Source organism: Variovorax sp. P2_H12, assembly GCF_056403395.1.
The window spans coordinates 1-57,172 of record NZ_JBFUFO010000019.1; the positions used below are offsets into that span (position 1 = coordinate 1).

51 protein-coding genes and 2 pseudogenes (1 of these 53 cut by a window edge) are annotated in these 57,172 nt (G+C 64.7%); 33 read left to right on the forward strand and 20 right to left on the reverse strand.

Annotated features, from left to right (window positions below; genetic code table 11):
- Positions 1–412 precede the first annotated feature (412 nt).
- Positions 413–763, forward strand: a complete 351-nt coding sequence (locus AC1DYK_RS15175; RefSeq protein ID WP_478167088.1) for a hypothetical protein — start codon at positions 413–415, stop codon at positions 761–763.
- Positions 764–1,035: 272 nt separating this feature from the next.
- On the opposite strand, the gene AC1DYK_RS15180 is transcribed toward AC1DYK_RS15175, so the two are convergent.
- The 3 genes from AC1DYK_RS15180 to AC1DYK_RS15190 form a co-directional block, all read right to left on the reverse strand.
- Positions 1,036–2,784, reverse strand: a complete 1,749-nt coding sequence (locus AC1DYK_RS15180; protein WP_478167089.1) for a DUF262 domain-containing protein — start codon at positions 2,782–2,784, stop codon at positions 1,036–1,038.
- A 273-nt stretch (positions 2,785–3,057) separates the two neighbouring features.
- Positions 3,058–9,690 carry a DUF3320 domain-containing protein gene (locus AC1DYK_RS15185; RefSeq protein WP_478167090.1) on the reverse strand — a complete coding sequence of 2,211 codons (6,633 nt, stop codon included), beginning with the start codon at positions 9,688–9,690 and terminating at the stop codon, positions 3,058–3,060.
- Between the two features lie 174 nt (positions 9,691–9,864).
- On the reverse strand, positions 9,865–10,062 hold the full coding sequence (locus AC1DYK_RS15190) for a hypothetical protein (RefSeq protein WP_478167091.1): 198 nt from the start codon (positions 10,060–10,062) through the stop codon (positions 9,865–9,867).
- A 314-nt stretch (positions 10,063–10,376) separates the two neighbouring features.
- Here AC1DYK_RS15190 and AC1DYK_RS15195 point away from each other — a divergent pair, with 314 nt between their 5' ends.
- The 5 genes from AC1DYK_RS15195 (at position 10,377) to AC1DYK_RS15215 (ending at position 14,444) form a co-directional block, all read left to right on the forward strand.
- Positions 10,377–10,661 (forward strand): ubiquitination-like system serine protease family protein, encoded by a 285-nt coding sequence (locus AC1DYK_RS15195; protein ID WP_478167158.1) that lies wholly within the window; start codon positions 10,377–10,379, stop codon positions 10,659–10,661.
- Positions 10,662–10,687: 26 nt separating this feature from the next.
- Positions 10,688–11,416, forward strand: a complete 729-nt coding sequence (locus tag AC1DYK_RS15200; RefSeq protein ID WP_478167092.1) for a hypothetical protein — start codon at positions 10,688–10,690, stop codon at positions 11,414–11,416.
- A 463-nt stretch (positions 11,417–11,879) separates the two neighbouring features.
- Positions 11,880–12,539, forward strand: a complete 660-nt coding sequence (locus AC1DYK_RS15205; RefSeq protein ID WP_478167093.1) for a GNAT family N-acetyltransferase — start codon at positions 11,880–11,882, stop codon at positions 12,537–12,539.
- The gene (locus tag AC1DYK_RS15210) at positions 12,536–13,381 is read left to right on the forward strand and encodes an ImmA/IrrE family metallo-endopeptidase (RefSeq protein ID WP_478167094.1); all 846 of its coding nucleotides are present in this window, start codon (positions 12,536–12,538) and stop codon (positions 13,379–13,381) included. Before AC1DYK_RS15205 ends, AC1DYK_RS15210 begins: the two co-directional genes overlap by 4 nt.
- Complete coding sequence (locus AC1DYK_RS15215) at positions 13,368–14,444, forward strand: beta family protein (RefSeq protein ID WP_478167095.1); 1,077 nt, start codon at positions 13,368–13,370, stop codon at positions 14,442–14,444. Before AC1DYK_RS15210 ends, AC1DYK_RS15215 begins: the two co-directional genes overlap by 14 nt.
- Here AC1DYK_RS15215 and AC1DYK_RS15220 read toward each other — a convergent pair.
- A complete protein-coding gene (locus AC1DYK_RS15220) occupies positions 14,411–15,010 on the reverse strand; it encodes a sce7726 family protein (RefSeq protein WP_478167096.1) in 600 nt (199 codons plus the stop codon). The genes AC1DYK_RS15215 and AC1DYK_RS15220 overlap by 34 nt on opposite strands.
- 657 nt (positions 15,011–15,667) lie before the next feature.
- Here AC1DYK_RS15220 and AC1DYK_RS15225 point away from each other — a divergent pair.
- Entirely contained in the window at positions 15,668–17,833 is a 2,166-nt protein-coding gene (locus tag AC1DYK_RS15225) for a hypothetical protein (RefSeq protein ID WP_478167097.1), read from the forward strand.
- 127 nt (positions 17,834–17,960) lie between these two features.
- Here AC1DYK_RS15225 and AC1DYK_RS15230 read toward each other — a convergent pair whose 3' ends face one another.
- From AC1DYK_RS15230 to AC1DYK_RS15240, 3 genes are all read right to left on the reverse strand, one after another.
- Positions 17,961–18,320: an IS1096 element passenger TnpR family protein gene (locus tag AC1DYK_RS15230; RefSeq protein ID WP_478167098.1), complete on the reverse strand. Its 360-nt coding sequence runs from the start codon at positions 18,318–18,320 to the stop codon at positions 17,961–17,963.
- A 253-nt stretch (positions 18,321–18,573) separates the two neighbouring features.
- Positions 18,574–18,900 (reverse strand): hypothetical protein, encoded by a 327-nt coding sequence (locus tag AC1DYK_RS15235; protein WP_478167099.1) that lies wholly within the window; start codon positions 18,898–18,900, stop codon positions 18,574–18,576.
- 76 nt (positions 18,901–18,976) lie between these two features.
- The gene (locus AC1DYK_RS15240; protein WP_478167159.1) at positions 18,977–20,074 is read right to left on the reverse strand and encodes a site-specific integrase; all 1,098 of its coding nucleotides are present in this window, start codon (positions 20,072–20,074) and stop codon (positions 18,977–18,979) included.
- A gap of 157 nt (positions 20,075–20,231) precedes the next feature.
- On the opposite strand from AC1DYK_RS15240, the gene AC1DYK_RS15245 reads away from it, so the two are divergent.
- From AC1DYK_RS15245 to AC1DYK_RS15255, 3 genes and pseudogenes are all read left to right on the forward strand, one after another.
- Complete coding sequence (locus AC1DYK_RS15245) at positions 20,232–21,404, forward strand: DNA-binding protein (protein ID WP_478167100.1); 1,173 nt, start codon at positions 20,232–20,234, stop codon at positions 21,402–21,404.
- A gap of 183 nt (positions 21,405–21,587) precedes the next feature.
- Positions 21,588–21,932 (forward strand): annotated as a pseudogene (locus AC1DYK_RS15250) (type II toxin-antitoxin system RelE/ParE family toxin); the annotation flags it as partial.
- Complete coding sequence (locus AC1DYK_RS15255; RefSeq protein ID WP_478167101.1) at positions 21,916–22,239, forward strand: helix-turn-helix domain-containing protein; 324 nt, start codon at positions 21,916–21,918, stop codon at positions 22,237–22,239. The pseudogene AC1DYK_RS15250 and the gene AC1DYK_RS15255, both read left to right, overlap by 17 nt.
- A gap of 215 nt (positions 22,240–22,454) precedes the next feature.
- On the opposite strand, the pseudogene AC1DYK_RS15260 reads toward AC1DYK_RS15255, so the two are convergent.
- The 13 genes and pseudogenes from AC1DYK_RS15260 to AC1DYK_RS15320 form a co-directional block, all read right to left on the reverse strand.
- Positions 22,455–23,147 (reverse strand): annotated as a pseudogene (locus tag AC1DYK_RS15260) (IS6 family transposase).
- Positions 23,148–23,239: 92 nt separating this feature from the next.
- On the reverse strand, positions 23,240–24,280 hold the full coding sequence (gene fba, locus AC1DYK_RS15265; RefSeq protein WP_478167102.1) for a class II fructose-bisphosphate aldolase: 1,041 nt from the start codon (positions 24,278–24,280) through the stop codon (positions 23,240–23,242).
- A gap of 34 nt (positions 24,281–24,314) precedes the next feature.
- A complete protein-coding gene (locus AC1DYK_RS15270) occupies positions 24,315–25,496 on the reverse strand; it encodes a phosphoglycerate kinase (protein WP_478167160.1) in 1,182 nt (393 codons plus the stop codon).
- 8 nt (positions 25,497–25,504) lie between these two features.
- A complete protein-coding gene (gene gap / locus AC1DYK_RS15275) occupies positions 25,505–26,515 on the reverse strand; it encodes a type I glyceraldehyde-3-phosphate dehydrogenase (RefSeq protein WP_478167103.1) in 1,011 nt (336 codons plus the stop codon).
- A 40-nt stretch (positions 26,516–26,555) separates the two neighbouring features.
- A complete protein-coding gene (tkt, locus tag AC1DYK_RS15280) occupies positions 26,556–28,652 on the reverse strand; it encodes a transketolase (RefSeq protein WP_478167104.1) in 2,097 nt (698 codons plus the stop codon).
- Between the two features lie 18 nt (positions 28,653–28,670).
- Positions 28,671–29,549 (reverse strand): phosphoribulokinase, encoded by an 879-nt coding sequence (locus tag AC1DYK_RS15285; protein ID WP_478167105.1) that lies wholly within the window; start codon positions 29,547–29,549, stop codon positions 28,671–28,673.
- Between the two features lie 29 nt (positions 29,550–29,578).
- On the reverse strand, positions 29,579–30,649 hold the full coding sequence (locus AC1DYK_RS15290; protein ID WP_478167106.1) for a class 1 fructose-bisphosphatase: 1,071 nt from the start codon (positions 30,647–30,649) through the stop codon (positions 29,579–29,581).
- Positions 30,650–30,691: 42 nt separating this feature from the next.
- Positions 30,692–31,378 (reverse strand): HAD family hydrolase, encoded by a 687-nt coding sequence (locus AC1DYK_RS15295; protein WP_478167107.1) that lies wholly within the window; start codon positions 31,376–31,378, stop codon positions 30,692–30,694.
- On the reverse strand, positions 31,375–32,082 hold the full coding sequence (rpe, locus tag AC1DYK_RS15300; protein WP_478167108.1) for a ribulose-phosphate 3-epimerase: 708 nt from the start codon (positions 32,080–32,082) through the stop codon (positions 31,375–31,377). Before rpe ends, AC1DYK_RS15295 begins: the two co-directional genes overlap by 4 nt.
- Positions 32,079–32,882, reverse strand: a complete 804-nt coding sequence (locus AC1DYK_RS15305; RefSeq protein ID WP_478167109.1) for an HAD-IA family hydrolase — start codon at positions 32,880–32,882, stop codon at positions 32,079–32,081. The genes rpe and AC1DYK_RS15305 overlap by 4 nt, the downstream gene beginning before the upstream one ends.
- Positions 32,872–33,774, reverse strand: a complete 903-nt coding sequence (gene cbbX, locus AC1DYK_RS15310; protein WP_478167110.1) for a CbbX protein — start codon at positions 33,772–33,774, stop codon at positions 32,872–32,874. Before cbbX ends, AC1DYK_RS15305 begins: the two co-directional genes overlap by 11 nt.
- A 23-nt stretch (positions 33,775–33,797) precedes the next feature.
- Entirely contained in the window at positions 33,798–34,217 is a 420-nt protein-coding gene (locus tag AC1DYK_RS15315; protein ID WP_478167111.1) for a ribulose bisphosphate carboxylase small subunit, read from the reverse strand.
- Positions 34,218–34,262: 45 nt separating this feature from the next.
- On the reverse strand, positions 34,263–35,729 hold the full coding sequence (locus tag AC1DYK_RS15320; protein ID WP_478167112.1) for a form I ribulose bisphosphate carboxylase large subunit: 1,467 nt from the start codon (positions 35,727–35,729) through the stop codon (positions 34,263–34,265).
- A 107-nt stretch (positions 35,730–35,836) separates the two neighbouring features.
- On the opposite strand from AC1DYK_RS15320, the gene AC1DYK_RS15325 reads away from it, so the two are divergent.
- The 23 genes from AC1DYK_RS15325 to AC1DYK_RS15435 form a co-directional block, all read left to right on the forward strand.
- Positions 35,837–36,805, forward strand: coding sequence for a LysR family transcriptional regulator (locus AC1DYK_RS15325; protein WP_478167113.1), 969 nt, complete (start codon positions 35,837–35,839; stop codon positions 36,803–36,805).
- A gap of 264 nt (positions 36,806–37,069) precedes the next feature.
- Entirely contained in the window at positions 37,070–38,161 is a 1,092-nt protein-coding gene (locus tag AC1DYK_RS15330; RefSeq protein WP_478167114.1) for a hydrogenase small subunit, read from the forward strand.
- A gap of 34 nt (positions 38,162–38,195) precedes the next feature.
- Positions 38,196–40,052: a nickel-dependent hydrogenase large subunit gene (locus AC1DYK_RS15335; protein ID WP_478167115.1), complete on the forward strand. Its 1,857-nt coding sequence runs from the start codon at positions 38,196–38,198 to the stop codon at positions 40,050–40,052.
- Between the two features lie 28 nt (positions 40,053–40,080).
- Positions 40,081–40,698, forward strand: a complete 618-nt coding sequence (locus tag AC1DYK_RS15340) for a HupE/UreJ family protein (protein WP_478167116.1) — start codon at positions 40,081–40,083, stop codon at positions 40,696–40,698.
- Between the two features lie 32 nt (positions 40,699–40,730).
- Positions 40,731–41,459 carry a Ni/Fe-hydrogenase, b-type cytochrome subunit gene (gene cybH, locus AC1DYK_RS15345; RefSeq protein ID WP_478167117.1) on the forward strand — a complete coding sequence of 243 codons (729 nt, stop codon included), beginning with the start codon at positions 40,731–40,733 and terminating at the stop codon, positions 41,457–41,459.
- A 4-nt stretch (positions 41,460–41,463) separates the two neighbouring features.
- Complete coding sequence (locus AC1DYK_RS15350; protein ID WP_478167118.1) at positions 41,464–42,099, forward strand: HyaD/HybD family hydrogenase maturation endopeptidase; 636 nt, start codon at positions 41,464–41,466, stop codon at positions 42,097–42,099.
- Positions 42,100–42,106: 7 nt separating this feature from the next.
- Positions 42,107–42,451, forward strand: coding sequence for a HypC/HybG/HupF family hydrogenase formation chaperone (locus AC1DYK_RS15355; RefSeq protein WP_478167119.1), 345 nt, complete (start codon positions 42,107–42,109; stop codon positions 42,449–42,451).
- Positions 42,448–42,951 carry a hydrogenase gene (locus AC1DYK_RS15360; protein ID WP_478167120.1) on the forward strand — a complete coding sequence of 168 codons (504 nt, stop codon included), beginning with the start codon at positions 42,448–42,450 and terminating at the stop codon, positions 42,949–42,951. Before AC1DYK_RS15355 ends, AC1DYK_RS15360 begins: the two co-directional genes overlap by 4 nt.
- Positions 42,952–42,961: 10 nt before the next feature.
- Positions 42,962–43,828, forward strand: a complete 867-nt coding sequence (locus tag AC1DYK_RS15365) for a hydrogenase expression/formation protein (RefSeq protein ID WP_478167121.1) — start codon at positions 42,962–42,964, stop codon at positions 43,826–43,828.
- Positions 43,825–44,067: a rubredoxin gene (locus AC1DYK_RS15370; protein WP_478167122.1), complete on the forward strand. Its 243-nt coding sequence runs from the start codon at positions 43,825–43,827 to the stop codon at positions 44,065–44,067. The genes AC1DYK_RS15365 and AC1DYK_RS15370 overlap by 4 nt, the downstream gene beginning before the upstream one ends.
- Positions 44,064–44,621: a [NiFe]-hydrogenase assembly chaperone HybE gene (gene hybE, locus AC1DYK_RS15375; RefSeq protein WP_478167123.1), complete on the forward strand. Its 558-nt coding sequence runs from the start codon at positions 44,064–44,066 to the stop codon at positions 44,619–44,621. The genes AC1DYK_RS15370 and hybE overlap by 4 nt, the downstream gene beginning before the upstream one ends.
- The gene (locus tag AC1DYK_RS15380) at positions 44,618–45,721 is read left to right on the forward strand and encodes a hypothetical protein (protein WP_478167124.1); all 1,104 of its coding nucleotides are present in this window, start codon (positions 44,618–44,620) and stop codon (positions 45,719–45,721) included. Before hybE ends, AC1DYK_RS15380 begins: the two co-directional genes overlap by 4 nt.
- A gap of 28 nt (positions 45,722–45,749) precedes the next feature.
- The gene (gene hypA / locus AC1DYK_RS15385) at positions 45,750–46,097 is read left to right on the forward strand and encodes a hydrogenase maturation nickel metallochaperone HypA (RefSeq protein ID WP_478167125.1); all 348 of its coding nucleotides are present in this window, start codon (positions 45,750–45,752) and stop codon (positions 46,095–46,097) included.
- Between the two features lie 11 nt (positions 46,098–46,108).
- Complete coding sequence (gene hypB, locus AC1DYK_RS15390) at positions 46,109–46,978, forward strand: hydrogenase nickel incorporation protein HypB (protein ID WP_478167126.1); 870 nt, start codon at positions 46,109–46,111, stop codon at positions 46,976–46,978.
- Between the two features lie 5 nt (positions 46,979–46,983).
- Complete coding sequence (locus AC1DYK_RS15395) at positions 46,984–48,141, forward strand: Kae1-like domain-containing protein (RefSeq protein WP_478167127.1); 1,158 nt, start codon at positions 46,984–46,986, stop codon at positions 48,139–48,141.
- Complete coding sequence (locus AC1DYK_RS15400) at positions 48,132–48,377, forward strand: HypC/HybG/HupF family hydrogenase formation chaperone (protein ID WP_478167128.1); 246 nt, start codon at positions 48,132–48,134, stop codon at positions 48,375–48,377. The genes AC1DYK_RS15395 and AC1DYK_RS15400 overlap by 10 nt, the downstream gene beginning before the upstream one ends.
- Positions 48,374–49,528 (forward strand): hydrogenase formation protein HypD, encoded by a 1,155-nt coding sequence (gene hypD, locus AC1DYK_RS15405; RefSeq protein ID WP_478167129.1) that lies wholly within the window; start codon positions 48,374–48,376, stop codon positions 49,526–49,528. The genes AC1DYK_RS15400 and hypD overlap by 4 nt, the downstream gene beginning before the upstream one ends.
- Before the next feature lie 53 nt (positions 49,529–49,581).
- A complete protein-coding gene (hypE, locus tag AC1DYK_RS15410; RefSeq protein WP_478167161.1) occupies positions 49,582–50,574 on the forward strand; it encodes a hydrogenase expression/formation protein HypE in 993 nt (330 codons plus the stop codon).
- Between the two features lie 13 nt (positions 50,575–50,587).
- A complete protein-coding gene (locus AC1DYK_RS15415; protein ID WP_478167130.1) occupies positions 50,588–52,357 on the forward strand; it encodes an enoyl-CoA hydratase-related protein in 1,770 nt (589 codons plus the stop codon).
- Positions 52,354–53,802, forward strand: a complete 1,449-nt coding sequence (locus tag AC1DYK_RS15420) for a sigma-54-dependent transcriptional regulator (protein ID WP_478090871.1) — start codon at positions 52,354–52,356, stop codon at positions 53,800–53,802. Before AC1DYK_RS15415 ends, AC1DYK_RS15420 begins: the two co-directional genes overlap by 4 nt.
- Before the next feature lie 4 nt (positions 53,803–53,806).
- Positions 53,807–54,820: an NADH-quinone oxidoreductase subunit B family protein gene (locus AC1DYK_RS15425; RefSeq protein ID WP_478167131.1), complete on the forward strand. Its 1,014-nt coding sequence runs from the start codon at positions 53,807–53,809 to the stop codon at positions 54,818–54,820.
- A gap of 9 nt (positions 54,821–54,829) precedes the next feature.
- Positions 54,830–56,287: a nickel-dependent hydrogenase large subunit gene (locus tag AC1DYK_RS15430; protein WP_478157719.1), complete on the forward strand. Its 1,458-nt coding sequence runs from the start codon at positions 54,830–54,832 to the stop codon at positions 56,285–56,287.
- Positions 56,287–57,172, forward strand: partial view of a sensor histidine kinase gene (locus AC1DYK_RS15435; protein WP_478157781.1) — the 5' portion only. The gene runs 455 nt beyond the window's last position; only the first 886 of its 1,341 coding nucleotides appear in the window; the start codon lies at positions 56,287–56,289; the stop codon falls past the right edge of the window. Before AC1DYK_RS15430 ends, AC1DYK_RS15435 begins: the two co-directional genes overlap by 1 nt.

Sequence of the window (57,172 nt, forward strand, 5' to 3'; positions counted from 1 at the left end):
CGTCTTGAGCCGATCTGCTTCGCGCATCGTCATCGTGATCGTCGCCGTTGATGTCGCCATGGCCGGACCCCAAGCCCAGAACCTGGGTTGGGCGACTTTGCGACATCTGAAATCGGCCAGAACGCGACATTACTAAATCGCTCCTACAGAAAAACCACCGAAAAGGACAATTATGTTTACTAAGCTGCGGAGTCTATTTAAGGGCCGCGGGGAAGAGCGGGGAGGGTGGGGGGCTTTGATGCAGCCGGAGAGGATTTGACTTTTCTCACTCGCTCTCCGGCCCGGAAAAGCCCGCATGGCATAGGGGAAGAGGGCGCTGATGTCTGGCGCGGGCCTGCGACAAACTGTCATGGTCTTGCAGGGGCGGCATGGCCGGCTCTCGCACATTTGGCATCCTCGCAGGAGCCCTCTCATGCCCTTCCTCGCGCCTTCGTTCGCCCGCTTGCCACCCCTGGCTTACCTGCTGGACGACCAGGTTGAATCACGAAGAAAAGTTGCCAAACACCTCGGGGTGAGCTTTCGTACGCTGCAGCGCTATCAGGCCAGCGGCAACGCACCCCGCGCGGTGTACCTGGCCCTCTGGTTCGAGAGCCGCTGGGGCATGGCCGCCCTGCACACGCAGGCCTACAACGAAGCGCAGCACGCCCGCGCCTGGGTTGCGTCCCTCGAGCGCGAGTGCGAGCGGCTGCGCGGCGTCATCCGTGTGTACGAGGACGCGCAGGCCCAACCCGCGGCCAACGCGCCGACTTTTCACCTGGTTTGAAGCACATAGATAAAAGGACGTCAGAACGGGAGGATGGGACTTGGGGCCCTGGGTGCGTAGCATCCTCTGCGGCCGCTGGGCTCGGAAAGACGTCGAGATCCGAATTCGCTGCCGTACGGCGGAGGCTCCCATTGGGCGCGGCCGCGATCACATCTGAGTCCGGGATCTGAGGAAAATCTGAATCGAGACCACGCGTTGCTTCGGAGACCGAGGTGCTCAAAACGATAGCCGCATAGGCCCTGCGACGGGCCTACGAGCCGAACCGAAAATTCCTAACTGACGCGGGCCAAGATGGGCTCGAAGCGCTTGCGAAGCCTCTCCCGCCGTGCGGTGTAGAAAGCAAGAAATTCTTCATGTGTCGCGGGCGCCACCACAAGATCGTGCCGGTCCAGGACTGCTTGGCGAGATGCGGCATCTGGATAAGTGGCTTCCATCCAAGGCCCGGGCAGGCTGTCATTCTTCGATACGTTGAGCAATCCCTCAAGCAGCTGGAGGTTGGCCAATCGATCACGGACGGCGAGACATTCCTCCACATACGCAGCGTCGCAATCCGCCCGTTCCAGCTTTCTCTTCTGAAGCTGGCTTTTCGGGAAGAAATGGTCGATATGGTGCAACTGCCGCACATCAATGAACGGGAAAAGCATCGAGAGTGCTGGAAACAATCGGCGATCACCGTATTCCATGTCAAGCAGGTCCTCGATTTCCTCTGGGCCGAATGACAGCGACTTGCCGCGGCCCGCCATCACCTTCTCGAGTGCCTCACAGGGGAAGACTTGATGCTCTCCACGTATGACATCGCGAAGCGCTGTGAGTAACGTGTCTAGGCCGCTGCCCCAGATTCCAGAGGTCTTCAGCAAGGATCTAATCAGCCAACTCCGAATGCTTTCGCGCTCGGCCGCGTGGGACGGATGTCCGATCCAGTTCTCTGGCGGCTTGCGCTTGAAAATGTAGTAGGCGATTGGCAGTAGCGAACTGTCCGCACGCAAGGTCTGCTCTGCTAATCCAAACGAAGCTGCCAACTCAACGGTCAGGATGGTGGCACGGCGAACCTCCGACCAAACCTTTTCGAGCGTATTCATGTTTGCTCGGTTGAAGTTCTCGACTTTGAAGCCCACGCTTGCGATGTCAGCGAGCATCAATCCAGCCTTGAGCACGAAGTCCTTCGACAGATTGAATCCGGCGCCAATGTTGTTAAGTTCGTCCACCAAGCCATGGATCTCTTGTCGCGCATCGAGCTTCGACCACTGTGCGATGGCGATACTGAGCAGAAGGTCGGAATAGGACAATACCGTCCCACCTGAATTCATGCGGATGAAGATTCGCAGTACGCGATCCAGCTCTTGGCTTCGCTCGGTGTAATAAGTCAATGTCGGTGTAACCTGCACCACCTGAAAGAGCTGATGAAGCGTATCACTTGCTCGATTGAACACCTCACTATCGGCGGTGATGTTGCGCGTGGTCATCTTCGCGTAGAGCCATTGAGACAACTTGGCGGCATTTGGTACAAGCAGAATATCTGGAACGGGATACCACAAGGCTTCCAAATCCGCGGCTGCCTTCTGTGCCTCCAGAAACCGAAACCGGTATGCCTCACCTTCGTCGTCTTCGCCGCGCAAAGCCGTAAGGTCCAGGTGGAGAATCTTCTTCGGAAAAGCGTTGGGGTTCGATCTCCATTTGTTGGGTTCCTTGAACGAGACCGATCCTCGAAGACCGATGTTTAGCGCCGTGAGGCGTTGCTGACCATCGAGAACTGCCGTCAACTCACGGTTCGGCAACATTCCTAGTTCCGGGCAATGCGCGGCATCTCGCTCGTGATAATTCTGAACGAAGCCAAAAAATTTGAACTCCGCGCTCTTCTCTGGCTCGACTTTCCAGAACAGAAAGGTGCCGAAGGGATAGCCCTGCATAAGACTATCAAAGAGCCTGCATATCTGGTCCGGCTTCCACACAAATTCCCGTTGTATGGCGGGCAAGACATAGTGATTCTTGCTTACAGCCTCAAGCGCGTCCTTGATTGTCAAACCCGATTGGTACAAATCTAATCTCCATCTTCACCCGTAGGCGCTTTAAGGTGTTGGCCCGCCCACTTGTCGAAGCGCTTGGACACGTTTCATAGTAAGTCTTAATCCTGCTCGTCAGCGGCGTTGCGCATATTTGACGCGCGACGCGTATTTACGACCGCCCACTTTCCCGCGGTGCACTATTCGCGAGGCATGACGAGCTTATCTGCAGTGCTAGTTCGAATGGTAGGCCGTCTCGTGTCGAAGCGAGATGCGAGACACCTGGAGACGACGTCATTGAATCACTTGAGCGAGTGCGCGCTCGATTCGCGACCTGCTCGCTGCACGTATCTGCCGAAGCCCAAGCTCTCGCGCCATACGACTGACCGGATCTTCTGGTCCGGAGTCGACTAGGACTGAGCGGGCCAGTGAAGTCAATTCTTCGATGCATATTTCGTCAACCGGTCGAGCATCTTCCCCGGGCGTCCGAAAACGTGAATGCTCCACGGATCCGGCGACGCCTGGCCAGTAAAAGACGCCCGCATCGTCCGTCGTGCGCTCGAAGCGCTTCGCAGCCAAGGTCATTACACGCTCCTGAATGCGCGCGCCAGTGCGTTGCCAACCGTGTGCGCGAGCAATCCGCTGAGCAAGGACCAGGTCCAGCAGTGGTCCTTCATGCGCAACGACGTGGGCGATCATCTTGTCCAGCGACTCGTCATAGCTGGCATCAAAAAACCTGCCGGCTTCGGCGGTCGTGGCCGTTGCAGGGTCTGATTCGACATACGCGGACGAAGGGAGAGGCGGCTGTGCGACCGAGATATTCCGGGCGTAGACCTCGACACCCGCTTGTTTGAGAGAGACGTCTTCGGGTTCGTCGCCCATAGCTTCAGCATCCTCGTTTCCGTTCTCCGTCGATGATGAAGGGCCCTGTGAGCCTCCCGTCACCTCCGTCGGATCGGCCCTTGCCTTGCTGATGGCCTCCTGAGCGGCCTGAAGGGCATCCTCTCGCTCCGCCTTCTCGGCGCGCATTGCGCGGCTGCGTGCGAGCAAATCCTTGAGCTGCAGATCGATTCGCTCGAGGGTTCCGGCACGATCGACCCACCAGTCCGTGGACCAGATCCGGACGATCTCCCAACCCAGTCCGCGCAGCACTTGCTCACGGAGCAGGTCGCGGTCGCGGGCGGTTGCGGAACGGTGGTAAGTCGCTCCATCGCATTCGATGCCTGTGAGGTAAGTGCCCCTCGCGTCAGGATGGACGACAGCCAGGTCGATGCGAAAGGAGGACGCCCCGATCTGTGTGTGGAGCTCCCAGCCCTTGCTGGACAGTGCGGCTGCAACGGCCTCTTCGAACGGGCTCTCGAATCCGCCGAGGCTGCCATTGGTCGCCTCGGCCAGCGCCTTCGTGCCGCGCTCCGCGAATTCCAGGAAATGCTTCAGATCCTTGACGCCACGTGCTTGCGTGCGCGCCAGATCCATCTTTTCCGGGCGTAGGCTTGAGAACACCCGAAGCTCTTGCCGCGCGCGGGTAATGGCAACGTTGAGGCGGCGTTCACCGCCTTCGCGGTTCATCGGGCCGAAGTTCATCGATACCGCGCCGGTGAGATCCGGGCCAAAGGTGGTCGAGAAGTACATGATGTCGCGCTCGTCGCCTTGCACGCTTTCCAGGTTCTTCACGAACAGCGGCTCTAAGGCTGACTCGGCAAAGTGCGGCTCCAGCGACGGGTCCTTCCGGCGCTCGTCATCCAGCAGATCCTCGATCAGTGTCTGCTGCTCGGAGTTGAAGGTCACCACGCCGATGGTGTGCCCTGTCTCACGGAATCCTGGTGCCCTGAGCTTGGCGACGATGTCGGCCACCACGGCGCGCGCCTCCGGCTTGTTGATGCGCGCACCGCCCTTCTCATAGACGCCAGCGACATGATGGAAGCTGACCGCCGTGTCCACCGTCACCGGGGAAGGGAAAGTGACCAGCGACCCACCGTAGTATCGATGGTTCGAAAAGGCAATCAGGCTCTCATGGCGGCTGCGGTAGTGCCAAGATAGATTCATCGTGGGCAAGTTCGCGCCCATGCACTCGTCCAGGATGCTCTCCAGATCGCCCTCGGTCTCCTCCTCATCGTTCGAGGCCTCCGCGCGATCAAAGAAGCTCGTCGGCGGCAGTTGTTTCGGGTCGCCGACCATCACCACCTGCTTGCCTCGCGCGATCGCTCCAATCGCATCCCAGACAGGGATCTGTGACGCCTCGTCGAAGACCACCACGTCAAAGGCGTTGGCGTCCGCGCTGAGGTATTGGGCGATCGACAGCGGACTCATCAGGAGGCATGGCGTCAGCTTGGTCAGCGCCGTCGGAAGGCTGGACATCAGCGTGCGCAGCGGCAGATGCTTGGTCTTCTTGGTCATCTCATGGCGAAGCAGGCCCCACTCGGAGCTGCGCGTCACGCTCTCTTGCTGTGGAAGGTCGGCGCACAGCCGTGCGCGGATCCATGCTCGCGTGAGCTCCGTATACCGAGTCTCCAGGGCGCGGAAGTCGCCGATGCGCTTTTCGTGCTCTGCCGCCACGAAGGTGCGAATCACCGGTTCGCTGTCGACCACGATGTTCAACCACCAGCGGCTGTAGTTGGTTTCGAACGCGTGGCGAACCTGACCAGCCTTGACCGCGCCGTTCTCGATGCCTGCGACGACGCCCGACAGGCCGAGCAAGATGGCTTGCCCGCGCACTTTCCGCCAAGCGCACCAGGCGTTCAGGCGTGGCTCGGACTGGATGATCCCGTTGCAACGTTCGATGAGGTCGTTCAGGGCGACATCGCCGAAGTCGGCTTTTGCGCCGTCGGACAACGCTCCTGCGACGCTCAGTTGATCGATCTTCGGCTGAAGCGCGAGCCATGCCGTGAGATAGCCCTGAGCCGCGGCGGCGAGGGCGCCCGCGGGTTCGAGCAGCGCATTGTCCTCGCCGATGAGCCGCTCGAGCGGTGCGGCGATGGCCCGGAGATCTTCCGGCGTCGCAGCTAGGTTGGTGATGGCAGCGCCGACAGAGGCCTGAAATTTCAGCGCCTTCTCAACGTCCTCGATGCTCGTTCTCAACCCGTTCCACACACCGTGCGTCGATGCGTGCAAGTCGGCCAGCTGGTCCAGGTTCCGCTCGACGCCTGCACGTTGCTGGCAGATTTGGAGGTCCGCAGCCATTGTCTCGCCGCACGCGCCCGCTGCGACCGCCTCATGGGTCCCGGTCAACGACCCCGATACGCGGATCTGCGACATCGCCGCATTGAAGTCCAGCGCGGTCTCCAAGGCATCGATGCGCGTCGACATGCCGGACCACAGCGAAGCGGTCGCAGCCGAAAGGCCTTCGAGGGAGCCCAACTCGATGTCGAGTTCACGCAAGGCGCGCAGTTTCTGGAGCTCTTCTGCCAGCCGAGTCCCGCAGCGTCCGTTGGCGACGGGTTCCAAGCCGACGTCGCTCCATTCCCGGCCGCTCTTTGCAGCGACGAGCTCGGACTGGAACTTGAGCGCTGCGCGTGCAAATTCAGGACGCGTCTTCAGGCCTGACCACACGCCGTCGACCGCCGGCCCGATCTGCAGGGCTTCGACCTCCGTCCTCAGCGTCCGAATCTGAACCCACAAGCGCAGATCCAACGAAATGTTGGGCTCGCCTTCGCCGACGATGCAGCCCTCCAGGGCCTGCCTCACTTTGCGTTTGGCGACAACCGACAGTGGCCAGACAGCCTTTTCGGCCTTGCCGAACTCTCGCTGAAGCTGGGAGACGTTCAGCTGCTCGATCTGTTCGCCGTAGTGTACGGACAGCTGGTTGGTGGCCTTCGCGATCTCATCGAGCAACCGAAGGCCACCATCCAGTTCCTGCACGATGTCGTCGGACCAGGTCGTGCCAAGTCCGGCATGGAGCGCACGCCGCTGCTCGATCAAGCCCATGCCCCGGCGGCATGCAGCAACGACCGAAGGTGACCAACCGGGCGACAGCGAAGCCGACAGTTCCCGATGTTGAGCGAGTTGCTCGAGACCGCCACGAAGTCGATCGGCGATTGCACGGGCGTCGGCCCGTGCTGCGAAGCGCCAATCATGGCCCGTCGCCGTGGGCAGCGCACGGGCAAGCATGCCCATGGCGCCCCGCGCACGGCGTGTCAGTGAAAAGGAGGGAAAGCCACATGTACCCGCAAAGTGCTCGTAACTCGCGATCAACGACTGCGCCACCGGCAGGACGCCGCGTGCTGCGTCTACCAAGGACTGCTGCAGCTTCGGCGACCACTCGCTGTGCCCGATGTCCGCCAACGGGTTTTTGAGCAGGCCTTGGTAGCCAACCGCCTTGGCGTTGACATCCAGGCGCTCGACGACGCTGACCATCGCCTCCATGGCGGCCGCGTCGTGCGCGTTGGCCGCCTCCCACGACAGCCCGAGCGGTGGGACTGCGTCGCCGTCGATCACGCGGCCGATCGCCTCGTAGATCGTCATGCCGTTTCCGAAACGGAAATGAAGCCGCTCCACGTAGATGTTCAGATCGTCGCGGAGCGCCTTCAGGCGCCGCGCCTCCGCTCGCCAGACTTCTGGATCGACCACTCCGGTGGATTCCCAGGAATTCTTCAACTGCGCCAGCACGTCGAGCTTGCGCGCCTTGCTGGAGTGCAGTTCCAGACAGAACTCCCCGAGTTTCACTTCACGCAGTCGCCGGAACACCACGTCGAGCGCAGCGATCTTCTCCGAGACGAAGAGCACGCGCTTGCCTTCAGCCAGGCATTGGGCAATCATGTTGGAGATCGTCTGGCTTTTGCCAGTGCCGGGGGGGCCAATGAGCACGAAGTCCTTGCCTCGAACAGCAGCCATGACGGCAGACAGCTGCGACGAGTCGGCCGGCAGTGGACAGAAGGTCTGCGCCGGGTCGAATTCGCGGTCCAGATTGCGGGGGTGCGGGAAGGGGACACCTGCCGGATAGTTGTCCCTGGGCGAATCGATCAGATGGCGAACCACGGCGTTCTGCCTGAGTTGGTCCGTGCGTTCGGTCAAGTCCTTCCACATCAGGTACTTGGCGAACGAGAACATTGCGAGGACGACCTCCTCGGAAACTTCCCAGCCCTTGATGTCCTTGATGGCGGTCGAGACCGCCTTCCACACCGCAGCGACGTCAAGACCGTTGTCGTCCTTGGGCAGCTCGCCGTCCGCGATGCCGAGGTTCAGGTTGAAATCCTGGCGCAGCATTTCGATGAGCGTGGGGTTGAACCGCGGCTCGTCATCGTGGATCGCCAACGTGAAGCCGGAACGGGCGCTCTTGCGGCTCAGCGTGACCGGCACCAGGATCAGCGGGGCGCGGTACTTCTGGCCTGCACGATCGTCTCTGGTCCAGGTCAGGAAACCGAGCGCAAGGTACAGCGTGTTCGAGCCCCCTTCCTGCATCGTCGTTCGAGCCGTCCTGAACAGTTCGACAAGCCGGGCCTCCAATTCGTCCTTCGGCACTCCGACGAACACCTCTTTGCGCTTCAAACCGTCCATGGCGTGCGCACGCCGCACGTCTTCATGCTCCCGGCCTTCGTAGATCGCCTGGCTGCGCGGATCGGCGCCGTCCATCAAATCCGGGCGCGGCATCACCTTCAGGATTTGCCCCTCCGCCAGCATGTCTTCGAGCAAAGCCGCGTCTGGTGCCTCCAGCTTCAGCGCCTTCTTGCTGCCCTTGAAATTCAGCAGGTTGTTTCGAAGCGAGAGATCCAGCAGCTTGCGCTGCCATCGTGCCAGCCGGTCCTTGGGGTTCAGAAGGGCGGGATCGGCTTCGTCTGTCTGGCTTTGCTCCGCCAGGTCAGCGGGTGCGTCATCGAATGTCGGCGCCGAGACCACCGTTTGCTCCGTGGGCGGCTGCATGGCCAGCGTCTCCGCGCTGGCCAGCGGCTTGATGCGCTGCATCCGAGCGCGCCGAACGTCGATGGCGAGTTCGAAAGTCTCTTCCACGGCCTCGCCGATTTGCTCGGCACCGCGCTGCGTGGCAAAGCTGAAGTTCGGAGCGGGTCGCTGCGTGACGATCGTAGTCTCGAAGACGACCAGCTCCTTGAGCTTGATTCTCTTTCGAAGGGCGGTGACGTCGTCCACGACCGTCGTCGCGAACTGGTCGGCCTTGAGCCACACGCCTGCGAACGCATGTCCCTTGGTGAAGACCAGAATCGCATTCAGTCCGGCCTGCTCCAGCGCGGAGCAGAACATCAGTGCGAGGTCCAGGCAGGTGGCCAGCCCGGCCTCCGTGACCTGGCCGGTGCCACGGACCTTTTGACCGGTGTGCTCGAAGCTTGCAGGGGGAAGGGCGTAGTCCAGGCCCAACGAGGCGATGGCACTCCAGATCCCCGACGCAAGCTCCCAGGCTCGCTTGCTGCCGCCCGCGTAGCCGTCGAGGGCCGGACTCTTGCCGTTGTCGCGCAAGATCTCCGCCGCCTTCTTGAGCAGGCGATCCACGGCAGGATCGTTTGGCTGAACGAAGGCGGCCACAAGATCAGGCATGTGCGAGAGGCCGCCCCACTGGTTCCGGGGCAGCAATTCGACAGGGCATTGGAGCTTGGTCAGCTCCGTCGTCTCGTCGCCTCGTGGCCGCAGAGTGAAAGAGACCGTCGCTTGCTCGGCTTCCGTCAATCTGGTCAGGAACGGTCCATCGAGTTCGACGTCGAGATCCGGAAGGCTGCGTGTGGCGCCTTCGGCCACCGACTCGACGCGCCAGACCTTTGGCCGCATGAAGGCAGGCACACCTTCGATCCAGAGATCGACCTGCCCCAACGCCGACGCTGTGTCATTGACGATCCGCAATGCCTTGAGCATCGGTACAGCGTTCTGGAAATCAGCAAGATTGAGCTTTGCTGCAAGCGCAGCGTCCAGCCGGACAACCGGCTCAACCCCATCTGACACCGTGCCAGCCGGTGGAACTTGATCGGGAAACTCAAAGGTTGTCATGCTGGGTGCCGTTGGACGTGGGGTACATGCTGCAACCGAAAAGGGATCTGGCTGCGTTCGTGCCGCGGTTGGCGAGTCGACGGCTCATTCTTGTGCGGCCGAGGAGGGTGGGTGCCGAAGCCCTTTTCGAAATGGGCGGCTGAGCGCTTGGCGAGGAGGCGCATCGATCGGATGTCATGTCGTCGACGCCTCGCCTTGATCTGCCTGCGCTGTCGTCCATGTCGCTTCAATGCCTTCACGCTTGCAGTACTCGTACAGCAGGTGCTCGAGCATGTTGGTTTGGCTACGGTCGGCCCGCGCAGCTGCGGTTTCAAGTAGCCTTTTGAAGCGGGCGCTGACGCGGTAGCTCACGGCGATGGTCTTTTCAGTCACGAGGATCCGCAGATGTAGGGTGAAGGTTGTACCGAGTAGTACTATACGTTTGCGATACGAAACACACAATTTGACACTCGTGGACTATTCAACGGTTGACCCGAGCGATCGCCCTCAGCCGGAAACCTCAGATGACTTTCGTGAAATTCAGCACGACACCTCGGCCCTCATATAAGAGGGGCCGCCAAAAGGAGGATCGCGATGGGCTAAGCCCAATGTTGCTGAGCTTTTTGACCGGCATCCAGAAGGCCTGGGAGCGCTGGCGTCCTGCAAGGAAGCTCGTGCGAATCGAAGGCGACAGCCTTCCACGAGTCATGCCACGCCGTGACCTCGTCCTCACGCAAGACGGCGATGAAGATTGGTGCGTCGGCATGCTGTGTCCATGCGGATGCGGGCGCACCATTGAACTGATGGTCATCCCGGAAGCAAACCCCAGATGGAGTGTCAGGACGGATGCGAAGGGTCGGCCGTCCCTGAGACCGTCTGTTTGGGTCAAAGACGGTGCAAGTCTCACTTCTGGGTGCGCGAAGGGCGCATTCAATGGTGCCCGAAAACGTAGCAAACTTCCATCGAGGCAATGTCTGCCCGGCAGGCCTTGACCTCGGCGCGATCAGAATCAACTCATATGCTTCCCCCAAATACGCCGGCCGCGCTCGCGACTGCGGGCGCTCTGGTCGGCGCCTCAGTCTTTCTCATCGCGATACTTGGGTTGAGGCTTGCACGTCGGCATCCCTCGGATGTGCGAATCGTCTGCTACTTCTTTTCGCTGACCGTGGTCCTCACGGCGTTGGTAGCGATGTGGGCAAATGCAGCGGGCGCCATTGATAGTGACGGCACTTTCCATGGACGAATAGGTTCAGCACTGAACCGCCTCCTCCGAACACTTCTCGACGTGGATGCATCGCTCAAGCTCCTTGGCGGGGTCGTTGGCGTTGTAGTCCTTCCGCAGGTGGCGAGCTATGTACTTGGCGGACTTTTCGGATGCGGGACGTCTCCAATTTTAGTTGGCCGTACGCTGCAGTTTTTCGTATGGAGCCTAGCAAAGTCTTTGGTCGTCGCCTCTGGCATGCTGATGGCGCTCGCGGGTTTAGGCACCGCCGCAGGATGGAAGGGCTGGAGCGCCACCGGCGCCGCAAGTATGGTGTCAACCGCTATGGTGCTGAGTGCCATGACGTTTGTCGTCCTATACCTCTACAGGTTTGAATTCAGCGATGCGTCCTGGGGTGGGACCTCGTCTCATGGACATGGTCGCGCACGGATGCGGCTCGTCTCAGCTCACGCATGGATGACACGCAACGTGAGCGGCCGCTCAAGCGAAGGCGGCGATGCTGTTGTGCCGTCTACCGAGAAATAGCCCGTGCTGCCGCAAGCAGAACGCGGAGGAATTCGGTGCTCGCGGGCAATGAGTGCACCGCCTCGTAGCGCTCTTTACTCACGCCGGGACCGGCCTTAGTGATGCTCCTTTGGTGCGTGAGGTGGAAGGGATGAGGCCGACCTTGTCCGCGATGCAGCCAGATCGGCGGGCGGCGTCCAAGGGGCCCAAACCGTGCTCCACGCTCCGATAGATCGTGGCAAGTCATGACCTGCCAGGCGGATCGACACTTGATTTCCCTTGAAGTATCGCCAAGTCGTGTGATCCTTCGCACGGGAGCTTTCGCGCAACCTCGGCTGATCTCGCGCGAGCACGGCAGATGCACTATCGTATGTCGTGGGGCTTAACCGACCGCGCGTCGCGTCCCCACGCTTGTGCGACTGGGCGAGCACTCGGCGAGCTGGAAATCGCAGACAAAAATTGACCGCCACACGGAGAGGCATGAATGGAGGACGTCCTTCAAAAGATCAAGGCGTTGCTGGCCGAAGCCGGGCCAATCGAAAGCTCGGGCGCGACCGTCGCGAACGGCGTGCTTGTCGGGGCCCGCGGGGTCGAAGTCCCCTATCAGCTGAAGTTGGGCTGGGACATCGCCGTGGCCAACGTCTGCGACGAGACCTGGGGCGTGTTCAACATCCAGTTGATGCGCTTCATCCGAGACCAGAACTACAACAATGCTGCTTTGGGCGCGGTACTGGCGCAGATCCAGGTGGATGACAGTCACTGGAGGTGGCTCAACAAGTCGCTCCGCTTTAACAGCGATGAGTACAAGTGGTTCTTCCTTTTTGCTGAAGGCTACCCGCAGGCCGCGAGTCTCATCTATCACCCGAAGCCAAGCGCCATGGACGGGCAAGGAATCTTCTACATTGAATTCTTGGCAGTCGCCCCCTGGAATCGCGACAACCCGATGAGGAAGCGCTCGTTCAGAGGGGTGGGCACAACCCTGATCGCTCAGGTGAAGGAGTACGCTTGCGTTCAACTCGGCCTGAGACCAGGCTTTTCCTTGCACGCGCTCCCAAGGGCGGCGGGCTTCTACCAATCGATCGGGATGAGGAACTTCCCGCAACTCGATAAGGACGGAATGCCATACTTCGAGATGCCCGCATGAGCCAAGACGACTTTCCACTGTCGCCAGATTGCTGGGCGGACGCTGCGGCGTTCTATGAAGCATTCTTGAAGGCCGAACAGTTCCTGGCCAAGGTCCCCCCGAATAGCCGAGGAGGCAACGTGGACAGGTCGCTCTACGACCTAACCCGTCACCTCTACGCTCAAACATCCGAGCCTGAGGCGCTCTTCAGGGCCAAGCTTGGGGCTGCCGAAACGTTGACCGCAGTTTGGCTGTCCAAGGTTCGGACGCTGGCGGAATGGTTCTCTGCCGCGCAGCCCGTGGCTGCGTTCAAGGGGCTCGCTGCCGACGATCTGAAAGACCTGGTCAAGCTGAGCGCCGATCCGTCCCGAATCACACAGGTCGCGCCCTTGTTGATCGAACGCGGCATCATCGTGATCTACGAACCTCATATCCCCGGCATGAAGGTGGATGGCGCAGTGTTCAAGCTGGCGTCCGGCAATCCCGTGATTGGCATGAGCCTGAGGTATCCGCGCCTGGACTACTTCTGGTTCACGCTGATGCATGAACTTGCGCACGTGGTTCTACATGGCGACATGTTGTCGACTCCGATCATCGACGACATGGACGCCGAGAACACGGACCTGGTCGAACTGCAAGCCGACAAGCTCGCCACGGACTCGCTCATTCCGCGCAGCGAATGGCGAAGCTGTCCCGCCAAATATAGCTTTGCCGAGAAGGACGTTCTAGAGTTTTCCGCCAAGCTAGGCATCGCTCCTCAGATCGTGGCGGGGAGGCTGCGGCGTGAGTTCCGAAGACACGACCTTTTCTCCGAACTGGTCAACAAAATCAACATCCGGGAGGCATTGTTTGGATCAATATAGGTACACCCCTTTCCTCAAGCTCAAGGCGAACGAAGTCGCTGCCATCGCTAGTTTGAGCGACGCGGTGAAGGACAAGATTGTCCCGTTCTTTGATCTCGCCCGGAAGAGCGGAATGTCTCCCGCTGGATTCGGCTCTATGGTGTCCAAGTCGGCGGTCAAGCTGAAGAAATACCTCGGGCTCACGCGCCCATTCTTTCTCGACAACTACGACATTGACGACAACATCCTGCTCAACGGGCAGCCGAACTATGCGGTCGTGCTGCATGAGTTCCGAGACATGAACTTCGTCCCCGTCGTTGGGCTGAATCGGGCGGCGGCGCACAACCAGGCCGTGTTCAATGCCAAGGCGGGCGGCCTCCTGAAATCAAGCGCGGTGGCGATCCGTCTGGTCGAGGAGGATTTCGAGTCGTTCGGGCTGATCCAAGGCGAACTTGCCGACCTCATAAAGGCCGGCGCACAGTTCGCGCACTGGGTACTCGTCCTGGACTGTCGGATGTGCCGCAACGTTGATCCGGCCGCACACGCGGCCAAGCTGGCAAGCTTCATCAGCCAGGCGACGAAGGTATTCGGTTTCTCGCTGATCATCGTCGCTGGCTCGTCGATCCCCGCAGCCATTGGCGAGATCGCGAAGGTAGAAGTCAGGTGCAACGTCTCGCGCGTGGAACTCCAGATCTACGGGGCGATCCGGGCCATGGGCTTGAACCCCGTCGGCTTCGGAGACTACACGATTGTGAGCCCGCTGTACTCCGATGTCACCTTGCCGCCGGAGATGATGCGTACGGTGACGGCGCCGAAGGTCTTGTACAGCCACGGGGACCTTCACTTCATCGCGCGCGGTGGTGCTCTGAAGACGCACGCGCGAGGCAATCTTCAGTACAACGATCTGGCGTCAGAAATCGTGGCACAACCGTTTTACCGGGGTGCTCCGTACTCGTTCGGCGATGATTTTCTCAACGTCAAGGCACAAATGATTGGCAAGCAGGTCACCCCCGGCAGCATCCTCAATCCGACCATCAACGCCCACATCACCTACATGGCCACAGCCCATCCGTTGTTGGTGTGACGAGTCAGGAGTAGTTGCGCAACCGAGGCGCTGATCTCGCGCGCCCCTGTTCTCTCGGCGATCATTTCCGAGAGATTTGCGCGGCTGAGTTTCTGCGCGTTCTTGGTCTCCACGCCGCACATCGTCAGCAGCTCGCATTTCCACAAGGCCAGAAGCGCAACCTGCTTGTCAAACCTGGGGCTGATCGTGGCCTTGCGCACGTATCGAAGCATCGGCGGGCTTTCGACATCGGCACCATCTTGGTGGTCGGCGCTGGTTGCGACCATCACGCCCCAGTGCGCCGGTGCGATACGCTGCGCCTTTCGAAGATGATTTTCAGTGGTCACCAGCGTGATGCGCCGGAATGCCTGGTCGTAGTACGAACCCTGCCGGACGATTCGAGAGATCGCATCGGTTTCGCCCTTGATCTCATAGCAGTGCGCAGCGCGATGCACCGTGACAACGTCGGCGATCGCGTTGCCGTTGTGCACACGAACTTCCTCGAGCACAGCTTTGGGCGCCACAGGCCGGCCGCGAAGGTGCCTGATGAGAGCGGCGCGGATTTCCTTGTCGGTCAGTTGGCCCATCAGAATTGTGTCCAGCGCGCATGTCGCGCGGAGCCGAATCATACAAGCTGAGGCTGCGAGCCGATCATTTTTTGAGCTTGTGTGGTGTTCCCAACGGCTACCGATTCCCGTGCAGGGCCCGAGGCGGCGCCGAGGCCGACTCCTGCAATCAGCGACACGACGAGCGGTATCAGGGATTCGGGGCAAGGCAACCCGGAATGGCCTGGGTTAGTAGTGCCGGCAGGCCTCGCGCACTTCGGCCTCGCCGGCCCTCATTGCGCCTTATGCCCAAGCGGAGGGTTAATGGCGACCGGATTCGCCGCGGCGTTTTGTTTTAGTCCGGGCGTGACCGCTATCTGGGTCCAGTTGCAACCGCTGGGTGTGGAGCCCGGGCTGTTCTAGCCCCAGCACGCAAGTCAATGGACTGTGATGGCCCAAGAGGCGCACGAGGGAGCTGCGGTCATTTGCAGTTGCACGGCCGGGTCGGCGAGACTTTCCACTGTGATGATCACTGGCTTGTTGTCGATGCCTTCCACCTGCGCAGGTAGCTCCCGCAGTTTAATGATCGGACACTCCTCCAGCGCACCTATCGCACAAGTTGTGGCTTATTTCCCCAAGCTGCTGTGCAGATCGACCTCCCGCCCCATATTCCACGCAGACTCCGTTCACACTTCGCGCATGAGCACCAGCGCGATACAGCATATTGTTGTCATGCCGACGAGCATCGTCAACTCTCGTCAGTCCCTTTTTCAACGGTTCTCGTTAGACCTTTATCCACACTACGCCGAGATAGTCTCCGCACTCGTGCACTTCCCGCACGACATGCTGGATGCCGGATTGTCCGGCCAGGCTTTAGTGGCTTCAAAAATGGCTGGAGCGAGTCTGAGCATTCGCATGCTTCGCCTCGATCTGATTGACGAAGCCCATTGTGAGCTCAAGTACCTCCCAACGGTCATCTGGAGCACAGCCCCGATGGCCGACGAAGTTGATGCCACTCTCGCACGTTTTAGTTTTAGGCCGCTGCACCTGACACTGGGTGAGCACGAGCGCGCAGTTTCGCTCAGCAGCTTGACCCCCGAGACGACACGGGCACACCTAGCTGCCCTTGCCGACCGGGCTGCCCGTACGGACAAACGGTTCAGCATGCTCGTGGATGCACTGCGGGCGCTACCTGTCGCTCAGCGCAATGAGGGTTTATTGCCGTTCGCGCCGGGAATGCACAACAGCACAAGGCCCTTAGCCAACGTCCTAGGCATGTATGGCTACCAGTTTGATAACGCCCACGCGATAACCGCTGCGCTCGACAACGCTCCGTATATCGAGAGCATGGTTCAGATGGCAAATGTTATCGACGGCCTGCGTAAATTGCAGCCGACACCGATCCAGCTCGCGCGGAAAAACGATGCAATCATTTATTGCCCATCAATTGTCTCTTATCTGTATCGGACGGAGGAATGGAACCCGATAGTGCGTAATCTTTCGCGCGACAAAAGGAAATTTATCAAGGATGTCATCGTAAGGAATAAGGGATTTTCGAATGCAACAATACAGATTAAAGCAGCATTCAATCCTTACGAGGACTCGACCTTGGCATCTTTGTTGAGACAGCGTCAATTTGAGCTGCAATACTTCACAGCACTAGTGTCAGTACTTGCCGTCAATCAGTTCGCGCCCGCGCTACGATTGCCCGGCTCGGTCATGCTTCATCATGACATGCTAGCCGAGATTTACGCGCTTGTGAATTCGGACAAGAAGAACCGCCTCGCTGAGCTCAACAAGCGCCTGACCGTTTACGGTCAAACAATTCAAGAGGAAATCGGGGTGAGTCTTTGGAATGCAGCTTTTGGCGACCGTGAACGGCTTTTTTTGATATGCGATTTTCCGGCTGAATGGTTGCCAATAGAATTGGTGCCGGCAATGTTTCGGTACGAGATTTCAAGGATCCCTTCCACCCCAGGGAATCTTACCAATGAACTAATGTTTGGCGGCCCCCGAATCGTCTTTCCGTCCAAACTGTTTAATAGGGTGTTGATAATTCGGTCATTTGGAGAGAACGATCCTATTCGCGATCATCTCCACGACGCCATCAAGCAATATTCATTGGAGGAGTTGTCGGTCGAATTCGTGGACGTTTCAGGCACGAACGAGCTGATAGAGGCCATGAACAGATTTGACGGCGCCATCCTTATTCTTGACTGTCACGGCAATCACGGAGGCAAGAAGGAGCATGCGTGGCTTCAAATAGGCAAACAGCGTGTAGACATTTGGGAGCTCGCGAACATTGCTCGCGTGCCGCCCATCGTCATCCTTGCAGCATGCAGTACCCATCCACTCAATGGATCCCACGCATCGGTGGCAAACGGCTTTCTCCGCTGCGGCGCCCTGTCCGTGCTTGGGACATTCGCTCCGGTCCTCGCGAGCCATACTGCAATCTTGGTGGCTCGGCTTCTTTATCGGGTCCAAGCGTTTCTTCCTCTGATTACCAAGCACCGGCTTTGCACTTGGCGCGAACTTGTAAGTGGCTTCATGCGAATGTCGTATGCAACGGACGTTCTCCTAGATTTGGAGCACGGCAATTTCATAAATGAAGCACAGTTCAAAGACATCCATTTCAAGGCGAATACGGACATCAATACGAACAACCCAGAGTGGCTCGCCAATATGCAACGGCGCGTAGTTGAAGCCGCCGGCCTGACCGACGCCGAAATCAGGAGCTACTGGGCTGAGCACTTTCAATTCGTTGAGACGATGCTCTTTGTGCAACTTGGCCGCCCTGAGAGCATTGTCATCGCCAACGATGATGCACTCCTAAGCCCCGACAGCCCGGACATAGCGTCGTTCTGAACGATTGAAGGATCTGCTTATGCGCACGGCGCCGCCGATCACTTCAACTGTAGTCCACCGCGGCCCCGGTTTGTGACTAGGATGTGTTCGGCTGCGCGCTCTCTCGATCAACGGCACTACCCAAGGCTCATGCCGGCGGAAATATACAAATCGCGAAGCCTGCGCCGCGACCATATGGTTGGCCGATTAGGGCTTCGTGTGCGTCGGTGTCGAAGAAGATGCAGCCCTCTTGGTGGACCCCGTACTCGCGGCCACGAATCTCGAAGCGGTGAAGGTGCATATCCTGCCAGCCGAATGCGATCTGCAGGATCTGGTGAAGCCGCGCGACGCTCGTATCGCCGCGTACCAGAAGCGCCGCCAGATCAACGGGCTGATGCTCCGCAGCACTGCGCGCAGCTGCAAGACCTCCTGTCCAGAAAATGCTCCGGCTTCCATCCTCGAAGCTTACTTTGCTGCACTGCAAACCCCCAGGAATGATGCTCTCCAATACTCACGAAATCAGACGACTTACAGTGCTTGGCCCCCGGGGTTGTTGGGAATTCGATCCGGGGGTGAACGTCCTTTTCGTTTCGTTTGATACGGTCAGGGCAGAATTCCATATCGATGACAACCACTTACGGACGGCCGTCTCTGCGCGAAGGCTGCCCGGCGCAAGCTGTTGAATTTCAAAGGAAGACTTCACGCGACGGTGTCATCGCCGGGGAACGCAGCCCAGTCACCTTCCGATGCGTTCTTCCGCGTCAGCCTCCGGTGCACGGAACCGGCATAGCGCGCCCCACGGCCCACGATGTGCGGCCCTGCTCGATAAGGAGCGTCTGGCGTCCGTTGGAGAACGTGGTTCCGGACTGCCCCATCGCCGGGAGGTCGACGGCAGCCGCCCCGTCGACGGAGACCGAGGCGCGCTCTCCCATCAGGCGCACGGCCAAGCGCGTTCCGCCGCAAACGTAGCTGCTGACTGGATAGGGATTCCCGACGCCGATCGAGGGACTCGGCGGCGCCGGATGCTGGCATCCCGCCAGCATCGAGATCGCAAGCGCGCCGACGATAGAGCAGAAAAAGTTTCGCATTCATTCTCCGATCTGCTCGCTGGTTGACGAGCTTTGCAATGTTGATCGTACGGCACTCAACCGCCGAACGACCCGTTCAGGCCTTGTCGGAACTGTGCTTCCCCAAGTCAATCATTCGAGCCACCGCGCTCACCTGAGCGGCCCCCGCTCTGAAATACCCCGCCACGGTATCCACGCTCCGATGCCCCGTCATCGCCATCGTCTCTTGGAGCGGCATGTTCTGCCGACCCGCCTCGGTGACAAACCCCGAGCGCAGCGAATGCGCCGAGAAATCATCTCCCACTCCGGCGAGCGCACACCGCCCCTTCACGATGTCCCGCACCGCCGTCCCCGACAGCCCGTCGGTGCCCAGTTTTCCGTTCTTGAGGATGCGTCGGAAGAGGGGCCCGGAGGCGATCCCGCTGGCTTTAAGCCAAGCGTCCAAGGCCACGGCTGCTGACCCGACCACTGGCTTCACATCTTCCGCCCGGATCTTCCCGTTGTGGTTCGTCTTCGAACTCGCCAGCGTATACAGATAGGCGCCCTCGTCGCCGCGGTGCAGGTTCTCGAACACCGCCTCTGATACTTCCGAGCGCCGGCGCCCGCCCGAGGCCCAGGCGAAGAGGAGGAGGGCGCGATCGCGCTTGCCCTTGAGCGAGTCGTCACAGGTCTCCAGCACCGCCTCCAGCGGCTCCTTGGTCAGCGCACGCTGCTTGTGGGGCAGGGCGTTGCGTTTCGCATAGGCTTTTCTGGTTTTGCTCAGCAGCGCCTTCACCGCCGGATCCACACACGGATTGGGCTGCTTGGCCAGGTGGTGGGCCATCGAGAGCACCGAGATCCGGTGCATCAGGGTGTTCAGGGCCGGGGCCCCGAGCTTGCCCTTGAAGCCGGCCTCGACCAGGGCCTCGTCGATCGCGGGCGGCAGCTGGTGCGTCAGACCCCCTTTGTGGCCCGCCTGGCTCGAGCGCTCGGCATGGTCGACGATGAACTGGACCACCACGGGCACGGGGACCGGCAGCGCCATCTGGCGGCCGTACCGCGCGCCGAACCAGGCCGCCCAGTAGCGCATGGCCGCACGGTACGCGAGACGGGTGTTGTCCGATTCGCCCTCGGCCATCAGGTCGTGCGCGGCTTCCTCGGCCATGTCCGACAGCTGACTGGGATCGAGCAGCGCGTGGTCGCGCTTCAAGGGCATCAACGCCTTCGACACCTTGGATGGCGGCGCCTTTGGGGCGCCAGTCGGGAGTTCGATTTCTGCGACAGGCTGTCGCAGAACTTGGCTGCGCGCGTGAATCTCGGCACCCGTCTTACTGACTTTTTTCATATGTCTTATGTATGATGTGTCACGTATATTGTACATCACTTCCGATAATCTATTATTATCGCAAGTAAAAGAAAGCGGGAAAACGGGCATGGATCCGAAAAGTTCGAGCGACCAAATTCACGCTTTCCGAGGCCGCGGGATCCAGGAGGCCCAGGTTTGGCAGGCGGCCGACGCGCTGCTGCAGGACGGGCTGCGCCCAACGATCGAGCGCGTGCGCCAGAAAATCGGCAGCGGCTCGCCCAACACCGTCAGCCCGATGCTCGAGCGCTGGTTCGCCACGCTCGGCAAACGCCTGGAAGGCCGCCTCGGCGGCCAGGTCGACGCCGAGGCACAAAAGCTACCCTTGGCCATCGTCCAGGCCGCCCAGCAGTTCTGGGACATTGCCCGGCGCGAGGCCGACCAGGTGCAGGTCCAGAAGGTCGAGGCCACCCGCCGTGCGCTTGAGTTGGAGCGCAGCGTGCTGGCCCAGAAGGAAGCAGACCTCCAGGAGCGCGAAGCCTCCTTCGAGCAGGCCCGCGTCGCGCTCGACGAGGCCTTGGCCTCCTCACGCCAGGCGGTCGCGGCCATGGAGGCGCAGATGCATGCGCAGCAGCAAGAGTCCTCTCGGCTCCTGAGCGACTCGCAAGCCGAGGTTCGGCGCCTGCGCAAGGCCCTGGACGAAGCCGTCGCTAGCAAGGAAGCCCTGCGCGAGAAGTCGGCCATGGAACTGGGCGCCAAGCAACGCGCCGCGGACGAAGCCGAGGAGCGCCATCTCGCCCACGAACGTCGCCTGCTCTCCGAGATCGACCGCGAGCGAGTCGCTGCGCGCCAAGCCGTCGCTGGTCTGGCCAACGAGCAAAAGGCTCGCCTTTCTGAAGCGGAGGCAGCACGCACCGCGTTGGGCGCTTCCCAGCAGGCGCTGCAGGACGAGACAGCCGCGCACCGCGACGCCGCCACCACTTGGTCGCGCGAGCATCAGGCGTCTCAGGTCGAGCTAGCCACCCTGCGCGAGCGCGCCGCCGGCTTCGAGCAGCGGGCAACCGACCTCGCCTCCCAGCTTCAGCACCTCCAGATGCAGTCAGAGCGCGAGATCGCCCAACTCCGCGAGAGCCATGCTTCGACGGTGGCCGCGCTGCGCCAGCTTGAGGCGCGTCGCGAAGAAACTGGCGAGAAATCACAGGCCGCGCGTACAACAAAGTTGCCGAAGAGCCCCGGTAGATGAACGCCCCCCTCACCACCGGCCGCCACGCGCGCGTGCTGCCCAGCTTCATGTCCCTTTCGTCGCCCGCCGACATCGGCCACAACCCTCGAGCCCCGAATCGTGCTTTCCGGCATCCTCTGCAATATCTAGCACCAGGTGCTATATTTAAGAATGCTGCCAGAACCGTAGCTTCGGACCTTTAAGACAGCCAGATTCGGCAAGGACGCTAGGAAAGCCGGAATCGGCGATGCCGAGTTGTGCCGCGCCATTCGCCAAGTGATCGCGGGCAAGGCCGATGATTTGGGCGGTGGCGTGTTCAAGAAGCGCTTGAATGACAACATGCACCGCTCGATCATCCTCGCCAAGGGCGGCCGGTACTGGATCTACGAGTATCTGTTCGCCAAGAAGGACCGGAGCAACATTGAGGATGATGAGCTCGCGGCTTTCCGCTCGCTGGCGAAAGGCTCCGCTGGTATGACCGAATCCCAGGTCGATCAACTGCTGACGGGCAAGCACCTGATGGAGATATGCCATGACGACAAAGCGTAAGTTCAAGAGCGATGCGTTCGAAGCCATCCACGCATCAGCCGCCGCCTTGCATCAAGTCGGCGCAATCGACAAGGCCACTATGCGAGGGTTCGACGAATCGTGCCTGGTCGCGCCACCTGCAATCGCTCCCAAGCAGATCAAGAGAATTCGCGAACAGGCCCACGTGAGCCAGCCGGTATTCGCGCGCTACCTGAACACCAGCGAGTCCACAGTCCAGAAATGGGAGGCCGGCACCAAGCGACCGAGCGGCATGGCGCTCAAGCTGCTTGCCGTGATCGAGAAGCACGGACTGCAAGTACTCGTCTGAGACTGCACGCTGCGCTGCGCAGCACGCAACGCAGCGGCCTAAACCTGCGAGCTTTCTCGGATCCTGACCCGGCGCGCGCCGCGGGGGACGTCCAGGCGTCCAACTCGAGGACGTCCTGGGCGTCGCCGACGCCCTGGTTGGGGTAATCGTACTTTCGATGGCTCTGGTGCAAACTTTTCGTGCAGCCGAACGACTCTGTGAGTACGATGCGTCGGTCAGGCCGAAAGCACTGCGTCCCAGATTGCGGGCGCGGCTTGGCCCGCAATGCGCAGCCGGCGCAAATTGAACTGGCCCTTGCGGATGCGGTGCAGCGCCGGCAATGGTGACAGCCGCGCGATCGAAGACCTTGAAGCCAAGCATGGGCTTGATGCGCGATTTCACACCTCGATGGTCCTGCTCCACCATGTTGTTCAAATAGCGAGACGATCGCAGTCGAGTATCTTTCCAACGAGGGCTCTCCTCGGGGCAACTCGCGCACCGCACGATGCGAGGCGGCGTAGCCGTCCAACGTGATGCTCACCGGCACTTGGCCTTGCGTTCAGCAGCGCCTTGCGAAAGAATGCCTTGGCCGCCTTCACATCACGGTTGGCGCTCAGCCGAAAGTCGACCATCTGGCCTTCGCGATCGACGGCACGATAGAGATACGTCCACTTGCCTCGGATCTTCACATAGGTTTCGTCGACCCGCCACGAGCGACCGGCCTTGCGAGCGAATCGGTTCCAGCGCTTCACGAACTCTGGCACGAAACGCTGGACCCAGCGCATGATCGTTGTGTGGGCCAAGACCAAGCCACGCTCGGTCATCATTTCCACCAGGTCACGCAGGCTCAGCTTGAAACGCAGATACCACCGAACACACAGGACGATGACGTCACGCTCGAAGTGCCGGCCCTTGAAAAGTTCGTCCATGCTTTGCAGCCTCTGCGCCATCGATCCGCCTTCAGTTCAAAGGCCACAGCCTACCCCCCCGGGCGCGATTTGCACCAGAGCCCGCGCGTCCCCTAGCGACGACGACTCATTGCATAGGACTCGAGCGGTACTGCCTTGATCCGGGACGCTTTTCCTGCGCAGCCGAAGGCCTCGAAGCGGGCGACGCACAATTCGCTTGCTGCCGCCATCGCTTCCTTCAGGAACTTTCGCGGATCGAATTCGCCACGATCCTTCACCATGGCGCGCCGCATCGCACCGGTCATGGCCAGGCGAATGTCGGTATCGATGTTAATCTTGCGTACGCCGTGTCGAATTCCCTCCTGGATCTCGGCGACGGGCACGCCGTAGGTCTGCTTGATCTCGCCGCCGTTGTCCCGGATCACCTGCAGCCAATCCTGCGGAACCGACGAAGAACCATGCATCACCAGATGCGTGTCCGGAAGGCGCGCGTGAATCTGCTTGATCCGGTCGATCGCGAGGATGTCGCCCGTCGGCTGACGGCTGAACTTGTAGGCGCCGTGCGATGTGCCGATGGCGATGGCCAGCGCATCGACACCTGTTCGGGAGACGAAGTCGGCAGCCTGATCCGGGTCCGTCAGCATCTGGTCGTGCGACAGCACCCCGGCGGCGCCGACGCCGTCTTCCTCGCCCGCGGTGCCCGACTCCAGCGAACCCAGGCAGCCCAGCTCGCCCTCCACCGAGACGCCGACGGCATGCGCCATCTCCACCACCCTGCGGGTCACGTCCACGTTGTAGTCGTAGCTGGCAGGCGTCTTGGCGTCTTCTTCGAGGGAGCCGTCCATCATCACGCTCGTGAAGCCGGAGCGGATGGATTGCATGCACACGGCCGGGCTCGCGCCGTGGTCCTGGTGCATCACGATCGGGATGTCCGGATACATCTCCGCGGCCGCCTCGACCATCTTGCGCAGGAAGGGCTCACCCGCATACTTGCGCGCGCCTGCGGAAGCCTGAAGGATGACGGGGCTGTCCGTCTTCTGTGCCGCCTGCATGATCGCCTGGATCTGTTCCAGGTTGTTGACGTTGAACGCCGGCACGCCATAGCCATGCTCCGCGGCGTGGTCGAGAAGTTGACGCAAGGAAATCATTGCCATCCAAAGCTCCGTTGGTTTCGGGTTGTTGAGGCCATCAGGCGGTGCGCTCTTCGAGCGCCCGCACAGCGGGCAAGGTCCTGCCCTCGAGAAATTCGAGGAACGCGCCGCCGGCGGTGGACACGTAGTCGATCTGCGCCGCCACGCCAAAGGCGTTGATGGCGGCCACGGTGTCGCCGCCCCCGGCGATGGTGAAGGCTGGCGACCGGGCGACCGCCTCCGCCAGGACTCGCGTCCCGGTGGCGAACGGCGCCAGCTCGAACACGCCCAACGGGCCGTTCCATACGATGGTCTTGCACCGGTCGAGCTCGGCGATCAGTTCCCGCATCGACGCGGGACCGAAGTCCAGCACCATCTCGTCCCCGCGAATCTGGTCGATCGACCGCACACAAGAACCGGCATCGGCCGACAACGCAGTTGCAGTGACCACGTCGCTGGGCATGAAGAGCTTCGCCCCTCGGGCGTGGAGCGTGGCCAGGACTTCGTGGACTTCGTCGACCATCCCCGGCTCGCACAGTGACTTGCCGACCGGGTGTCCGGCCGCCAGCAGGAAGGTGTTGGCCATTCCGCCACCCACCACCAGCAGTTCGACCTTGGCCGCCAGCGCGTTCAGCACCGACAGCTTGGTCGAGACCTTGGCACCGCCGACGATGGCCGCCATCGGCCGCACCGGCGTCGCCAGCGCGCGACCCAACGCGTCCAGCTCGGCGGCCATGAGCGGCCCGGCGCAGGCTTCGTCGGCGAGCCGCGCCAGCGCTTCCGTGGTGGCCTCGGCCCGGTGCGCGGTGGCGAACGCATCGTTCACGTAGACGTCGAGGAGCCGGGCCATTCGCGTGGCGAGCGCGGGCGCGTTGGCCTTTTCGCCGACATGGGCCCGGGTGTTTTCCAGCAGCACCACGCTGCCCGGCCGCTGCTCGAAGCCGCCATCGAGCCAGTCGACCATCAGGGGCACCTGCACGCCCAGCAACTCGCCCAGTCTCGCCGCAACCGGTGCCAGCGAATCCTTCGGCGCCAATGCGCCTTCGGTCGGGCGTCCCAGATGCGAAGCGACCATCACGCGGGCGCCTTGCTGCAACGCGTAACGGATGCCGTCGAGACTGCTGCGGATGCGCGAGTCGTCGGCGATCAGGCCCGCCGCGTTCAAGGGAACGTTCAGGTCGCAGCGGATGAAGACCCGCCGGTCGCGCATGTTCACCTGCTGCATCGTCTTGAAGGCCATGGGCTTGCTCACGCCCTCGCCATGGCGACTGCCGTGTCGATCATGCGGTTGGAGAAGCCCCACTCGTTGTCATACCACGCGCAGACCTTCACGAGCCGCCCCGACACCTTGGTGCAGGTGGCGTCGAAGATGCTCGAGCGTGCATCGTGATTGAAGTCCATGGACACCAGGGGCTCGTCGCTGTATCCGAGCAGGCCGTGCAGGGGCCCCATCGCTGCCGCGTCCTCCACGAGACGATTGACCTCCTCGACCGACGTGTCGCGCTCGGCCAGGAACACCAGGTCGACCAGCGAGACGTTCAGGGTCGGCACCCGCACCGAGAACCCATCGAGGCGGCCCGCCAGCTCGGGCAACACCAAGCCTACCGCGGCGGCGGCACCGGTGCGGGTCGGAATCATGGACTGCGTCGCCGATCTCGCCCGGCGCAGGTCCTGGTGATAAACGTCGGTGAGCACCTGGTCGTTGGTATAGCTGTGGACCGTCGTCATCAAGCCATAAGCCATGCCCATGCCGTCGTTCATGACCTTCGCCACGGGCGCCAGGCAGTTCGTGGTGCACGAGGCATTCGAGACCACGGTGTACGACGCGCGCAGGGTCTCGTGATTCACGCCATAGACGACAGTCGCATCCACGTCGGTACCGCCCGGTGCGCTGATCAGCACGCGCTTCGCGCCGGCCGCGAGGTGCGCCGCCGCCTTGGCCTTGCTCGTGAACAGGCCGGTGCACTCCATCACGATGTCGACGTCGAGCTCTCGCCAGGGCAGGTCGGCCGGGCTGCGCATCGAGAAGACCTTGATTCTCCGGCCGCCCACCACGAGTTCGTCGCCTTCGTGCGAAACCGGCAAGGCGAGGCGTCCGTGGGTCGTGTCGTAGCGCGTCAGATGCGCATTGGTCCGTGCATCGCCCAGGTCGTTGATGGCCACGATCTCGAGCATGTCGTACTGATCCGATTCGAACAGCGCGCGCAGTACGTTCCGGCCGATTCGGCCATAGCCGTTGATGGCAATTTTGATCGTCAATTCAAACTCTCTTTGCGTCGGTTGGATTGAAAAATAGGTATCACTCGGAGATCAGCGCACAGGCCGCGGAAGATTGCTCCCCCAGTTCCAAAGCACGTGCTAACAGCGCGCAGGCCGCGGAAGATCGCTCCACCAGTGCCAAAGCACGTGCTGCGACCGACTCTGCGTCGATGCCGAACAGCCTGAAGAGCGCCGAGGCGGGTGCCGAATCGCCAAAGCGATCGATGCCGACGACGTCGCCGTCCTCCCCGACGAACTTCCACCACAAGCCGGTGCTGCCGGCCTCGACCGCGATGCGCGGCAGGTGGCGCGGAATCGTCTCGCGCCGGTAGGCCGCGTCCTGGCGTTCGAACGCTTCCAGGCAGGGCATCGAGACGACTCGTGCCTCGATGCCCCGCTGCGCCAGCAGATCGGCCGCCGCCATGGCCACGGCCACTTCGGAGCCGCTGGCCAGCAGTGCCACGCGTTCGTCCGATGGGCGGCGCAAGATGTATGCACCGCGGGCGATGGACGCCAGGCGTGGCGTCGAATCCCCGGCGTGCGGCAGCGCCTGGCGCGTGAGAAGCAGGCAGCTCGGCCCGTCGGACCGGTGCATCGCCTCGCGCCATGCCACCGCGGTCTCGGTCGCATCGGCGGGCCGCCACACGTCGACGCCGGGAATGAGGCGCAGGCTCGACGCGTGCTCCACCGGCTGGTGCGTCGGACCATCCTCGCCCAGGCCGATCGAGTCATGGGTGAACACGTACACGACCGGCAGCTTCATCAGGGCTGACATGCGCACGCCATTGCGGGCGTAATCCGAAAAGACCAGGAAGGTGCCGCCGAACGGCCGGAAGCCGCCGTGAAGTGCGACGCCGTTCATCACGGCGGCCATGCCGAACTCGCGGACGCCGTAGTGAATGTGGTTTCCCGTTCCCTTGGCCAGCAAGGGCGTGTGCCCACGCCAGTCGGTGAGGTTGGAGCCGGTCAGGTCGGCCGAACCGCCGAGCAGCTCCGGCGTGGCGGGGCCCACGCGTTGCAGCACATCCTGCGAGGCCTTGCGCGTGGCCACGGTGGCACGAACGGATTCAGCCGATTCGCACGCCGCCTCCAGGGCGGCCTCCGTGTCGCGACTCGGCATCGGGGATCTTTTGCAGCGTCGCAGCAACTCCGCCGCCAGTGCGGGATGCTCGCCGGCATAGGCGGCCAATCGCTCGCGCCATGCGACACGGGCGGCCGCCCCGCGCTCTACCGCGGACCAGGCAAGCCGTATCGGCTGCGGCACGTCGAAGGCGCCCTCGCACCAGCCCAGTGCCGCCCGGGTTCTCGCAATCTCCTCGGCGCCCAAGGGAGAACCATGGACCTCGGCTGTGCCGGCGCGGTTCGGTGAGCCGTGGCCGATCGTCGTCCGGCAGCAGATGAGCACCGGCTTGTCCGCGGCGTGAGCTATGGCGATGGCGCGGTCCAGTGCAGCCCTGTCGTGCCCATCGACCTGACGCACGACGGTCCAGCCGTAGGCCTCGAAACGCGCCGGCGTGTCGTCGCCGAACCAGCCGCGCACGTCGCCATCGATCGAGATGCCGTTGTCGTCGTAGAAGGCAATCAGCTTGTTCAACCCCCAGGTTCCGGCCAGGGAACAGGCCTCGTGGCTGATGCCCTCCATGAGACAGCCGTCGCCCAGGAACACATAGGTGCGGTGGTCGACCACGCAGTGCCCGGGCCGGTTGAATTCCGTGGCCAGCAGCTTCTCGGCGAGCGCCATGCCGACCGCATTGGCTAGGCCCTGGCCAAGGGGTCCGGTCGTGGTCTCGACACCCGGCGTCACACCGACCTCCGGGTGGCCGGGTGTGCGTGAATGCAGTTGACGGAAGCGCTTGATCTCGTCCATCGGCAAGTCGTAGCCGCTCAGATGCAGCAGCGCGTATAGCAGCATCGAGCCGTGTCCGTTGGACAGTACGAAGCGGTCGCGATCGATCCAGTCGGGATCGGCCGGGTCATGGCGCAAGTGATGGCGCCACAGCGCTTCGGCGATGTCGGCCATTCCCATCGGCATGCCGGGATGGCCCGAGTTGGCTGCCTGCACGGCATCCATCGCCAGCACCCGCAGGGCATTGGCGCAGGCGGCGCGGTCGGGGGTCGTCGTTTTCTCGTTGGTCATGAAGGCTCCGGGTTCGGCTCAGGCGCCGAGCAGGTTCTTGCGACGCTCGACCAGGCGCATCACCATCGGGGTGAAGATCAATTGCATGGCGAGCTCCATCTTTCCTCCGGGCACCACGAGCGTGTTGGCGCGCGACATGAACGAGTCGTGCAGCATCGACAGCAGGTACGGGAAGTCGAAGCCGCGCGGGTTCGCGAAGCGGATGACGACGAGGCTCTCATCGGCCGTGGGGATGGTGCGTGCCACGAACGGGTCCGAGGTGTCCACCACCGGCACGCGCTGGAAGTTGATGTGGGTGCGCGTGAACTGCGGGCAGATGTAGTGCACGTACTCGTGCATGCGACGCAGGATCACGTCGGTGACGGCCTCGGTGCTGTAGCCGCGAGTGCTGCGGTCACGTTCGATCTTCTGGATCCACTCGAGGTTGATGACCGGCACCACACCGATCAGCAGGTCGGCGAAGCGGGCGACATCCACGCTCTGTGTGGTCACGCCGCCGTGCAGGCCCTCGTAGAACAGCAGATCACTGGCGGGCAGCGGCTGCCACGGCGTGAAGGTGCCCGGCGACTGACCGAAGGGCCGTGCCTCCACTTCGTTGTGAAGGTACTTCCGGCTCTGGCCGGTGCCGCTTTCGGCGTAGCTGGCGAACAACTGCTCCAGCTCGGCGAAGAGATTGGCGTCTTCGCCGAAGTGACTGAAGTGCGGCTTTCCTTCGGCTTCGGCCGTTGCCATGGCCTGCTTCATCGCCTGGCGGTCGTAGCGATGGAAGCTGTCGCCCTCGACGACCGCGGCCTCGACGCCTTCTCGCCGAAAGATGTTCTCGAAGGTCCGGGTCACCGACGTGGTGCCCGCGCCGGACGAACCGGTGATGGCAATGACGGGATGCTTGACTGACATGCTCGATGCTCGCTGGTTGGGTTTGCGGGTCAGGTGATGGCGAACAGGCCGCGACTGCCGAACAACGGCGAGCCGAAGGATGGCGGCGCATCACCCTTGTGGTAGCTCTCGATGCGGACGACTTCCTGCGCCGATCCGAAGATGAAGCCGATGCGTTGATGCAGCGCGTCGGGCTGCACATCCAGCAGGCGCGAACGTCCGGTGCTGGCGGCGCCGCCCGCCTGCTCCACCAGGAACGAGATCGGGTTGGCTTCGTACAGCAGTCGCAGCCGCCCCTCGCGCGCTGGGTCCTTCGAGTCGCGCGGGTAGAGAAACACGCCGCCGCGCATGAGAATGCGATGCGCCTCGGCCACGAGCGAAGCAATCCAGCGCATGTTGAAATCGGCGCCGCGCGGACCGGCCAGCCCCGCCATGCATTCATCGACGTAGCGCTTGACGGCCGGCTCCCAGAAACGCGCGTTGGACGCATTGATCGCGAATTCGCGCGTGTGCTCCGGGATCTTCAGGTCTGGGTGGCTCAGGACCCATTCGCCCAGCTGCGGGTCAAGCGTGAAGGCGTGGGTGCCCCTGCCCAAGGTCAGGACCAGCATGGTCGACGGACCATAGATCGCGTAGCCCGCGCACACCTGGCGCGTTCCGGGCTGCAGGAAATCGTCCGGCGCGGGATCCTGTCCCGGCGACTCCGCCCGCAGCACCGAAAAGATGCTGCCCACCGACACATTGACGTCGATGTTCGAGGAACCGTCGAGCGGATCGAACAGCAGCAGGTACTTGCCGCGCGGATGTTCGGGCGGCAGTGCATACGGCGCTTCCATTTCTTCCGACGCCATGCCAGCCAGGTGACCACCCCACTCGTTCGCGCGAAGGAACACGGCGTTGCTCAGCACATCGAGCGTCTTCTGATCCTCACCCTGCACATTGCCCGTGCCGGCACTGCCCAGAACGCCGCCCAACGCGCCGTACGCCACCTTTCGGGCGATGGCCTTGCAGGCGAGCGACACGTCCGTGACGAGCGCATTCAGATCCCCGGTCGCTTCCGGAAATCTTCGACGTTCCTCGATGAGGAACTGGGTGAGGGTGGACTTTCCTCCGGTGGGCATGGTGCATTTCTCCTGGTTTCTTCGTATCGGACTCGGCGCGTTTCAGCCTCGGGCCAGCAGCGCGATCAGGTCGGTCGGCGTGTCGAGGTGCCAGCGCGCCGCAACCTCTCCGGATGCAGGCTGGCCATAACCCCATCGGACCCACGCGGCGGGGCAACCGGCCGCGGACGCGGCCATCACATCGCTGTGCGCATCGCCCACCATCAACATGTCGCCGGGCGCCACATCGAGTGCCCGCGCGGCCTGCTCGATCAGCAGGGGCGAGGGTTTGCGCTGCGCGGCCTCGTCGGCCCCGTGCACGCTGTCGAATAGATGCAGCAACCCTGCCCCCTCCAGCACGACGCGTGCCAGCAAGGTCGGCTTGTTGGTCACCACCGCCAGCGGACGGCTGATGACGAGTTCGGTCAGCAGTTCCTCAATGCCGGGGAAGACCGAACAGTCGGCGAACGGCGCCTCCAGCGTGACGGCGTCGAAGCTGCGGCGCACACAGCCGGCCAGCCAGGTCATGTAGACGTCGGGGAGATTGCAGGTGTCCAGTGCGCGTGCGATGAGCGCGTCCGGGCCGTCACCGATCCACGCGCGAACGGTGGACACGTCGAAGGGAGGCAGCGCGGCGTCGGCCAGCGCGGCATTCAGCGCCTTGGCAACGCCTCCCGCAGTGTCGACCAGGGTGCCGTCGAGATCGAAGGCAACGGCGCGGATGGCGCCATGACCGTGAATGACCGTCATGCCGCACCCTCCTGCGTTGGCGCGCAGCGCGTCGTCTCCGCCCGGATCGCGGCGATCGCGCCGCGGTAGTCCGTCTTGCCGAAGACGGCCGATCCGGCTACCAGCGTGTCGGCACCGGCCTCGGCGACGCGGCGCGCATTCGCGGCGTTGATGCCCCCGTCGACTTCCAGCCAGACCTCGCGCCCGCAGACGTCGATCTTCTTTCGAACGGCCGAGATCTTGGGCAGCACCGTCTCGATGAAAGACTGGCCGCCGAAGCCCGGGTTGACCGACATCAGCAGCACCAGGTCCAGTTCGTCCAGCACATGGTCCAGCACTTGCAGCGGCGTCGCCGGATTGAGCGCCAGGCCGGCCTTGATGCCGAAGGACCGGATCAGCCGCACCGTCCGGTCGACGTGCTCGCTGGCCTCGGGATGAAAGGAGATGATCGATGCCCCCGCCTCGGCGAACAGCGGCACCAGCGCGTCGACCGGCTTGACCATCAGGTGAACGTCGATCGGCACCGACTCGTTTCCGCGGCGGCAACGGCTTCGGATGGCCTGGCACACCATCGGGCCGATGGTGAGGTTGGGCACGTAGTGGTTGTCCATCACATCGAAATGGATGAGGTCGGCGCCGGCCTCGATGACGGTCTCGACCTCCTCGCCCAGCCGCGCGAAGTCGGCCGCAAGCAGGCTGGGCGCGATGCGAACGATCCCGTTCATGGCGCGCTCCCTTCATACAGCAGCGTCAGTGATGACTTCTGGCGGGGTGCTGCGAGCGAGGCCATTTCGTCGAATGTCAGCCACGCCGCATCGCGCAGTCGATCGCCGGGTTCGCCCTCGAGCGGCTGTGCCGGATCGCCCAAGCTCGGCAGCACGAGTGCGGCGCCCTCGAAGTCGGAACCCTCCGTCCAGAAGGTCGGCGTCACGACCGTCCACAGCCCCGCGGCACAGGCCGAGTGCAGACCGTTCGTGGAGTCCTCGATGGCCACCGCGCACTCGGGTCCGATTCCGAGGTTGGCCAGCGCCAGCCTGTAGATGTCGGGTGCCGGCTTCTTGTGGTGGATCTGGTCGCCACAGGCGATGACGCTGAACAAGTCGAGCCCGCGCGGGCCGTACGCCGAGTGCAGGAGCGCGTCGACGTTGGCAGCGCTCGTCGTGCTTGCGATTCCCAGGCGGCAGCCTGAATCCAACGCTTCATGGATCAGGCGCTCGACGCCGGGCCGCAGGCGCACGCCGCCGTCGCGGACGATGCCGGTGTAGACACGGGTCTTGTCTGCGTGCAGCGCGGGCACGCGTTCGAGCAGCCGTCGGCGCTCGCCGTCGAATATCGGCAATGCATCGATGTAGCTTCGGATGCGTTCCTTGCCGCCGGTCACTTCAAGAAGCCGCCGGTAGTCCTCGGGCTGCCAGCGCCAGCCGAGCCCTTCGCGTTCGAACGCCACGTTGAAGGCGATGCGATGCGCCTCCTCAGTGTCGGCCAGCGTACCGTCGACATCGAACAGCAGAACGTCAATGGCCATCTCGTTCTCCATCGGTTGCGCCATCGCCGAACACGCGGCTGGCCAGGACGTCTTCCGCTGCAAGGGTGCGCAGCTGGTCGGGGTTGAGTGTGGTCTTGAGGCCGAACAGGCGCGTGGCGTGCCGCAACCGGATCCGGTCGAGCGCGTTGCGGATCGAGCGCGCATTCGCGAAGTGCGGCTGCTGGCGACGCCGGCCCACATAGCGGCTGAATGCCGAGGCCGCCGGATCGTCGAAGCGGTAGTTCAGCTGCTCCAGCATCAGCTGGGCGATCCGCATCAACTCGTCCTCGCTGTAGTCCGGAAAATCGATGTGGTGGGCGATGCGCGACGCCATCCCCGGATTGCTGCCGAAGAACGAATCCATGCGGTCCCGGTAGCCGGCAAGGATCACCACCAGGTCATCGCGGTTGTTCTCCATGGTCTGCAGCAGGATCTCGATCGACTCCTGGCCGTAGTCACGCTCGTTCTCCGGCTTGTAGAGGTAGTAGGCCTCGTCGATGAAGAGCACGCCGCCCATCGCCTTCTTCACGATCTCCTTGGTCTTGGGCGCCGTGTGGCCGATGAATTGACCCACCAGGTCGTCTCTCGTGACGGCCACGAGATGGCCCTTGCGCACATAGCCCAGTTGCTTGAGCACTTCGGCCATGCGCAACGCCACCGTAGTCTTGCCGGTGCCAGGGTTGCCGGTGAAGCACATGTGCAGCGAAGGCGGCGTGGATTGCAGGCCGATCTCGGCGCGCAGCCGGTCGATCAACAGCAGCGCCGCGATGTCATGGATGCGCGACTTGACGGGCGCCAGGCCGATCAGCTCGGCATCGAGCCTGTCGAGCACGGCGCGTGCGCCGGAGGCTTCCATGAGCCTTCCGGGGTCGCGGTCGGAGGAGATGTCCATGGCGGTGGGTCGGATTCAGCGATTCAGTAGCGCTTGCCTTCGGGCTGCGCCTGGACCGTGTAGCTCTCGATGCTGTAGCGCACCGTTCGGCCGGCCTCTTCGGTGCGGATCAGGCGAAAACCGGGCTCGTCACTCGGCCGGTTGACGATGAATGACAGCGCCACCGATTCGGTGCCGTGCGCCGAGTCGAACGCCGCGATGCGGATGTAGTGCCGCGGGAAGGCCTTCCGGCAATCGGCCAGTTCCGCCATGATTCCCGCCGCATCGCGCAGATCGAACATAGGATTGCCGAACATCTCCCAGTAGGTGTTGCGGGGATGCGGGTCGTCCGTGTATTCGAGTCCGATAGCCCAGCCCTTCGACAGGCAGTGCGCGACCTGGCAGGTGATCTGCTCGTCACTCAGGTCGGGAAGAAAGGAAAAGGCGCCTTGCGTGATTCGCATTCGTTGCTCCAGGGTGGAAGGGGGTTTGGTTGGAGAGCCTGGACGTCAGGCCACCGACGCCGTGGTGGCGTAGTCCGACGTATCCGTCGAGGCGTAGTTGAAAGTGATCTCGCCCCAGGTATCGAGCGCCGCCTGCAGCGGCGAGCACCAGCGGGCGGCATCGCGAAGGATCTGCGGTCCTTCGTTCTCGATGTCCCGCCCCTCGTTGCGGGCCAGCACCATCGCCTCCAGCGCCACTCGATTTGCGGTCGCACCAGCCTGGATGCCCTGCGGGTGGCCGATCGTGCCGCCGCCGAACTGAAGCACCACGTCGTCGCCGAACAGATGCAGGAGCTGATGCATCTGCCCGGCATGGATGCCGCCGGATGCAACCGGCATGACCTTCTTCAGCGCGCCCCAGTCCTGATCGAAGAAGATGCCGCGCGCCAGATCGACCCGCGTGTGCGTGTCCCGGCAGATGTTGTAGTAGCCCTGCACCGTCATCGGATCGCCTTCGAGCTTGCCGACGGCGGTTCCGGTGTGCAGGTGGTCAACCCCCGCCAGCCTCAGCCACTTGGCGACCACCCTGAAGCTCACGCCGTGGTTCTTCTGCCGGGTGTAGGTTCCGTGGCCAGCACGGTGCATGTGCAGCATCATGTCGTTCTGTCGGCACCAATGGCTCATCGACTGGATGGCGGTCCAGCCGACCACCAAGTCGACCATCACGATCACCGAGCCAAGTTCCTTCGCGAACTCGGCCCGCCGGTACATCTCTTCCATCGTGCCGGCGGTGACGTTGAGGTAGCTGCCCTTCACTTCCCCGGTGGCCGCGCTCGCCTTGTTGACGGCATCCATCACGCAAAGGAAGCGGTCTCGCCAATGCATGAAGGGCTGCGAATTGATGTTCTCGTCGTCCTTCATGAAGTCAAGGCCGCCCTTCAGGCCCTCGTAGACCACGCGGCCATAGTTGCGTCCCGACAGGCCAAGCTTGGGCTTGGTGGTGGCGCCGAGCAACGGCCGGCCGAACTTGTCGAGGCGCTCGCGCTCGACCACGATGCCGGTCGGCGGACCGGCGAAGGTCTTCACGTAGGCCACCGGGAACTTCATGTCCTCCAGGCGCGCCGCCTTCAACGGCTTGAAGCTGAAGACGTTGCCGATAATCGAGGCCGTCACGTTGGCGATCGATCCCTCCTCGAACAGCGAAAGGTCGTAGGCCACGTAGCAGAAGTACTGGCCGGGGTTGTTCGGCACGGGATCGATGCGGTACGCCTTGGCGCGGTACATGTCGCAGGCCGTGAGGCGGTCCGTCCACACGACGGTCCAAGTGGCCGTGCTCGACTCGCCGGCCACTGCGGCGGCGGCTTCGATCGGGTCGACGCCGTCCTGGGGCGTGATGCGAAAAAGCGCGAGCACGTCGGTCGCCTTTGGCTCGTAGTCGCCGTCCCAATAGCCCATCTGGGCATACTTCAGGACGCCTGCGGTGTAGCGCTTGACGCTGTCGGTGATCTGCTTCGGCTCGGTCATCTGTCCCATGGGGTTCTCCGTGTCAGGTTGCTCGCTGGTGTGTGAGGAACCCAATGTACGAACCAACGATCATTTGTAATAGTTAATAATTTTGCGAAATACATTTGCAATGACTAATGATTAAGAACGCGACATTCAGGCAGCTGGCAGCCTTGCATTCGGTGGCCCGTCTCGGCAGCGTTTCGCGTGCGGCGAGCGAGCTGCATCTCACGCAGCCCGCGGTCTCCATTCAGATCAAGCTGCTCGAGGAGAGCGCCGGCACGCCGCTGGTCGAACGCGTCGGCCGTGGCGTGCGGCTCACCGACGCGGGCGAACTGCTGGCCGGCTACGCGGCCCGAATCCTCGATCTGTGGCGCGAAGCCGGCGACGAGATGTCGACCCAGCGCGGGGGCATCTCCGGCACCCTTCGCGTGGGTGCGGTGACCACGGCGGAATACCTGCTGCCGCCGCTGCTGGTGGCCTTTGCCGACGGACGGTCCGAAGTCGAGATCAAGCTCAGGGTCGGCAATCGAAACGAGATCGTCCACATGTTGGCGGGCCAGGAGATCGACATCGCGATCATGGGCCGTCCCCCGGCCGAGATGAAGACGACCGCCCTCCCCTTTGCCAAGCATCCGATGGCCTTCCTGGCCTCGCCGGCGCACCCGCTCATGGCGCGGCACAAATTGACCGTCGCCGATCTCGCCGGCGTCAAGCTGCTGGTGCGCGAGCGTGGCTCCGGCACGCGCACGACGATCGAGACGCTCTTCAAGGAGGCCGGGCTGCCGCTGCGCGCGGGCTCCGAACTGTCGAGCAACGAAGCCATCAAGCAGATGTGCGCCGCGGGCTTCGGCGTGGCCTTTCTCTCGATGCACACCTGTCGCCTGGAACTCGAAGCCGGCATGCTCGCCCTGCTGCCGATGACCCCGAATCCGATCGAGCGCGACTGGTACGCCATGCATCTGACGACGCGGCGGTTGCCGCAACTGGCAGCGGCCTTCATGCAGTTCCTCCGAGACCACGGCCAGCGGCTGATCCTGGCGCAGCTCCGGCCGATGCCGCGGACGCCGGAAAAGCCCGCCCGGAAGGTGGCACGCTCAAGGTAGCTGCCGCAGGTCTTCCGCGTTTGCCGCCCCTCGCGGCGCAGGGGTGGAAACGAATCTTCCAGTGCGGCATGAAAACTGGAAGGAAGGCGTCACCTCGGGTCCGCGCCGCTGCGGAGGGCGTCCGCGAGCGTCCTCTTTTTTCCAATCGAATCAAGCACTTGCCGTGAGCTGCACGGGGTTTTCCCGCGCTTGCACGAAGTTGGTCCGCGAGTTGCAAAGACGTAGCGCCGCTCACCACATTCGCCGCCAAGGCAAGGAGACACGATGGAAACGTTCTACGACGTCATGCGACGTCAGGGCATCTCGCGCCGCAGCCTGCTCAAGTACTGCTCGCTCACCGCCACGTCGCTCGGCCTCGGCCCGGCCTTCGTGCCGCAGATCGCCCATGCCATGGAGACCAAGCCGCGCACGCCGGTGCTGTGGCTGCACGGCCTCGAATGCACCTGCTGCTCGGAATCGTTCATCCGCTCGGCGCACCCGCTGGCCAAGGACGTGGTGCTATCGATGATCTCGCTCGATTACGACGACACGCTGATGGCCGCCGCCGGCCACCAGGCCGAGGCGATCCTCGAGGAGATCATGAAGAAGTACAAGGGGAACTACATCCTCGCGGTGGAGGGCAACCCGCCGCTCAACCAGGACGGCATGAGCTGCATCATCGGCGGCAAGCCCTTCATCGACCAACTCAAGCACGTCGCCAAGGACGCCAAGGCGATCATCAGCTGGGGCTCGTGCGCAAGCTGGGGTTGCGTGCAGGCCGCCAAGCCGAACCCGACCCAGGCCACGCCGATCCACAAGGTGATCTTCGACAAGCCGATCATCAAGGTGCCCGGCTGCCCGCCGATCGCCGAGGTCATGACCGGCGTGATCACCTACATGCTGACCTTCGACCGCATCCCTGAACTCGACCGCCAGGGCCGCCCGAAGATGTTCTACAGCCAGCGCATCCACGACAAGTGCTACCGCCGCCCGCACTTCGACGCCGGCCAGTTCGTCGAGGCCTGGGACGACGAATCGGCACGCAAGGGCTACTGCCTCTACAAGGTCGGTTGCAAGGGCCCGACCACCTACAACGCCTGCTCGACGGTGCAGTGGAACGAGGGCACGAGCTTCCCGATCAAGGCCGGCCACGGCTGCATCGGCTGCTCGGAAGACGGCTTCTGGGACAAGGGCTCGTTCTACAACCGCCTGACCGACATCCACCAGTTCGGCATCGAGGCCAATGCCGACCGGATCGGTGCCACGGCCGCAGGCGTGGTCGGGGCGGCAGCGGTCGCGCATGCCGCCGCATCGGCCATCAAGCGGGCCGCACAGCACAAGGCCGAAAGCAAGACGGCCGACACCGCCGAACGATGAAGAATTCGATGCCCCAACGGCAAGGACCACAACAATGAGTGCATACGAGACACAAGGCTTCAAGATGGACGATACGGGTCGCCGTATCGTGGTGGATCCGGTCACGCGGATCGAAGGTCACATGCGCTGCGAAGTGAATGTCGACAGCGACAACGTCATTCGCAACGCGGTGTCGACCGGCACGATGTGGCGCGGGCTCGAGGTCATCCTGAAGGGCCGCGACCCCCGCGATGCCTGGGCCTTCGTCGAGCGCATCTGCGGCGTGTGCACCGGTTGCCATGCGCTCGCCTCGGTGCGCGCGGTCGAGGATGCGCTTGGCATCACGATCCCGAAGAACGCCTACCTGATCCGGGAGATCATGGCCAAGACGCTGCAGGAGCACGACCATGCGGTGCACTTCTACCACCTGCATGCGCTCGACTGGGTCGACGTGGTGTCCGCACTGAAGGCCGATCCGAAGAAGACCTCGGAGCTGCAGCAGACCGTGTCCCCATCGCATCCGATGTCGTCGCCGGGCTATTTCCGCGACATCCAGAACCGGCTCAAGAAGTTCGTCGAGAGCGGCCAGCTCGGCCCGTTCATGAACGGCTACTGGGGCAGCAAGGCCTACGTGCTGCCGCCCGAGGCCAACCTGATGGCGGTGACGCACTACCTCGAGGCACTCGACCTGCAGAAGGAGTGGGTCAAGGTCCACACCATCTTCGGCGGCAAGAACCCGCACCCCAACTACCTGGTGGGCGGCGTGCCCTGCGCCATCAACATCGACAAGGACGGCGCCGCGGGCGCGCCCGTCAACATGGAGCGGCTGAACTTCATCGAGGCGCGCATCCGGGAAATGATCGAGTTCAACAACAACGTCTACATCCCCGACGTGCTGGCGATCGGCACCATCTACAAGCAGGCCGGCTGGCTCTACGGCGGCGGCCTCGCCGCCACCAACGTGATGGACTACGGCACGTACGAGAAGGTGATGGGCGACCACGGGACCCAGCAACTGCCCGGTGGCGCGATCCTGGGCGGCAATTGGGACGAGATCCTCCCGGTGGACCCGCGCGACCCGGCGCAGGTGCAGGAGTTCGTCAACCACAGCTGGTACAAGTACGCCGACGAGTCGAAGGGGCTGCACCCGTGGGACGGCGTGACCGAACCCAAGTACGAGCTCGGCGCCAGGACCAAGGGCACGCGAACGAACATCGAGCAACTGGACGAAAGCGCGAAGTACTCGTGGATCAAGTCGCCGCGCTGGCGCGGCCACGCGATGGAGGTCGGTCCCCTGTCGCGCTACATCCTCGGCTACGCGCACGCGCTGAAGGGCCATCCCCACTGCCAACGGGTGAAGGAGCAGGTCGACCGGTCCGCCGCGATCATCAACAAGGATTTCCCGCAGGCGCTGGGCATGCCGCAGACGCAGTTCACCGTGAAGCAGTTGCTGCCCACGACCATCGGCCGGACGCTGGCGCGCGCGCTCGAGGCACAGTACTGTGCCGAGATGATGCTCGACGACTTCAACGAACTGGTGGCCAACATCAAGGCCGGCGACACCAGCACGGCCAACGTCGAGAAATGGGACCCGTCCACCTGGCCGAAGGAGGCCAAGGGCGTCGGCACCGTCGCCGCGCCGCGCGGCGCGCTCGGCCACTGGATCCGCATCAAGGACGGCCGCATCGAGAACTACCAGTGCGTGGTGCCGACCACCTGGAACGGCAGCCCGCGAGACACCAAGGGCCAGATCGGCGCCTTCGAGGCGAGCCTGATGAACACGCCGATGGCCAACCCGGAGCAGCCGGTCGAGATCCTGCGCACGCTGCACTCGTTCGACCCGTGCCTCGCCTGCTCGACCCACGTGATGAGCCCGGACGGCCGGGAACTCACCAGCGTCACCGTGCGCTGAATCACCCCCCAAGAACGGAGACAAGCACATGCAGATCCAGACAGCACGCAGCACCCGCGCTCGGGTGTCGGTGGCCAAGGCCCTGGCCGCGGCCTTCGCGCTCGCGCTCGCCTCGGCCGCGCAGGCCCATCCCGGCCACGGCACCGAAGGCTTTGCCGCCGGGCTTGCACACCCGCTCGGCGGCTACGATCATCTGCTCGCCATGGTCGCGGTGGGAATGTGGTCGGTGGTCGCGCTGCCGAAGGGCTGGCGCGCCGCAGGTCCGGCGGCATTCCTCGCGACGCTGCTGCTGGGCGCCGGGCTGGCCATCCGCGGCATCGGATTGCCGGCGGTCGAGGCGGGCGTCGCGCTGAGCGTGGTCGCGCTCGCGGCGTTGCTGCTGGGCGCCCGGCGCATCGCACCGATGGCCGGCCTGGCACTGGTCGCGCTCGCCGGGGTGCTGCACGGCCATGCACACGGCGGTGAATTGGCCGGCGGCCATTCGTTCATGGCCTACGCGGCCGGTTTCCTGCTGGCGTCGACGCTGCTGCACGCCGTGGGCCTCGGGGCCGGCGCCGCGCTGCAGCGGCTGCCGGCCTGGGCCTGGCGCACGGCGACCGCGCTGATCGGCGGCAGCGGGCTACTGATGCTCGCGGCGCGCCTCTGACGCCGGCGCGCACACCATTCCGGGACCCAGCCATGAATACAACCTCCTCCCCCGTCGCCCCGGCCCGCGCCGGCGACGACAGCACCGTGGCGCACGGCCGGTCGATCAAGTCGGTCTATGTGTACGAGGCACCGGTGCGCATCTGGCACTGGATCAACGCGCTCGCGATCACGGTGCTGGCCATCACCGGCTATTTCATCGGCTCTCCGCTGCCGACCCAGCCTGGCGAGGCCAGCGCGAACTTCCTGATGGGCTACATCCGCTTTGCGCATTTCGCGGCCGGCTACTTGCTGGCGGTCGGGCTGCTCGGGCGCATCTACTGGGCCGTCGTCGGCAACCACCACGCGCGCGAGCTGTTCTGGGTGCCGATCTTCCAGCGCGTCTACTGGCTGGAGATCTGGGGCATGGTGAAGTGGTACGCGTTCGTCAGCGCGCGACCCGGGCGCTACGTGGGCCACAACCCGCTGGCGCGTTTCGCGATGTTTTTCGGCTTCCTCCTGCTGATTGTCTTCATGATCGTCACCGGCTTCGCGCTGTATGCGGAAGGCGCCCAGCGCGGCTCTTGGCAGGACCGTCTCTTCGGCTGGGTCGTCCCCCTGTTCGGGCAGTCGCAGGATGTGCACACCTGGCACCACCTCGGCATGTGGGGGCTGATCGTGTTCGTGATCCTGCATGTGTACGCCGCGATCCGGGAGGACATCATGGGCCGCTCCAGCGTGGTCAGCACGATGATCTCCGGCCATCGCACGTTCAAGGACTGAGCACATGTCGCAGGATGAATCCATTTGCGTGCTCGGCATCGGCAACGTGCTGTGGGCCGACGAGGGATTCGGCGTGCGCTGTGTCGAAGCCCTGCAGCAACGCTGGGAGTTCGCACCGCATGTGGCGCTGATCGATGGTGGCACGCAGGGCCTCTACCTGATTCAGCACATCCAGCAGGCCAGCCGCCTGCTGATCTTCGACGCTATCGACTACGGCCTGGCGCCCGGCACGCTCAAGCTGATCGAGGACGACGAAGTGCCTCGCTTCATGGGCGCCAAGAAGATGAGCCTTCACCAGACCGGGTTCCAGGAAGTGCTCCTGCTGGCGCAACTCACCGAGCGCTATCCACGGCACGTGCTGCTCGTCGGCTGCCAGCCCGAGGAGCTGGACGACTACGGCGGCAGCCTGCGCCCGACCGTGAGACTTGCGATGGAGGATGCCCTCGCGCTCGGCGTCGACGCACTGCGGCGCTGGGGTGCCGCCCCGAGACCGCGCAGGCAGCCGCTGGACGGTTCCGAAGCCGTGACCTTCCGCCAGCTCGACCTCGGGCGCTACGAGGCCGGACGACCGGCCGAGGACGCTGCCTGCCGCCGCGGCGACGAACGCTTCCTGCCGGCGCCAGCGCGGCAGGAAGCCTGAGCGCGCCATGTGCATCGGCATCCCCATGCAGGTCGTCGCCGTCGAGCCGGGACACGCCCTCTGCGCCGGACGGGGCGAGCAACGACGCGTCCGGACCGCGCTGGTGACGGAGCCGGCGGTCGGCGACTGGGTGCTGGTCTTTCTCGACAGCGTCCGCGAGCGCATCGATGCGCGGCGCGCCAGCGAGATCAACGCCACGCTCGACCTGCTTGCGGCGGCGCAGGCCGGCGCCGCGAGCGGTGCACCGGCTGCGTTCGACCTTCCTTCCAGCGCCAGCGCGCAAAACCTCCTCGCTCTGTGCGGCCAGAAGCCGCCGCGCCTTGCCACCGAACTCACCGAAAGCCTTCCATGACATCCGAAATCACCGGCAGCCAAACGCTCGTCAACCTGCCGGTCCAGCCGCCGGAGCCCCGCCGCGCGAGCTCCGCCCTCATTGCGCGCCTGGTCGACGACTTCGGCGCGACATGGGTCGACGACCAGAGCATCGACGCCTGGTCCGCCCTGGGCGGTGACCGCGTCGTGCTGTTCGCAGGCGACTCCGTGCGCTTTCCCGAGGGTCAGGATGTGGCCGCCGTGCTGCCCGAGTTGCAACGCAGCTTTCCGGGCCGCTTTGCCGTGGCTGTGGTGCCGCGCGACCTGGAGGAAAAGGTCGCGCGCCGTTTCGGCTCGCAGCGCTGGCCCACGCTGCTGTTCCTGCGCGACGGCGACTACGTCGGCACAGTGTCGGGCATGCACGACTGGGAAGTATTCCTCCAGCGGGTGGAGAGCGCACTGGCGAGTCCGGTGACGCGCGCACCGACGATCGGCATCCCGGTGGTGAGCGCCACTGGCGCGGCCGCCTCCTGCCACTGAGGACCGCACGATGAAAGACTTCCCGATTCCCGTGCACACTATCGGCCCCGGCTCCCAGCCCGAAGAAGAAGAGCTCGCTTACATGGCGATGCCGCAGGGCATGGAAACATTTCGCGCACCTGTGCTGCCGGAACCCGAGGAAATCGCAGCCCACCAGCCGGCGCACGCTGCGCTGCGCGACGCGCTTGCGCAACTGGCCGTCGTTTGCCGCGAAGGCGGCACCCGCCGCATAGCGCTCGACGGTCTTGCACTGGGCGACCTTGCCCTTATCAACCAAGTGCTCGGCGAGGGCGAAGTCAGCGCCCTGGTGCGGCACGAGGGCTCGCCGCCACGCGAACTGCGCGCCCAGGAGTCGGTCTTCGCCGGCGTCTGGCGCGTGATCGGATCGGTCGAGGGCGTCGTCGCGACCGACTGCATCGAACTTGGCGCCATTCCCGATGCGCTGAAAGACATTGCGCGCGAAGACGTGGCGCCCGTCGTCCCGCGCTGGCCGGGGGCGTTGCCGCCCAACGTCCAGAACGCGCCGGCCGTCCTGGCCGAGATCGAGGACCATTGGCGCGCCTGGGCGCCGGGCCGCCCCACGCAAGTCATCAACCTCACGCTGCTGCCGATGTCGATGGAGGACATCGGATTCCTCGATCATCACCTGGGCACCGGCCGCGTGCTCATCCTGTCGCGCGGCTATGGCAACTGCCGCATCACGAACACGCGAATGCCGAACTGCTGGCGCGTCGTCTACTACAACTCGCAGGACGTGGTGATCCTGAACACAGTCGAGGTCGGCGACCTGCCCGAAGTCGCCCAGGCCGCGCGCGAGGACCTGGAGGACTCGCACGAGCGGCTGGCGGAGGTGCTGCAGTGGCTCGAGAGCGCATGACCGCCAGCAGCCCTGCACGGTTCGAGGGCAGCTATCTCGGCGACCGCGCGAAGCTGGGCGCCTCGGCACGGCTCGAATGCAAGATCTGCTGGTGGGTGTACGACCCGGCGCTCGGCGACGACATCTGGCAGATCGCCCCCGGCACCGCGTTCACCGCGCTGCCTCCCTACTGGCGCTGCCCGCAATGCGACGGCGATGCCGACCAGTTCATGGTCCTCGACGACGCGAGCCCGCCATGACCGGCGCCGGTGGCACCGGACACGCCGAGCTGACGCTGCGGACGCGGGCGCTCGAAGCAGCGTTCGCCGGCATCTCGCGCTCGCGCATGGCCGGCCTGCCCTTCATGAACACCGCACTGCAGGTAAAAGCGGTCGGCTTCGGGCTCGAACCGGCACGCCCGCGCGATGATGCGCAACACCGGCCGGATCCCCGGGCCGCGACCGGCATTCTGGTCACACCCTGGTTCATGAACCTGGTGTGGCTGCCGGTCGTGCGACGCGACACGCCCGCACTGATCGGCACGACACGCGTGCGCAACATCGGGCATGCGCAGTTCGCCTTCACGGGCTCGCACGAAGACGGTCTCGGGTCGTTCGAAGCCTGCTCGATGTTCTCGCCCATGTTCGAGTTCGCAACGCAGGCCGGCGCGATCGCCACCGCCTCGGCGCTGCTGGCCCAGTTGCGCCGGTGCGCGGACGCACCGCCCGACGCAGGCCCGGACTCCGCGTTGGCGGCGCCGGCACGGCGCGCCTTTCTGCTCGGGCGCACTACCACGCAGGAATACGCGCCATGAGCAAGGTCCTGACCCTCGGTGGCATGCTGCAGGTGCGGCCGGGGCTGCGACGCCCGCACACCCTCACCAGCAGCCGCCGCGCCCTCGCCGGCCTGTTGTTGACGGGTCAACCTGCGACCGCGGCACCGCGCATGCTGAGCAGTCTGTTCACCTTGTGTGGCCACGCCCACGCCTTGTGCGGCGCGCTGGCGCTGGCGGCGGCGCAGGGGCAGGAAGCATCCGCATCCTTTGCGCAGCTGCATGCGCTGCGATGGGAGACGGCGCGCGATCACGCGCTGCGCATCGGCCTCGACTGGCCGGTCGAATTGTGCGCGCCAGGCGCAACGCAGGCATCGGCCGACGACAATCGCAATCCGCTGCTGGACTGTCCGTGGCTGGCCGGCGCGGCGCGGTCGCACGGCGATGTCGATCGGGCCGCCTGGCTCTCGCATCTGCTGGGCACCTCGCCGAGCGCCTGGCTGGCACTGTGGGAACAAGAACCTGCCAGATGGCTCGCTCAATGGTGTGAGTGCAACCACGGTTGGCTGCCCGCATTGTTGCGCGCCTGCGCTCCGCTTGCGGTCGGCCCGTTGCTGCCCGCGGCGCCGCTGCGTCCGCACGCCAGCCCGGCGGACCTGCATGCTCTCGCGGCCGAAATGGGCACCACGTTCGACGCGACCGCGCCCACCTGGCGCGGCCAATGCGCCGAGACCGGAAGCTGGACTCGGCTGCACGACCTGCGCGCCGAACCGCCCAGGAACGCATGGGAACGGCTCGGCGCACGCATCGCCGAACTGGCACGGCTTTCCCTGCCGGACACGCCAAGCCGCAGCGGCGCAGCGTGGCTCGCCACGGGCGCATTGCAGACCGGTCCCGGCGAAGGGCTGGCATGGGTCGAAATGGCGCGCGGCCTGCTGCTCCATCGCGCGCGCGTCGAAGGACCGCCCGGTGACCGGCGCGTGGCCGGCTACGAGGTCGTGGCCCCGACTGACTGGAACTTTCATGCCCGCGGCGCTGTGGCGCATGCGCTCGAGCACATGCCCGCCGCGGGCAGCGAAGCGCAGGCGGCGGTGCGCATCCTGATGGCAGCGTACGATCCGTGCGTGCGCTTCGCTATCTAAGCGCACGCAGCGACCCCGGAGTACCACCATGCATGAAGCCAGTCTGGCCGGCGGCATCCTGAAACTCGTCGAAGACGCGGCGCGCCGGGAGGGATTCCGGCGTGTCACCGCGCTGCGGCTGGAAGCCGGACAGCTCTGTGGCGTGGAGACGCATGCCCTGCGTTTCGCGCTGGAGGCGATCGCACCTCGAACCTGCCTGGAGGGCGCATCGATCGACATCCACGAGCCGCCCGGCACCGCATGGTGCCTCCCCTGTGGCGCCAGTGTGGAGATCCAGCGGCGCGGCGATGCCTGCCCGCGCTGCCGCAGCCATCAGCTTCAGGCCACGGGCGGCACCGAGCTGCGCGTGCTCGAGCTGCAAGTCGAAGATCTATAAGGAGACCCACCATGTGTGTCGTTTGCGGATGCGCTGAAACTGAACACGAACACGGCCATGATCACGATCACGATCACGATCACGATCACGATCACGATCACGGGCACGACCATTCCACCCACGGCGACCTGCATTTCGGTTCAGGCGCGGCCCGCGTATCGGTGCCTGGCCTGAGCCAGGAGCGCACGATCCGGCTGGAAGCCGACATCCTCGGCGAGAACAACCGCATCGCCGCGCGCAACCGCAGCCACTTCGCCGCGCACGGCGTGAACGCGCTGAACCTGCTGTCCAGCCCCGGATCGGGCAAGACCACCCTGCTGTGCGCCACCATCGACGCACTGCGGGCGCGCCACCCGGGGATGGACATCTCGGTCATCGAAGGAGACCAGCAGACGAGTTTCGACGCCGAGCGCATCCGCGCGACCGGCGTGCCGGCGGTCCAGGTGAACACCGGCAAGGGCTGCCACCTGGACGCGCCGATGGTCGCGCATGCCTTCGCGCAGTTGCACAGCCACGCTCACGACCCCGCGCACGCTGGCGACCGCAGCCTGCTGTTCATCGAGAACGTCGGCAACCTCGTCTGCCCGGCCCTGTGGGACCTCGGCGAGGCCGCCAAGGTGGTGCTGCTGTCGATCACGGAGGGCGAAGACAAGCCGCTCAAGTACCCGGACATGTTCGCGGCCGCCCGGCTGATGGTGCTCACCAAGATCGACCTGCTGCCGCATCTGCGCTTCGACGTGGCACGCTGCATCGACGGCGCGCGCCACGTCAATCCGGCCATCGAAGTGATCCAGTTGTCCGCCACCAGCGGCGAAGGCATGGGTGCCTGGCTCGACTGGCTCGCCGGCGCGGACGACGACACCGGCCCGCTCGGCGCCTGAAGTCGATGCAACAGCCGCTTCCCGCCGTGCTGGCCTGCGGCGCATGGCTCAAGAACACCGCATGCCTGCTTGGGCATCGCCAGGCGCGCTGGTCTGCGCTGCACGGAGACCTGCAGGACCCGACAGCCTGCCGTCAACTGGAGGCCTCGCTGCGGGCGCTCGCGCGCGACGCACGTGACGCGCAGGCGCCGGTGGCCGCGCTGGCGCATGACCTGCATCCCGACTTCTTCAGCACGCGCATCGCCATCGCCCTGGCGCACGAGTGGGGCGTGCCGGCGATCGCCGTGCAACACCACCACGCACACATCGCGGCCGTGATCGCCGAACACGACCTGGACGAGCCGGTCATCGGCCTCGCCCTCGACGGCGTCGGTCTCGGCAGCGACGGCACGGCCTGGGGCGGCGAGCTGCTGCGGGTCGACGGCAACGGCTGGGACCGCCTGGGCAGCCTGTGGCCGCTGGCGCTACCAGGCGGCGATGTCGCGGCACGCGAACCCTGGCGCATGGCGGCGTCGGCCCTGCACGCGCTCGGTGCCGGCGACCGGATTGCCGACCGCTTCTCGCCGAGTGTCGGGCCTGCCTTGGCCGGCGGGGTGCAGCGCATGCTCGCCGCCGGGTTGAATTGCCCGCCCACGAGCAGCACCGGTCGCTGGTTCGACGCGGCGGCCGGCGCGCTGGGGCTGAGCGTGCGACAGGCCCACGAGGCCGAAGCCGCGATGGCGCTCGAGGCGGCGGCCGCACGCTGGCTGGCCGGGCACGCGGTCACAGCGACCGCCGCCTGGCCGGACGCCGGCAACCTGCGGCTGCTCGATCCGCGCCCGCTGCTTGAGCGACTGTTCGCCTGGCCCATGCCGCAACGTAACGCCGACGAGGCCGCGGCCTGGTTCCACCTGTCGCTGGCGCAGGGCCTGGCCGGCTGGGCCGCGGCCGCGGCACGCCAGGCCGGGTGCGGCACCGTCTGCCTCGGCGGCGGCTGCTTCTTCAACGCGATCCTGCGCATCCAGGTGACGCAGGGGATCCAGGCGCGCGGGCTTCGCGTGCTGTCGGCCGGCCATTCGGGTTGCGGCGACGCGGCCCTCGCGCTGGGCCAGGCCTGGGTCGCCGCCCACAGCCTGCGCGCCCGAACCTTCCTCACCCCACGAAAAGCCATGCCATGTGCCTAGCCATTCCCACTCAATTGATCGAACTGCGACCGGGCGCGCTGGCGCTGGTCGAGCTCGGCGGCATCCGCAAGGAAATCTCGGTCGCGCTGGTGCCAGACGCGGTCGTCGGCGACTACGTGATCGTGCACGTCGGCCACGCGATCGGCCAGATCGACCTCGAAGAGGCCGAGCGAACGCTGGCGATGTTCGGCGCGCTGGCGCAACGCGATGCCGAGAACGGAGCGACCCTGCCATGAAATACATCGACGAGTTCCGCGACGGCGCGATTGCAAGAAGGATCGCCGACCGCCTGCACGCCGAGGCGCTGCCGCAACGCCAGTACAGCTTCATGGAGTTCTGCGGTGGCCACACGCACGCGATCTCGCGCTACGGCATCAGCGAACTGCTGCCCGCGAACGTGCGCATGATCCACGGCCCCGGCTGTCCGGTGTGCGTGCTGCCGATCGGCCGCATCGACCTGGCGATCCAGCTCGCGCTCGAACACGGTGCCATCGTCTGCACCTACGGCGATACGATGCGCGTGCCGGCTTCCGACGGCCTCTCCCTGGTGCGCGCCAAGGCGCGCGGCGGCGACATCCGCATGGTCTACTCGGGCGCCGACGCACTCGAGATCGCGCGCCGCGAGCCGGATCGCGAAGTCGTCTTCTTCGCGATCGGCTTCGAGACCACGACACCGCCGACCGCGTTGACGATCCGGACCGCTCAGCAAGAGGCACTGAAGAACTTCAGCGTGCTGTGCTGCCATGTGCTCACGCCCTCGGCGATCACGCACATCCTCGAATCGCCGGAGGTGCGGCAGTTCGGCACCGTGCCGATCGACGGCTTCGTCGGGCCGGCGCATGTCAGCATCGTCATCGGCTCGGCGCCCTACGAGCACTTCGCGCAGGAGTATCGCAAGCCGGTCGTGATCGCCGGATTCGAACCGCTGGACGTGATGCAGGCGGTGCTGATGCTGGTGCGGCAGGTCAACGAGGGCCGCACCGAGGTCGAGAACGAGTTCACCCGCGCGGTGAACCGCGACGGCAACCTGCACGCGCAGGCGCTGGTCTCGCAGGTGTTCGAGTTGCGCAGCAGCTTCGAGTGGCGCGGCCTCGGCGAGGTGCCGTACAGCGCGTTGAAGATCCGCCCGGCATACGCTGGGTTCGATGCCGAACGCCGCTTCGGCCTCGGCTACCGGCCGGTGCCTGACAACAAGGCCTGCGAATGTGGCGCGATCCTGCGCGGCGTCAAGAGGCCGACCGACTGCAAGATCTTCGGCACCGTCTGCACGCCGGAGAACCCCGTCGGTTCGTGCATGGTCTCGTCCGAAGGCGCATGCGCGGCGCACTACTCGTACGGACGCTTCAAGGACATCGCGATCAAGGTCGAAGCGGAGGCGCAAGCGTGAACACCAAGAAGGACTACGTTCGCCCGCTCGACATCCGCCACGGCCGCGTCGACATGGGTCACGGCGCCGGCGGCCGGGCGGCCGCGCAGTTGATCGAGGAGTTGTTTGTCGCCGCGTTCGACAACGAATACCTGCGCCAGGGCGACGACGGCGCGACTCTGGCGATTCCCGTCGGCGCCAAGCTCGTGATGGCGACCGACGGCCACGTCGTCTCGCCGCTATTCTTTCCCGGCGGCGATGTCGGCTCGCTTTCGGTGCACGGCACGATCAACGACGTGGCGATGTGCGGCGCGACGCCGCTCTACCTCGCGGCGAGCTTCATCCTCGAGGAAGGCTTTCCGCTCGCCGACCTGAAGCGCATCGTCGAGTCGATGGCGGCGGCCTCGCGCGCGGCCGGCGTGCCGATTGTCACAGGCGACACCAAGGTGGTCGAGCAGGGCAAGGGCGATGGCGTGTTCATCAGCACCACCGGCGTTGGCGTGGTCGCGGCCGGCGTGCGCATCTCGGGCGCGAACGCGCGCCCCGGCGACGTGGTCCTGCTCTCCGGCTCGATCGGCGAGCACGGCGTGGCGGTGTTCTCGAAGCGCGCATCGCTCGACTTCGAGACCACGATCGAATCCGACAGCGCCGCCCTGCACGGGCTGGTGGCGGCGATGCTCGCGGCCTCGAACGGCGTGCGCGTGCTGCGCGACCCGACCCGCGGTGGCCTGGCGACGACGCTGAACGAGATCGCGCGCCAGTCGAACGTGGGCATGCTGCTCGACGAGGCGGCGATCCCGGTGCGGCCGCAGGTCGAGGCGGCCTGCGAGCTGCTCGGGCTGGATCCGCTTTACATCGCGAATGAAGGCAAGCTGATCGCCATCTGCGCACCCGACTCGGCCGACGCGGTGCTGGCCGCGATGCGCGCACACCCGCTGGGCTCGCAGGCGGCGCGCATCGGCAGGGTCACCGAAGACCCGCACCGCTTCGTGCAGATGGAAACGAGCTTCGGCGGCCGCCGCGTCGTCGATTGGCTGAGCGGCGAGCAGCTGCCGCGCATCTGTTGAGAGGCCATGCCGCATGATCGAGATGACGCACGCGCCGCTGCGCATCCTGCTGCTGTGCCACAGCTTCAACAGCCTGAGCCAGCGCTTGTTCTGCGAGTTGCGCGCGCTGGGCTGCGAGGTCTCGGTCGAGTTCGACATCGCCGATCGCGTCACCGAGGAGGCGATCGAACTGTTCCGCCCCGCACTGGTGATCGCGCCGTTCCTGAAGCGGCTGATCCCGGCCTCGGTGTGGCAGCGCCAGCCCTGCCTGATCGTGCACCCCGGTCCGGTTGGCGACCGCGGCCCCGCGGCGCTCGACTGGGCGGTGCGTGAAGACCACGCCGGCTGGGGGGTGACCGTGCTGCAGGCGAACGAGGCCTTCGATGCCGGCCCGGTGTGGGCCCACGCAGGCTTCGCGATGCGGGCCGCCGCGAAGGGCAGCCTTTACCGGCGCGAAGTGACCGGGGCGGCGGTCGATGCGGTCCTGCGCAGCGTGACGCAATTCGCGGCCGGCGGCACCGGCGGCGAACGGCCAGGCGAGCAAAGGGCCTCGATCTGGCGCGGCCCGCTGCGCCAGGCCGAGCGGCGCATCGACTGGTCGGGCGACACGACGGCCACCGTGCTCGCGAAGATCCGCAGCGCCGATGGCCAGCCCGGCGTCCAGGACCAGCTCTTCGGCCAGCCCTGCCACCTGTTCGATGCCCACCCGGCCACCTCGCAGGCGCTTGCCACGCCACCGCCCGGCGCTTTGATCGGACGCCGCGACGGCGCCGTGCTGCGCCGCACGACCGATGGGGCGGTCTGGATCGGCCAGGCGAGCCTTTCCGCGGCCTGCGGCGGCAAGGCTTTCAAGCTGCCTTGCGAACTCGCGTTCGGCGCCGCCTTCGAGGCGCTGCCTGCGCTGCCAGTGCCGCTGGAGCGGGCGAGCGACGAGTGGGGCGAGATTCGCTACCGTGAATTCGGCACGCCGGGCGCGCGCGTCGGCTGCCTGTCTTTCGAGTTCTACAACGGCGCGATGTCGACCGCGCAATGCCGCCGCCTGCTCGCCGCCTGGCGCGACGCCGCCAGCCGCGACACCCGCGTGCTGATGCTGCTGGGCGGCGCCGACTTCTTCAGCAACGGCATCCACCTGAACTGCATCGAGGCGGCGGCGCACCGCGAGGGCGACAGCGCCGCCGACGAATCGATGCGCAACATCGAGGCGATGGACGACCTTGCCGAAGCCGTCATCCGCACCACCGACCGGCTGACCATCGCGCTGCTGCGCGGCAACGCCGGTGCCGGCGGGGCTTTTCTGGCGCTCGCGGCCGACGAGGTCTGGGCACACCGCGGGGTGGTGCTGAACCCGCACTACAAGAACATGGGCAACCTGTACGGCTCGGAGTACTGGACCTATCTGCTGCCGCGCCGCCTCGGCGCCGAGGGCGCGATCGCACTGATGTCCAGCCGCCTGCCGCTGGGCGCGCCAGAAGCCCTGTCGATCCGACTCATCGACCGGTGCATGGGTGAAACCGCGACCGATCTCGAAGCGCTGGCAATCACCGAGGCGATGGCACTCGCCGCAGCGCACAATATCGACGATCGAATAACTGCGAAGGCACGGCGGCGCGCTGCTGACGAGGCAGCACGCCCTCTCGCCGACTACCGCCGCCATGAGCTTTCACGCATGCATCGCAATTTCTACGGCTTCGACCCGAGCTTTCACATCGCGCGGTACCACTTCGTCCACAAGCTGCCGACGGCATGGACGCCCCGGCACCTGGCCCGGCACCGCGAAGGCGTGAAGGCCGCGAGCCCCGGATGACGCCCGTGACATCGATGCCGACCGTTCTGGTCGTCGATGACGAGGTTCGCTCTCAGGACGCGATCCGTCGCACGCTCGACGAGGAGTTCATCGTGCTGACGGCCGACGATGCAGGCCAGGCCCGCCAGCAGCTCGAACGCCAGCCGGTCAGCGTGATCCTGTGCGACCAGCGCATGCCCGGCGAGACCGGGGTCACCTTCCTGAAGGAAGTGCGCGAGCGCTGGCCCGACACCGTGCGCATCGTGATCTCGGGCTATACCGATTCCGAGGACATCATCGCCGGCATCAATGACGCGGGCATCTACCAGTACCTGCTCAAGCCGTGGATCCCCGACCACCTGCTGAGCACCGTGCGCGAGGCGGCGGAAGCCCAGACGCTCCAGCGCGACATGAACCGGCTCGACCTGGAGCTGCGCACCAGCACGCCGGTACTGCGGCGCCGGGCCGCCAACAAGCTGGATCGGGCGCGCAACGCCTTCGACTTCGACCGCATCGAGCGCGCGGACGGCAGTCCGCTCGATGCGGTGTGCGAGTTGGCGGCACGCGTGGCACGCTACGACCTCAGCCTCCTGGTGCTGGGCGAGTCGGGCTCCGGCAAGGAATTGCTGGCGCGCGCGGTGCATTACGCCAGCCCGCGCGCGGCCGGACCGTTCGTGGTCGAGAACTGCGCGGCGATTCCCGATACGCTGCTCGAGTCGGAGCTGTTCGGCCACAAGCGGGGCGCTTTCACCGGCGCGTTCGATGACCACGTGGGACTGTTCCAGCGCGCCAACAGCGGCACCGTCTTTCTCGACGAGATCGGCGAAACCTCGGCGGCGTTCCAACTGCGCCTGCTGCGCGTGCTGCAGGAGGGCGAGGTGCGACCCGTGGGCTCGCCGCGCACCGTGCCGGTCGACGTGCGCGTGATCGCGGCGACCCACCGCAACCTCGAACAGCGGGTGCACGAAGGGCACTTCCGCGAGGATCTGTTCTACCGCGTCGCCTGCGTGACGATCACGGTCCCGCCGCTGCGCGAACGCGGTGGCGACATCGGGCCGATCGCTCGGCGGCTCGTGAGCGAGGTCGGCGTGGCGCTGGGGCGCCCTGGCGCCGCGCTCTCGGACGAGGCGATGGCCTGCCTCATGGCCTACCCCTGGCCCGGCAACATCCGCGAGCTGCGCAACGAGATCTCGCGCGCGGTGGCGCTCAGTGCCGACGATCTGATCGATGGCACCGCTTTTTCGTCGCGGGTCCTGCAGGGCCAGGCCGGGCGCACGGTCACGGCCGGCTCGACACCCCTGCCGGCCAGCGGTACGCTGGCCGAACGCCTCGATGCCATCGAGGCCATGGTGCTGCGCGAGACGCTGTTGCGGCACCGCTGGAACAAGACGCGCGTGGCCAAGGAACTGGGGCTCTCGCGGGTCGGGTTGCGTGGCAAGATGGCCCGCTTCGGGCTGGAAGGTTGAACCGATGGACAAGATGCCCCACTTCAATGTCCTGTGGCTGCAGTCGGGTGGCTGCGGCGGCTGCAGCATGTCGCTTCTGTGCGCCGACACGGCCGACTTCCACGGCCAACTGCGCGATGCCGGCATCAACCTGCTGTGGCACCCGTCGCTGTCGCTCGAAAGCGGCACCGAGTTGATCGACCTGCTCGAACGCGCCATCGATGGCCGCCTTCGTGTCGACGCGCTGTGCATCGAAGGATCGTTGCTGCGGGGTCCGAACAACACCGGCCGCTTCCATGTCCTCGCCGGCACCGGCATCCCGATGATCGACTGGGTCCGCCGGCTGGCTGCGACGGCGCGGCAGGTCGTCGCGATCGGCAGTTGCGCGGCCTGGGGCGGCATCACCGCAGGCGGGAGCAATCCGACCGATGCCTGCGGCCTGCAATACGTCGACGATCGCCCCGGCGGCCTGCTCGGCGCGGCATTCCGTTGCGCCAGCGGCTTGCCGGTCATCAACGTGGCGGGCTGCCCGACCCATCCGGGGTGGGTCATCGACAGCCTGATGGCGCTCGCCGCCGGCCAGTTTTCCGCTGCCGACCTGGACTCCTTGAACCGGCCCCGCTTCTATACCGACCAGCTGGTGCACCACGGCTGCACCCGCAACGAATACTACGAGTTCAAGGCCAGCGCCGAGAAGCCGTCCGACCTCGGCTGCATGATGGAGCACATGGGCTGCAAGGGCACCCAGGTGCATGCCGACTGCAACACACGGCTCTGGAACGGGGAAGGCTCCTGCACCCGCGGCGGCTATGCCTGCATCGCCTGCACCGAGCCGGGCTTTCAGGAGCCCGGCCATCCATTCCACGAGACGCCCAAGATCGCCGGCATTCCCATCGGCCTGCCGACCGACATGCCCAAGGCCTGGTTCGTCGCGCTGGCGTCGCTGTCGAAATCGGCCACGCCCAAACGCGTGAAGACCAACGCCACCGCGGACCATATCAAGGTGGCGCCCGCGGTGCGCAAGACGCGCCTGCGCTAGCGTGCCGCCATGACCCGCCTGCTGGTCGGCCCTTTCAATCGCGTCGAGGGTGACCTCGAGGTCACGCTCGACATCGAGGATGGACGGGTGTCGTCCGCGCGCGTGAATTCGCCCATGTATCGGGGGTTCGAGCAGATCCTGCAGGGAAAGCGGCCACATGACGCACTGGTCTATGTGCCCCGAATCTGCGGCATCTGCTCGGTGTCGCAGTCCGTCGCCTCGGCCCGCGCTCTCGCGGACATGGGCGGGCTGAGAATGCCGCCGAACGGCCAGCACGTGACCAACGTGATCCTCGCCACCGAAAACCTGGCCGACCACCTGACGCATTTCTACCTGTTCTTCATGCCCGACTTCACGCGAGCCGTGTATGCCGGGCGGACGTGGCATGCCGAAGCCCTGCGTCGGTTCGACCCGACCACCGGCGAGCAGGCGCGTCGGGCCATCGCGGCGCGGCAGCGCTGGTTCACGATGCTCGGCCTGCTTGCCGGCAAGTGGCCGCATACGCAGAGCATCGAGCCCGGCGGCTCCACGCGCGCGGTCGATGGCGCCGAGCGCACGCGCCTGCTGGCGCGTATCCGGGAGTTCCGGCGCTTCCTGGAGCAGCAGTTGTTCGCGGCGCCGCTGCAGCAGGTGCTGTCCCTCGCCAGCGCCGACGCGCTGTGGGCCTGGGATGCCCAGGCCCCCCTGCAGGGCGATTTCCGGATGTTCCTGGCCATCGCACGCGACACCGGCCTGATGGGCCTGGGTAGCGGCCCGGGCCGCTACCTGAGCTACGGCGCCTACCCCCAGCCCGACGGTGGGTTCGCGTTCCCGCGCGGCGTCTGGCATGCCGACGACGGCAAGCTCGGCGCGCTCGACGAGCGCAGCATCCGGGAAGACGCCACGCACGCATGGCTCGCGGACGACGGAGGCCCGCGCCATCCCGGAGACGGGCTGACGATACCCGCTGGCGACAAGCCGGGCGCCTACACCTGGAACAAGGCGCCCCGGCTCGACGGCCAGGTGGTGGAAACCGGCGCGATCGCGCGCCAGCTCGCCGCCGGGCATCCGCTGGTGCGCGAGATGGTGGGCCTGCATGGCGGCACCGTGTTCACCCGGGTCCTGGCACGCCTGCTCGAACTCGCCCGAGTGGTGCCCCTGATGGAGCAGTGGCTGCTCGCGCTGCGGCCCGGCGAACCTTACTGTGTCAGCGACGCCGTCCCCGACGAGGGCACCGGCATCGGCCTGAGCGAAGCGGCACGCGGCAGCCTGGGGCACTGGATTTCGGTGCGCCGCGGCCACATTGCGAACTACCAGATCGTCGCACCCACCACCTGGAACTTCTCTCCAAGGGATGCCGCCGGCACGCCCGGCGCGCTCGAAAGCGCGCTCGAAGGTGCCCCGGTGCGCCAAGGCGAGACGACGCCCGTGTCGGTGCAGCACATCGTCCGCTCTTTCGACCCGTGCATGGTCTGCACCGTCCACTGATGCCGCCGCGCCGTACCGAACGCCCGAAGGCGGCGCCGAAAGGCGTGGACGATGCTACCTGGCTCGACGTGATCCAGAAGATGGACGAGGTCTACTCGCAACTGGTGCATGACGAGATCGAGCTCGAACAGAAGAACGACGAACTCGAGCAATCGCAGCAGTTCATCTTCAGCATCCTGTCGGCCATGTCGGATGTGCTGCTGGTCTGTACCGAAAATGGCGAGATCGAAGAGACGAACGCGGCGCTCTGCGAACTGGTCGGCCGCAGCGACATCGAACTGCGCGGTACCTCCCTGCTGGCCTTGCTGGCGGACGCCGACAGCATCGCGCGGGCCCAGGCGGTTCTGGTGAACTCCAGCCCCACGCGCCGCGGCGAGACCATCGAGCTGAATCTGTCGGCTGCCGATGGAAGCAGCGTGCCGGTCGACGCCAACTGCACGCCGCGTGTCACGCCTTCGGGCCGTCGCGTCGGCACGGTATTCGTCGCCCGACCGACGGCCGAGTTGCGCCGCGCCTACCAGGAGCTGCGGTCAGCACACGATGCGCTGAAGCAGACCCAGCAGCAACTTCTGCACTCGGAAAAGATGGCCTCGCTGGGCAGGCTTGTCGCGGGTGTCGCGCACGAACTCAACAATCCGATCAGCTTCGTGCTGGGCAACGTGCACGCGCTGCGACGCTACAGCGAAAAGCTGCGCACCTACATGGCAGCCGTGCATGCCGGGCAGAATCTGGACGCGCTGCTGGAGTTGCGCACCCAGCTGCGCATCGAGCATCTGCTCGACGACCTGCCGTCCCTGATCGAGGGCACGCTGGAAGGAGCGCAGCGCACCGCGGCCATCGTGAACGGCCTGAAGCGGTTTTCGGCGATGGATCCGGAAGAGCGGA

Coding starts and splice junctions, on each gene's coding strand:
- AC1DYK_RS15175 (WP_478167088.1), top strand. CDS start 413: ATGCCCTTCCTCGCGCCTTCGTTCGCCCGCTTGCCACCCCTGGCTTAC.
- AC1DYK_RS15185 (WP_478167090.1), bottom strand. CDS start 9,690: ATGACAACCTTTGAGTTTCCCGATCAAGTTCCACCGGCTGGCACGGTG.
- AC1DYK_RS15195 (WP_478167158.1), top strand. CDS start 10,377: ATGCCACGCCGTGACCTCGTCCTCACGCAAGACGGCGATGAAGATTGG.
- AC1DYK_RS15200 (WP_478167092.1), top strand. CDS start 10,688: ATGCTTCCCCCAAATACGCCGGCCGCGCTCGCGACTGCGGGCGCTCTG.
- AC1DYK_RS15205 (WP_478167093.1), top strand. CDS start 11,880: ATGGAGGACGTCCTTCAAAAGATCAAGGCGTTGCTGGCCGAAGCCGGG.
- AC1DYK_RS15210 (WP_478167094.1), top strand. CDS start 12,536: ATGAGCCAAGACGACTTTCCACTGTCGCCAGATTGCTGGGCGGACGCT.
- AC1DYK_RS15220 (WP_478167096.1), bottom strand. CDS start 15,010: ATGGGCCAACTGACCGACAAGGAAATCCGCGCCGCTCTCATCAGGCAC.
- AC1DYK_RS15225 (WP_478167097.1), top strand. CDS start 15,668: ATGAGCACCAGCGCGATACAGCATATTGTTGTCATGCCGACGAGCATC.
- AC1DYK_RS15235 (WP_478167099.1), bottom strand. CDS start 18,900: ATGCGAAACTTTTTCTGCTCTATCGTCGGCGCGCTTGCGATCTCGATG.
- AC1DYK_RS15240 (WP_478167159.1), bottom strand. CDS start 20,074: ATGCCCTTGAAGCGCGACCACGCGCTGCTCGATCCCAGTCAGCTGTCG.
- AC1DYK_RS15255 (WP_478167101.1), top strand. CDS start 21,916: ATGACGACAAAGCGTAAGTTCAAGAGCGATGCGTTCGAAGCCATCCAC.
- fba (WP_478167102.1), bottom strand. CDS start 24,280: ATGGCAATGATTTCCTTGCGTCAACTTCTCGACCACGCCGCGGAGCAT.
- AC1DYK_RS15270 (WP_478167160.1), bottom strand. CDS start 25,496: ATGGCCTTCAAGACGATGCAGCAGGTGAACATGCGCGACCGGCGGGTC.
- tkt (WP_478167104.1), bottom strand. CDS start 28,652: ATGACCAACGAGAAAACGACGACCCCCGACCGCGCCGCCTGCGCCAAT.
- AC1DYK_RS15285 (WP_478167105.1), bottom strand. CDS start 29,549: ATGTCAGTCAAGCATCCCGTCATTGCCATCACCGGTTCGTCCGGCGCG.
- AC1DYK_RS15290 (WP_478167106.1), bottom strand. CDS start 30,649: ATGCCCACCGGAGGAAAGTCCACCCTCACCCAGTTCCTCATCGAGGAA.
- AC1DYK_RS15295 (WP_478167107.1), bottom strand. CDS start 31,378: ATGACGGTCATTCACGGTCATGGCGCCATCCGCGCCGTTGCCTTCGAT.
- rpe (WP_478167108.1), bottom strand. CDS start 32,082: ATGAACGGGATCGTTCGCATCGCGCCCAGCCTGCTTGCGGCCGACTTC.
- AC1DYK_RS15305 (WP_478167109.1), bottom strand. CDS start 32,882: ATGGCCATTGACGTTCTGCTGTTCGATGTCGACGGTACGCTGGCCGAC.
- cbbX (WP_478167110.1), bottom strand. CDS start 33,774: ATGGACATCTCCTCCGACCGCGACCCCGGAAGGCTCATGGAAGCCTCC.
- AC1DYK_RS15315 (WP_478167111.1), bottom strand. CDS start 34,217: ATGCGAATCACGCAAGGCGCCTTTTCCTTTCTTCCCGACCTGAGTGAC.
- AC1DYK_RS15320 (WP_478167112.1), bottom strand. CDS start 35,729: ATGGGACAGATGACCGAGCCGAAGCAGATCACCGACAGCGTCAAGCGC.
- AC1DYK_RS15325 (WP_478167113.1), top strand. CDS start 35,837: ATGATTAAGAACGCGACATTCAGGCAGCTGGCAGCCTTGCATTCGGTG.
- AC1DYK_RS15330 (WP_478167114.1), top strand. CDS start 37,070: ATGGAAACGTTCTACGACGTCATGCGACGTCAGGGCATCTCGCGCCGC.
- AC1DYK_RS15335 (WP_478167115.1), top strand. CDS start 38,196: ATGAGTGCATACGAGACACAAGGCTTCAAGATGGACGATACGGGTCGC.
- AC1DYK_RS15340 (WP_478167116.1), top strand. CDS start 40,081: ATGCAGATCCAGACAGCACGCAGCACCCGCGCTCGGGTGTCGGTGGCC.
- cybH (WP_478167117.1), top strand. CDS start 40,731: ATGAATACAACCTCCTCCCCCGTCGCCCCGGCCCGCGCCGGCGACGAC.
- AC1DYK_RS15350 (WP_478167118.1), top strand. CDS start 41,464: ATGTCGCAGGATGAATCCATTTGCGTGCTCGGCATCGGCAACGTGCTG.
- AC1DYK_RS15355 (WP_478167119.1), top strand. CDS start 42,107: ATGTGCATCGGCATCCCCATGCAGGTCGTCGCCGTCGAGCCGGGACAC.
- AC1DYK_RS15360 (WP_478167120.1), top strand. CDS start 42,448: ATGACATCCGAAATCACCGGCAGCCAAACGCTCGTCAACCTGCCGGTC.
- AC1DYK_RS15365 (WP_478167121.1), top strand. CDS start 42,962: ATGAAAGACTTCCCGATTCCCGTGCACACTATCGGCCCCGGCTCCCAG.
- AC1DYK_RS15370 (WP_478167122.1), top strand. CDS start 43,825: ATGACCGCCAGCAGCCCTGCACGGTTCGAGGGCAGCTATCTCGGCGAC.
- hybE (WP_478167123.1), top strand. CDS start 44,064: ATGACCGGCGCCGGTGGCACCGGACACGCCGAGCTGACGCTGCGGACG.
- AC1DYK_RS15380 (WP_478167124.1), top strand. CDS start 44,618: ATGAGCAAGGTCCTGACCCTCGGTGGCATGCTGCAGGTGCGGCCGGGG.
- hypA (WP_478167125.1), top strand. CDS start 45,750: ATGCATGAAGCCAGTCTGGCCGGCGGCATCCTGAAACTCGTCGAAGAC.
- hypB (WP_478167126.1), top strand. CDS start 46,109: ATGTGTGTCGTTTGCGGATGCGCTGAAACTGAACACGAACACGGCCAT.
- AC1DYK_RS15395 (WP_478167127.1), top strand. CDS start 46,984: ATGCAACAGCCGCTTCCCGCCGTGCTGGCCTGCGGCGCATGGCTCAAG.
- AC1DYK_RS15400 (WP_478167128.1), top strand. CDS start 48,132: ATGTGCCTAGCCATTCCCACTCAATTGATCGAACTGCGACCGGGCGCG.
- hypD (WP_478167129.1), top strand. CDS start 48,374: ATGAAATACATCGACGAGTTCCGCGACGGCGCGATTGCAAGAAGGATC.
- hypE (WP_478167161.1), top strand. CDS start 49,582: ATGGGTCACGGCGCCGGCGGCCGGGCGGCCGCGCAGTTGATCGAGGAG.
- AC1DYK_RS15415 (WP_478167130.1), top strand. CDS start 50,588: ATGATCGAGATGACGCACGCGCCGCTGCGCATCCTGCTGCTGTGCCAC.
- AC1DYK_RS15420 (WP_478090871.1), top strand. CDS start 52,354: ATGACGCCCGTGACATCGATGCCGACCGTTCTGGTCGTCGATGACGAG.
- AC1DYK_RS15425 (WP_478167131.1), top strand. CDS start 53,807: ATGGACAAGATGCCCCACTTCAATGTCCTGTGGCTGCAGTCGGGTGGC.
- AC1DYK_RS15430 (WP_478157719.1), top strand. CDS start 54,830: ATGACCCGCCTGCTGGTCGGCCCTTTCAATCGCGTCGAGGGTGACCTC.